At 45.0% G+C, this 51,674-nt stretch carries 47 protein-coding genes and 1 pseudogene; 36 read left to right on the top strand and 12 right to left on the bottom strand.

Annotated elements, in window-relative coordinates; genetic code table 11:
* The 4 genes and pseudogenes from R7E38_RS21290 to R7E38_RS21275 form a co-directional block, all read left to right on the top strand.
* Positions 1-71 (top strand): annotated as a pseudogene (locus R7E38_RS21290) (elongation factor Tu); the annotation flags it as partial.
* Between the two features lie 331 nt (positions 72-402).
* Positions 403-591, top strand: a complete 189-nt coding sequence (locus tag R7E38_RS21285) for a (2Fe-2S)-binding protein (protein ID WP_005381360.1) — start codon at positions 403-405, stop codon at positions 589-591.
* Positions 592-684: 93 nt separating this feature from the next.
* On the top strand, positions 685-1,161 hold the full coding sequence (gene bfr, locus R7E38_RS21280) for a bacterioferritin (protein ID WP_005381359.1): 477 nt from the start codon (positions 685-687) through the stop codon (positions 1,159-1,161).
* A 206-nt stretch (positions 1,162-1,367) separates the two neighbouring features.
* Entirely contained in the window at positions 1,368-2,645 is a 1,278-nt protein-coding gene (locus tag R7E38_RS21275; RefSeq protein ID WP_025768085.1) for a malic enzyme-like NAD(P)-binding protein, read from the top strand.
* 112 nt (positions 2,646-2,757) lie between these two features.
* Here the strand turns inward: R7E38_RS21275 and metJ are convergent, their stop codons facing one another.
* On the bottom strand, positions 2,758-3,078 hold the full coding sequence (gene metJ, locus R7E38_RS21270; protein ID WP_005381353.1) for a met regulon transcriptional regulator MetJ: 321 nt from the start codon (positions 3,076-3,078) through the stop codon (positions 2,758-2,760).
* A 225-nt stretch (positions 3,079-3,303) separates the two neighbouring features.
* Here metJ and R7E38_RS21265 point away from each other — a divergent pair, with 225 nt between their 5' ends.
* The 3 genes from R7E38_RS21265 (at position 3,304) to metF (ending at position 8,053) form a co-directional block, all read left to right on the top strand.
* On the top strand, positions 3,304-4,464 hold the full coding sequence (locus R7E38_RS21265; RefSeq protein ID WP_005381350.1) for an O-succinylhomoserine (thiol)-lyase: 1,161 nt from the start codon (positions 3,304-3,306) through the stop codon (positions 4,462-4,464).
* A 15-nt stretch (positions 4,465-4,479) separates the two neighbouring features.
* Positions 4,480-6,888, top strand: a complete 2,409-nt coding sequence (locus R7E38_RS21260) for a bifunctional aspartate kinase/homoserine dehydrogenase II (RefSeq protein WP_017633523.1) — start codon at positions 4,480-4,482, stop codon at positions 6,886-6,888.
* A 262-nt stretch (positions 6,889-7,150) separates the two neighbouring features.
* Complete coding sequence (gene metF / locus R7E38_RS21255) at positions 7,151-8,053, top strand: methylenetetrahydrofolate reductase (RefSeq protein ID WP_005381345.1); 903 nt, start codon at positions 7,151-7,153, stop codon at positions 8,051-8,053.
* 70 nt (positions 8,054-8,123) lie between these two features.
* Here metF and R7E38_RS21250 read toward each other — a convergent pair whose 3' ends face one another.
* The 3 genes from R7E38_RS21250 to argE form a co-directional block, all read right to left on the bottom strand.
* A complete protein-coding gene (locus R7E38_RS21250; protein ID WP_005382791.1) occupies positions 8,124-8,663 on the bottom strand; it encodes a PadR family transcriptional regulator in 540 nt (179 codons plus the stop codon).
* Between the two features lie 425 nt (positions 8,664-9,088).
* The gene (gene ppc, locus R7E38_RS21245) at positions 9,089-11,722 is read right to left on the bottom strand and encodes a phosphoenolpyruvate carboxylase (protein ID WP_005381336.1); all 2,634 of its coding nucleotides are present in this window, start codon (positions 11,720-11,722) and stop codon (positions 9,089-9,091) included.
* A 272-nt stretch (positions 11,723-11,994) separates the two neighbouring features.
* A complete protein-coding gene (gene argE, locus R7E38_RS21240; RefSeq protein WP_005381335.1) occupies positions 11,995-13,131 on the bottom strand; it encodes an acetylornithine deacetylase in 1,137 nt (378 codons plus the stop codon).
* A 144-nt stretch (positions 13,132-13,275) separates the two neighbouring features.
* Between argE and argC the strand changes: the two genes are divergently transcribed.
* From argC to argH, 4 genes are all read left to right on the top strand, one after another.
* Positions 13,276-14,280, top strand: a complete 1,005-nt coding sequence (gene argC / locus R7E38_RS21235) for an N-acetyl-gamma-glutamyl-phosphate reductase (RefSeq protein WP_017633525.1) — start codon at positions 13,276-13,278, stop codon at positions 14,278-14,280.
* Positions 14,281-14,301: 21 nt separating this feature from the next.
* Positions 14,302-15,093, top strand: coding sequence for an acetylglutamate kinase (argB, locus tag R7E38_RS21230; protein WP_137282407.1), 792 nt, complete (start codon positions 14,302-14,304; stop codon positions 15,091-15,093).
* Positions 15,094-15,177: 84 nt separating this feature from the next.
* The gene (locus tag R7E38_RS21225; RefSeq protein WP_005381332.1) at positions 15,178-16,392 is read left to right on the top strand and encodes an argininosuccinate synthase; all 1,215 of its coding nucleotides are present in this window, start codon (positions 15,178-15,180) and stop codon (positions 16,390-16,392) included.
* A 242-nt stretch (positions 16,393-16,634) separates the two neighbouring features.
* A complete protein-coding gene (gene argH / locus R7E38_RS21220) occupies positions 16,635-18,509 on the top strand; it encodes an argininosuccinate lyase (protein ID WP_005381331.1) in 1,875 nt (624 codons plus the stop codon).
* 194 nt (positions 18,510-18,703) lie between these two features.
* Here the strand turns inward: argH and R7E38_RS21215 are convergent, their stop codons facing one another.
* The 3 genes from R7E38_RS21215 to R7E38_RS21205 form a co-directional block, all read right to left on the bottom strand.
* Complete coding sequence (locus tag R7E38_RS21215; RefSeq protein WP_025768083.1) at positions 18,704-18,985, bottom strand: DUF3624 domain-containing protein; 282 nt, start codon at positions 18,983-18,985, stop codon at positions 18,704-18,706.
* A 372-nt stretch (positions 18,986-19,357) separates the two neighbouring features.
* A complete protein-coding gene (locus tag R7E38_RS21210; RefSeq protein ID WP_213971951.1) occupies positions 19,358-20,830 on the bottom strand; it encodes a dihydrolipoyl dehydrogenase in 1,473 nt (490 codons plus the stop codon).
* A 190-nt stretch (positions 20,831-21,020) separates the two neighbouring features.
* Entirely contained in the window at positions 21,021-21,749 is a 729-nt protein-coding gene (locus R7E38_RS21205; protein WP_053350732.1) for a redoxin family protein, read from the bottom strand.
* 169 nt (positions 21,750-21,918) lie between these two features.
* Between R7E38_RS21205 and oxyR the strand changes: the two genes are divergently transcribed.
* Positions 21,919-22,830 (top strand): DNA-binding transcriptional regulator OxyR, encoded by a 912-nt coding sequence (gene oxyR / locus R7E38_RS21200; protein WP_005381326.1) that lies wholly within the window; start codon positions 21,919-21,921, stop codon positions 22,828-22,830.
* A gap of 52 nt (positions 22,831-22,882) precedes the next feature.
* Here oxyR and R7E38_RS21195 read toward each other — a convergent pair whose 3' ends face one another.
* Entirely contained in the window at positions 22,883-25,444 is a 2,562-nt protein-coding gene (locus R7E38_RS21195) for a penicillin-binding protein 1A (RefSeq protein WP_025768081.1), read from the bottom strand.
* Positions 25,445-25,588: 144 nt separating this feature from the next.
* Here R7E38_RS21195 and pilM point away from each other — a divergent pair, with 144 nt between their 5' ends.
* The 14 genes from pilM (at position 25,589) to rplI (ending at position 36,777) form a co-directional block, all read left to right on the top strand.
* On the top strand, positions 25,589-26,605 hold the full coding sequence (gene pilM / locus R7E38_RS21190; RefSeq protein ID WP_005381324.1) for a type IV pilus biogenesis protein PilM: 1,017 nt from the start codon (positions 25,589-25,591) through the stop codon (positions 26,603-26,605).
* Positions 26,589-27,164, top strand: a complete 576-nt coding sequence (locus tag R7E38_RS21185) for a PilN domain-containing protein (RefSeq protein WP_005381323.1) — start codon at positions 26,589-26,591, stop codon at positions 27,162-27,164. Before pilM ends, R7E38_RS21185 begins: the two co-directional genes overlap by 17 nt.
* A complete protein-coding gene (locus R7E38_RS21180) occupies positions 27,157-27,750 on the top strand; it encodes a type 4a pilus biogenesis protein PilO (protein WP_158174192.1) in 594 nt (197 codons plus the stop codon). The genes R7E38_RS21185 and R7E38_RS21180 overlap by 8 nt, the downstream gene beginning before the upstream one ends.
* Positions 27,740-28,255, top strand: a complete 516-nt coding sequence (locus R7E38_RS21175; RefSeq protein ID WP_115386334.1) for a pilus assembly protein PilP — start codon at positions 27,740-27,742, stop codon at positions 28,253-28,255. The genes R7E38_RS21180 and R7E38_RS21175 overlap by 11 nt, the downstream gene beginning before the upstream one ends.
* Before the next feature lie 25 nt (positions 28,256-28,280).
* Complete coding sequence (locus R7E38_RS21170; RefSeq protein ID WP_033907306.1) at positions 28,281-30,026, top strand: type IV pilus secretin PilQ; 1,746 nt, start codon at positions 28,281-28,283, stop codon at positions 30,024-30,026.
* A gap of 187 nt (positions 30,027-30,213) precedes the next feature.
* Complete coding sequence (gene aroK, locus R7E38_RS21165; RefSeq protein WP_005381319.1) at positions 30,214-30,732, top strand: shikimate kinase AroK; 519 nt, start codon at positions 30,214-30,216, stop codon at positions 30,730-30,732.
* 32 nt (positions 30,733-30,764) lie between these two features.
* Positions 30,765-31,865: a 3-dehydroquinate synthase gene (gene aroB / locus R7E38_RS21160; protein WP_005381318.1), complete on the top strand. Its 1,101-nt coding sequence runs from the start codon at positions 30,765-30,767 to the stop codon at positions 31,863-31,865.
* A 52-nt stretch (positions 31,866-31,917) separates the two neighbouring features.
* Entirely contained in the window at positions 31,918-33,429 is a 1,512-nt protein-coding gene (locus R7E38_RS21155; RefSeq protein WP_033907307.1) for an SPOR domain-containing protein, read from the top strand.
* Between the two features lie 69 nt (positions 33,430-33,498).
* Positions 33,499-34,338 carry a Dam family site-specific DNA-(adenine-N6)-methyltransferase gene (locus tag R7E38_RS21150; protein ID WP_104979776.1) on the top strand — a complete coding sequence of 280 codons (840 nt, stop codon included), beginning with the start codon at positions 33,499-33,501 and terminating at the stop codon, positions 34,336-34,338.
* Positions 34,339-34,430: 92 nt separating this feature from the next.
* On the top strand, positions 34,431-35,102 hold the full coding sequence (gene rpe / locus R7E38_RS21145; RefSeq protein ID WP_005381300.1) for a ribulose-phosphate 3-epimerase: 672 nt from the start codon (positions 34,431-34,433) through the stop codon (positions 35,100-35,102).
* Positions 35,103-35,346: 244 nt separating this feature from the next.
* Positions 35,347-35,736 carry a 30S ribosomal protein S6 gene (rpsF, locus tag R7E38_RS21140; protein WP_005381299.1) on the top strand — a complete coding sequence of 130 codons (390 nt, stop codon included), beginning with the start codon at positions 35,347-35,349 and terminating at the stop codon, positions 35,734-35,736.
* A gap of 8 nt (positions 35,737-35,744) precedes the next feature.
* Positions 35,745-36,047 (top strand): primosomal replication protein N, encoded by a 303-nt coding sequence (gene priB, locus R7E38_RS21135; RefSeq protein WP_005381298.1) that lies wholly within the window; start codon positions 35,745-35,747, stop codon positions 36,045-36,047.
* A gap of 16 nt (positions 36,048-36,063) precedes the next feature.
* Positions 36,064-36,291: a 30S ribosomal protein S18 gene (gene rpsR / locus R7E38_RS21130; protein WP_000090472.1), complete on the top strand. Its 228-nt coding sequence runs from the start codon at positions 36,064-36,066 to the stop codon at positions 36,289-36,291.
* A gap of 33 nt (positions 36,292-36,324) precedes the next feature.
* A complete protein-coding gene (rplI, locus tag R7E38_RS21125) occupies positions 36,325-36,777 on the top strand; it encodes a 50S ribosomal protein L9 (RefSeq protein WP_005382760.1) in 453 nt (150 codons plus the stop codon).
* A gap of 77 nt (positions 36,778-36,854) precedes the next feature.
* Here rplI and R7E38_RS21120 read toward each other — a convergent pair whose 3' ends face one another.
* Positions 36,855-37,619 (bottom strand): DUF481 domain-containing protein, encoded by a 765-nt coding sequence (locus R7E38_RS21120; protein WP_005381276.1) that lies wholly within the window; start codon positions 37,617-37,619, stop codon positions 36,855-36,857.
* A 221-nt stretch (positions 37,620-37,840) separates the two neighbouring features.
* Here R7E38_RS21120 and R7E38_RS21115 point away from each other — a divergent pair, with 221 nt between their 5' ends.
* Together R7E38_RS21115 and alr are read left to right on the top strand one after the other, a co-directional pair.
* Positions 37,841-39,241, top strand: coding sequence for a replicative DNA helicase (locus tag R7E38_RS21115; RefSeq protein ID WP_005382759.1), 1,401 nt, complete (start codon positions 37,841-37,843; stop codon positions 39,239-39,241).
* A 13-nt stretch (positions 39,242-39,254) separates the two neighbouring features.
* Complete coding sequence (gene alr / locus R7E38_RS21110; protein WP_005381272.1) at positions 39,255-40,331, top strand: alanine racemase; 1,077 nt, start codon at positions 39,255-39,257, stop codon at positions 40,329-40,331.
* Between the two features lie 38 nt (positions 40,332-40,369).
* On the opposite strand, the gene R7E38_RS21105 is transcribed toward alr, so the two are convergent.
* Positions 40,370-40,789, bottom strand: a complete 420-nt coding sequence (locus R7E38_RS21105) for a secondary thiamine-phosphate synthase enzyme YjbQ (protein ID WP_005381271.1) — start codon at positions 40,787-40,789, stop codon at positions 40,370-40,372.
* A gap of 305 nt (positions 40,790-41,094) precedes the next feature.
* On the opposite strand from R7E38_RS21105, the gene pgi reads away from it, so the two are divergent.
* Positions 41,095-42,747 (top strand): glucose-6-phosphate isomerase, encoded by a 1,653-nt coding sequence (pgi, locus tag R7E38_RS21100; RefSeq protein WP_226084092.1) that lies wholly within the window; start codon positions 41,095-41,097, stop codon positions 42,745-42,747.
* 99 nt (positions 42,748-42,846) lie between these two features.
* Here the strand turns inward: pgi and R7E38_RS21095 are convergent, their stop codons facing one another.
* Together R7E38_RS21095 and zur are read right to left on the bottom strand one after the other, a co-directional pair.
* Positions 42,847-43,308: a chemotaxis protein CheX gene (locus R7E38_RS21095; RefSeq protein WP_005381269.1), complete on the bottom strand. Its 462-nt coding sequence runs from the start codon at positions 43,306-43,308 to the stop codon at positions 42,847-42,849.
* A gap of 9 nt (positions 43,309-43,317) precedes the next feature.
* Positions 43,318-43,782 (bottom strand): zinc uptake transcriptional repressor Zur, encoded by a 465-nt coding sequence (gene zur, locus R7E38_RS21090; protein WP_005381268.1) that lies wholly within the window; start codon positions 43,780-43,782, stop codon positions 43,318-43,320.
* Between the two features lie 321 nt (positions 43,783-44,103).
* Here zur and dusA point away from each other — a divergent pair, with 321 nt between their 5' ends.
* The 7 genes from dusA to R7E38_RS21055 all read left to right on the top strand — a co-directional run bounded on the left by dusA (position 44,104) and on the right by R7E38_RS21055 (position 51,107).
* Positions 44,104-45,084: a tRNA dihydrouridine(20/20a) synthase DusA gene (gene dusA / locus R7E38_RS21085; RefSeq protein WP_017821727.1), complete on the top strand. Its 981-nt coding sequence runs from the start codon at positions 44,104-44,106 to the stop codon at positions 45,082-45,084.
* Positions 45,085-45,248: 164 nt separating this feature from the next.
* On the top strand, positions 45,249-45,464 hold the full coding sequence (gene pspG / locus R7E38_RS21080; RefSeq protein ID WP_005381266.1) for an envelope stress response protein PspG: 216 nt from the start codon (positions 45,249-45,251) through the stop codon (positions 45,462-45,464).
* Between the two features lie 98 nt (positions 45,465-45,562).
* Complete coding sequence (locus R7E38_RS21075) at positions 45,563-46,222, top strand: TIGR04219 family outer membrane beta-barrel protein (RefSeq protein ID WP_005381265.1); 660 nt, start codon at positions 45,563-45,565, stop codon at positions 46,220-46,222.
* A gap of 157 nt (positions 46,223-46,379) precedes the next feature.
* Positions 46,380-46,610: a hypothetical protein gene (locus R7E38_RS21070; RefSeq protein ID WP_005381264.1), complete on the top strand. Its 231-nt coding sequence runs from the start codon at positions 46,380-46,382 to the stop codon at positions 46,608-46,610.
* 117 nt (positions 46,611-46,727) lie between these two features.
* Positions 46,728-48,599, top strand: coding sequence for an assimilatory sulfite reductase (NADPH) flavoprotein subunit (locus R7E38_RS21065; protein WP_017821725.1), 1,872 nt, complete (start codon positions 46,728-46,730; stop codon positions 48,597-48,599).
* Positions 48,599-50,335: an assimilatory sulfite reductase (NADPH) hemoprotein subunit gene (gene cysI / locus R7E38_RS21060; RefSeq protein WP_136976337.1), complete on the top strand. Its 1,737-nt coding sequence runs from the start codon at positions 48,599-48,601 to the stop codon at positions 50,333-50,335. Before R7E38_RS21065 ends, cysI begins: the two co-directional genes overlap by 1 nt.
* Entirely contained in the window at positions 50,328-51,107 is a 780-nt protein-coding gene (locus R7E38_RS21055) for a phosphoadenylyl-sulfate reductase (protein WP_005382748.1), read from the top strand. Before cysI ends, R7E38_RS21055 begins: the two co-directional genes overlap by 8 nt.
* Positions 51,108-51,674: the final 567 nt, after the last annotated feature.

Raw genomic sequence — 51,674 nt, 5'->3', positions numbered from 1 at the left:
GTCTACGTTTCGCGATCCGTGAAGGTGGCCGTACAGTAGGTGCTGGTGTTGTTGCTAAGATCTTCGACTAATTCATAACGAATTAAACGAAATCTTGCACTGTTCTTCTTTTTGAAGAAAGCGCATCGAAAAGGGAAGCTTAGGCTTCCCTTTTTCATTTCTAGATTACATTTAGTTATAAGTGTTGAAATAAAAGACGTCACTTTTTCGATTTAAAAACAGAGTTTTACCGACTTTATTTCTTAACGCTTTTACTCACCCCTCTTAACCCTTTGATCTTTTCCTGCAGCGGTAAAATCGTTATAACCAAATATTCTGAGCGGACACCATAATGCGACTGGTAACAAGAACTATTCTTGTTTATATTGTTTGTCACAGATTAGTTTTATAGGTTTTTTGAGTATGTACGTTTGTCTTTGCCATGGTGTCTCCGACAAAAAAATCAGGAAGTTGGCGATAGATGAAGGCGTAACAGATATTAAAGGAATCAAAAAGTGCACGGCATTGGGCAGCCAATGTGGTAAGTGCATCAGACAGGCCAAGGAAATTTTAGCGGAAACTAGTTACACGGAATTTAAACAAGCCAGCTAATTGCTGTAAGTATGCAGTAATTATTTGCCTTACATTTTGACACCTTCTCATTTGCTTCTACATTTAAATGAAGCCAAAGAGGAGGGTTTTGTCATGAAAGGCGATCCAATCATCATTCAACATCTCAATAAAGTGCTCGGTAACGAGCTCGTCGCTATTAATCAGTATTTTCTTCATGCCCGAATGTATAAAGACTGGGGCTTAAAGCACCTAGCAGACAAGGAATATCACGAATCTATCGATGAGATGAAACATGCCGATCATCTAATTGAGCGTATTTTGTTCCTTGAAGGCTTACCGAACCTACAAGATTTAGGTAAGTTGATGATTGGTGAAGATACCAAGGAAATGCTCGAGTGTGACTTAAAGCTTGAAATGGCGGCTATTCCAGATTTAAAAGATGCGATTGCTTACGCTGAAGACATTCGAGATTATGTGTCTCGAGATTTATTCCAAGACATTCTTGAAGATGAAGAAGAACATGTTGATTGGCTAGAGACGCAACTTGGCTTGATTGAAATGTCTGGTATTGAGAATTATCTCCAAGCGCAATACGTGGACGAAGAGTAACGATACTATCTAAGTTTGCATACTCCAATAATAGTAATAAGAAAGAGCACCTGACTCGAAAATCGGGTGCTTAACCCCGTTATCTGGTCTAATCTCTTTTATTATCGGCTTTTTAAGGATATTGCTCGCAATCTTGCCTATGAAGTTTGATTTCTATCCGATAGAATTTATGCCCCCTTACCTAAAAATAAAAAAGAGAAACGTCCATGTCTGAAGACAACCACCAAGCAGCCACTCCAGAAGAAGAACATCGCCAAAAAGCATTGGATTACCATGCTTATCCAACTCCAGGAAAGATTGCTGTCGAACTGACAAAGCCTGCGGAAACGGCGGGTGATCTTGCCCTTGCATACAGCCCAGGAGTTGCAGAGCCAGTGCGTGAAATCGCACAAAACCCGGATAACGTGTACAAGTACACTGCAAAAGGGAACATGGTTGCTGTTATTTCTAACGGTACCGCTATTCTAGGTCTAGGTAACCTAGGTCCACTTGCATCTAAGCCAGTGATGGAAGGTAAAGCGTTACTGTTTAAGCGTTTTGCAGGTCTTGACTCTATTGATATTGAAGTTAAGCACCGCACGATCGATGAATTTGTTGATACTGTTGCGAGCATTGCAGACACTTTTGGCGGTATTAACCTTGAAGATATTAAAGCACCAGACTGTTTTGAGATTGAAAAGCGTCTGATTGAACGTTGTGATGTACCAGTATTCCACGATGATCAACATGGTACTGCTATTGTAACGGCAGCGGGTATGCTGAATGCAATCGAACTTCAAGGTAAGAAACTTGAAGATTCAACAATTGTTTGTCTTGGCGCTGGCGCTGCCGCTGTAGCGTGTATGGAGCTTCTGATCAAATGCGGCGCAATGCGCGAAAAAATCTACATGCTAGATCGCAAAGGTGTGATTCACACTCGTCGTGATGATCTTAATGAATATAAGCAGCTATTTGCGAACAATACAGATAAGCGCACACTAGAAGACGTGATTGAAGGTGCAGATCTGTTCCTAGGTGTATCTGGTCCAAACCTATTGCCAGCGGAAGCGTTGAAGTTGATGGCAGATAAGCCAATCGTATTCGCATGTTCTAACCCGGATCCTGAAATCAAGCCGGAACTTGCTCACGCAGTTCGTGATGACTTGATCATGGGTACTGGCCGTAGTGATTATCCTAACCAAGTTAACAACGTATTGTGTTTCCCATTTATTTTCCGCGGTGCTCTTGATGTGCGTGCAAGTGAAATCAATGATGAAATGAAACTTGCAGCCGTTGAGGCGATTCGTGAGCTAGCAAAAGAGCCTGTACCTGAAGCCGTATTGAAGGCTGCAGGTGTTGATAAGCTAGAGTTTGGTGCGGACTATATTATTCCAAAACCAATGGATTCACGTTTGCTACCACGTGTTGCAAAAGCGGTTGCTCAGGCGGCGGTTAATTCAGGTGTAGCTCGTATCGAGATGCCTGCAAACTACATGGAAGAGTAATATATCTTTCTGATGTGATACATAAAAATGGGACGCTATTGCGTCCCATTTTTTATGTCATTCATTTGGCTCGAGGCAAGAGTTATTACCTGAAACATTTTATCAGGCTTTTTTATTCTTCGTCGAATGACTCAAATTCGATGCCCATTTCCGTCATCAGCGCTTTTACTTCTGTTGGAATATCATCAGGACGGTCTTTACGAAGGTCTTCATCTGTCGGAAGTGGCTGACCTGTGTACGCGTGCAAAAATGCCTCGCATAGCAATTCGCTATTGGTTGCATGGCGTAAGTTATTGATCTGACGGCGAGTACGCTCATCAGTTAGCACCTTTAAAACTTTTAGCGGGATAGAGACGGTAATTTTTTTTACTTGTTCGCTTTTTTTGCCGTGCTCTGCATATGGGCTAATGTATTCGCCATTCCAGTCAGCCATTGCACACCTTCATTTATGTAATCGGTTAAAAATAATTTAGGTGCTGATTTTAGCTGCATTTACCGCCATAAGCAAAGACATATAGACGTCTAGAAGTGTTGACGTCTCATTTTTTGACGAGTAAAGTGAACATAACAGCAAAGGAAGCGTGTTGATCACTTTATGTTACTCATTAGATATAGCGCATTCCTATTTAGAAGTCATTACCCGTGAAAGGATACACCCATGAGCACTCGCAAACCTGCGACCATTGCAGTACGCACTGGTATTGAATCAGACAGCCAATATCATGCTGTCGTTCCACCTATTTATCTTTCCACTAACTATGGTTTTCCTGCTTTTGGTGAAGTGCCCAAGTATGATTACACACGATCTGGTAATCCAAACCGCGGACTGTTGGAAAGTGCGCTATCTGAACTCGAGTCTGGAAAAGGAGCGGTTGTTACTAACTGCGGTACGTCGGCATTAAATTTATGGGTTTCCGCTTTTCTCGGCCCAGATGATCTCATCATTGCTCCTCACGATTGTTATGGTGGTACCTATCGTCTTTTTAATACCCGAGCTAATAAAGGCGATTTTAAGGTTCAGTTTGTCGATCAATCAGACGAACAGGCTTTAGATGCTGCATTGGCACAAAAACCAAAACTCATTTTGCTAGAAACTCCGTCAAACCCTCTGGTTCGCGTAGTGGATATTGCAGCTACTTGTGAAAAAGCGAAACAAGTCGGCGCGTTAGTTGCGGTGGACAATACCTTTTTGACACCCGTGTACCAAAAACCTTTAGAGCTAGGTGCGGATTTTGTTATCCACTCCACAACAAAGTACATCAACGGTCATTCGGACGTAATTGGTGGGGTAATCATCACCAACACAGAAGCGCATGCAGAAGAGCTTGCATGGTGGGGCAATTGTATTGGTGCAACGGGCACACCTTTCGATAGTTACATGACACTGCGAGGTATTCGTACGCTTGGTGCTCGTATGAAAGTACATGAAGAGAGCTCACAGCAGGTACTGGCTTACCTACAGAAACAAGCGTTAGTTAAAACTATCTATCATCCAAGCCTGCCGGAACATCCAGGTCACGACATTGCTAAAAAGCAGCAAACGGGCTTTGGCTCTATGTTGAGTTTTGAGTTTGCTGGTTCGTTTGAGCAGTTAAAGGTGTTTGTGAAAGAGCTCCAACTGTTTTCATTAGCTGAATCATTAGGTGGTGTAGAAAGTTTGATTTGCCACCCGGCATCCATGACTCACCGTGCAATGGGTGAGGAGGCACTGGCGGAGGCTGGGGTCTCTCATCAACTATTGCGTTTGTCTGTCGGTTTGGAAGATGCACAAGACCTCATCACAGATTTAGAACAAGCGTTCGCTAAAGCTACCCAGTAATAGGAGACGATAACAATGACTGTACAACGTCAGCTGCATAAGTTTGGTGGCAGTAGCTTAGCAAACCCAGAATGCTACTTACGCGTTGTGGGTATTCTCAAAGAGTATTCGACAGAAAATGATCTTGTGGTCGTCTCTGCTGCAGGAAAAACCACTAATCGCTTGATTGAGTTTTTGGAAGGGTTAAATAAAGATGGCCGAATTGCGCATGAAGCGCTTCAAAGCTTAAGACAGTTCCAAACTGAGCTAATAGAAAGCTTGTTGGAGAGTGAAGCAAAAGAAGAGCTGTTAGCTTTATTACATGATGAGTTCAGTACTCTCTCGGAGCTGACTGCACCACTCACTAATGCGCAAAAAGCTGCGGTACTGGGACACGGAGAAGTATGGTCTGCTCGCCTATTGGCCGCGTTATTATCTCAACGTTCTATCCCTGCGGTTGCACAAGATGCACGAGCGTTTTTACGTGCAGAAGCGGGAACTCAACCAGAGGTTGATCGCGCTCGTTCATACCCTTTAATTAAAGAGATCCTCGCGCAGCATAACCATAAACGTGTGGTAATTACTGGCTTTATGGCTCAGAACGAGGCAGGAGAAACCATTCTACTTGGTCGTAACGGCTCTGACTATTCTGCAACGGTCATAGGCGCGCTTGCTGAAGTCAGTACTGTCACGATTTGGAGTGATGTTGCTGGTGTTTATAGTGCCGATCCACGTTTGGTGTCTGACGCTTGTTTATTACCGTTACTTCGATTGGATGAAGCCAGTGAACTTGCTCGCTTAGCTGCCCCAGTGCTACACAGTCGTACGCTTCAGCCTGTGGCGCAAAGTACCATGGACCTTAATCTCAAGTGTAGCTATCTGCCAGAGTCGGGTTCTACTCGTATTGAGCGTGTATTGGCATCTGGTCGTGGCGCTAAAATTATTACTTCACTGGATGATGTTTTATTGGTGCAGTTGTCTTTCATGCATGGGCACGACTTCGAAAAAACACAGAGTGATGTATTACAAGCGTTGCAGCGCGCGCAATTAGAGCCACTGGCATTTGAAGCTCAATCCGATCAGCACACGCTACGCTTGGCTTACACCGCAGAAATCGCCGGTGGTGCATTGAAACACTTGCAAGAGCTTGCGGTAGAGGCTGAAATTAAGCTAAAAGAAGGTTACTCGCTCTTAGCTGCGGTAGGTGCAGGCGTTACGAAAAACGCCAATCATTGCTTTGGCTTTTATCAGAAGCTAAAGCACTCTCCGGTAGAATTTATCTCTGAAACAGACTCAGGGCTGAGCCTAGTCGCTGTTTTGCGCCGTACTGATACCGAGGCGTTGGTTCAAACGATTCATAGCCAGTTGTTCCAAGCGCAAAAACGCGTGGCAGTGGCTTTATGTGGCAAGGGTAATATTGGTTCTAGTTGGCTAAATTTATTTGCTACGCAAAAAAGTGAGCTCGAAAAACGTCATGGTATGAGCTTTGATCTTGTCGCGGTTGTGGATAGCCAAACCTATTGGTTCGATGAGCAAGGTATTGAGGCGGCGAGTGTTGCTGAACGATTTGATGATGAAAGCATAGCAAACAATGGGGATTGGCTGGCACGTTTGGGAGCACTTAAAAGCTATGATGAAGCCGTCGTGCTTGATGTTACCGCGAGTAAAGAGTTAGCTCAGCGCTACGTAGAAATCGCACAGCAAGGCATTCATTTGATTTCCGCTAACAAAGTGGCCGGTTCCGCAGATAGTCAGTACTACCATCAGGTTCAAGATGCATTCGCTAAAATTGGTCGTCATTGGCTATACAACGCAACGGTTGGTGCTGGGTTACCGATAAACCATACCGTGCGAGATCTTCGTGAAAGTGGGGATGAAATCGTCGCTCTATCGGGGATTTTCTCGGGGACGTTATCATGGCTGTTCCAACAGTTTGATGGTTCTGTACCATTTAATGATTTAGTCGATCTTGCTTGGCAGCAAGGGTTAACCGAACCTGACCCTCGTTCTGATTTAGATGGCTCCGATGTAATGCGTAAGTTAGTCATCTTGGCTCGAGAATCGGGCCTAGATATAGAACCAGACAGCGTTAAAGTTGAGTCTTTAGTGCCAGAAGAATTAAGAGAACTGAGCTTAGATGATTTCTTCGATAATGGAGCGTTGTTGAGTGAAATACTTCAAGAGCGTCTGACAAAAGCACAGAGAAACGATCAAGTGCTTCGCTATGTGGCGCGTTTAGAAAAAAATGGTAAAGCAACGGTGGGAGTCGAAGCGTTGTCTCGTGAGCACGCGCTCGCCAACTTATTGCCATGCGATAACATTTTTGCCATAGAGAGCAAGTGGTACAAAGATAACCCTCTGGTCATTCGAGGACCAGGCGCAGGCAGAGAAGTGACAGCCGGCGCTATTCAATCCGACCTCAACCGATTGGCTGGTTTATTTTAAAGTTGCGATTGACCTAAAAACCCTGGAATTAATCCAGGGTTTTTTATTCCCCTATCAGTGCCATACTGAAGTCATAACCCGTGCAAAATGGCGAGATGATGCTCAAGTAGAAACTTGAACTATCTTCATTATTAACTTGAGAAAAATTCATAATTACAAGGTTGACATTAAATCGTATTCAATACATTCTGTAGACATATAGACGTCTAAACGTCGATTTTAAGGATTTGTTTTCGTGGCGGAGTGCCGCAGGGAGAGTAAGATGGGATATACGCACGCAGGCCATATCGACGCCTTGAACCAGAATATTGCTGAGTTATCAGATAACATCAATGTATCGTTTGAGTTTTTTCCGCCAAGCAGCGCTAAGATGGAAGAAACACTTTGGAATTCAGTGCACCGTCTTAAAACGCTTCAACCTAAATTTGTTTCTGTGACTTACGGTGCGAACTCCGGCGAGCGTGACAGAACACACTCCATCATTAAAGAAATTAAAGCAACAACCGGATTGGTTGCCGCTCCCCATCTCACTTGTATTGATGCGACTCGTGAAGAGTTGATTAATATTGCCGATGATTATTGGAACAATGGTATTGAAAATATCGTCGCTCTGCGTGGTGATATTCCTCCAGGTGGCGGTGCGCCTGATATGTATGCCTCGGATTTGGTTGAGCTGCTGAAATCACGCCACGATTTCGATATCTCCGTTGCTGCATTCCCTGAGGTTCACCCTGAAGCTAAAAGCGCTCAGTCTGACTTATTGAACCTAAAACGTAAGGTAGATGCAGGTGCAAACCGTGCTATTACTCAGTTCTTTTTTGACGTTGAGTCTTACCTGCGATTCCGTGACCGTTGTGTCGCAGCAGGAATTGACGTAGAAATTGTGCCAGGAATTTTGCCTGTATCGAACTTTAAGCAAGCGTCTCGCTTTGCGGCACAGAACAATGTGAAAGTACCAGGATGGATGAGCAAACAATTCGATGGCTTGGATGATGATCCGGTGACTCGCCAGCTTGTAGGAGCTAGCCAAGCTATTGATATGGTGCGTGTACTGAGTCGTGAAGGGGTTAAGGACTTTCACTTCTACACACTAAACCGTGCAGAGATGACTTACGCGTTATGCCATACGTTGGGTGTTCGTCCTCGCGCAGTAGTCGGTGCGTAAATCTGGTTTCAAAAAGATAAAAGGCTTGCCAAGTGGCAAGCCTTTTTCGTTTTATCAAAGCAAAAGGAGTTTAACCAATCACTTCAAGTTCAGTTAGAACTTCTTCTGCCCAAGTGATCCAAGTTTCACGTAACAGAAGGTTACGGCGAAGCGTTAGACGTTCTAGGCGAGCTTGTTTATCTAAAGTTGACGGCGTTGCGTAGTAAGCCGCTTCAATTTCTTTGTAGTGAGAAACCAGTTTGCGAGACTCTTCAACTAGCTCGGCGAGTTGGTCACGGAATGGAGCCGCAGGTTGAACGGCACATGCCATCAATTTCGCTGAAAACTCATCACGAACTGTTGGGTGTGCAGTTGGTTGATCAAACCACTCTCCTAAAGCGCTGCGACCAGCGTCTGTAATGGAGTAAACCTTGCGGTCTGGTTTGCCTTCTTGGGGTTCTAATACGCAAGTAACCAGTTCTTTCTCAGCCATTTTGTTGAGTTCACGGTACACCTGTTGGTGGCTTGCTTTCCAGAAGTAACCGATGCTAGCAGAGAATTCTTTAGTGATATCGTAACCGGTTGCGTCGCGAGTGCTAAGAACAGTTAAGATTACGTGTGGTAATGACATGTCTTCAATCCAAATGGTCAATAAACTTGTAAACAAGCTACTTATACTTTCAGCTGCGCTCTTACTGGCACTTGAGTTTTTTAATGTATAAGTAGCACCAACAATGTTGGTCCTGTCACCTTAAAGCCGTTTATCACCTAGAGAGATGGGGAGTCCCATCAAGGCTGGAGCAGGTATGATTGGATTTATGAGCTCTCAGCAGGCAAGTAGTATATAAATAATAAGCATGAAGTGGAATAGTAGGACAAAATTACCCTAAAAAACTAACATAATAATCAATAGTGTTAACTTGTGGTTTTTTGTTCTTTTATTTTGGTATTTTTTGGGTCTATTATGGTTTATTTGACTGCTTTTGTTTTGGTGCGATTATCCTGTGATAAAAAAAAGCTGAGCATTTGCCCAGCTTTTTATTAAAAATGAAACGATTAGCCTGTGTTGCGCATACCAGCAGCAATACCAGCAATCGTCACCATCAACGCTTCTTCCAAGTTTGCAGAAGCTTCTTCGGTTTGACGCGTGCGGTATAGCAGCTCTGCTTGTAGCATATTCAATGGCTCAACGTAGATATTGCGTAAGCGAATAGACTCGAGTCCCCAAGGGTCATGCTGCATCAAGTTTTCATTGTTCTCTACATTCAGTACCGCTTTGATGTCTTCTTGAAGCTGAGCACGAAGCTTTTCACCGAGTGGACGGAGCGACTCATCCACCAATCGCTCATCGTAGTAGCGAGAGATATCAATATTACACTTCGAGTACACCATTTCCAGCATGCCGAGACGAGTTGAGAAAAATGGCCATTCGCGGCACATCTCTTCGAGCAATGCTTGGTGGCCTTTATCGATCGAGTATTGAATCGCTTCACCTGCGCCTAGCCATGCAGGAAGTACCAAACGGTTTTGACTCCATGAGAAGATCCACGGGATTGCACGTAAGCTTTCTACTCCGCCCTTAGGGTTGCGTTTTGCAGGACGAGAACCAAGTGGCAACTTGCCGAGTTCGAGTTCTGGTGTTGCTTGGCGGAAGTAAGGCACGAAATCTGGCTCGCCACGAACCACATTTCGGTAAGACTCACAGCTTACTTCTGATAGCACTTCCATCAAGTCGCGCCATTCTTGTTTTGGCTCCGGTGGCGGTAACAAGTTGGCTTCCAGAATCGCACTTGCATATAGGTTAAAGCTGTTTACTGCGACATCTGGGAGTCCCAGTTTAAAGCGGATCATTTCGCCTTGCTCTGTTACACGTAAACCGCCTTTCAAGCTTTTTGGTGGTTGCGACAAAAGCGCAGCATGCGCAGGTGCGCCACCGCGACCGACTGTGCCCCCACGACCATGGAATAGAGTTAGCTCAACGCCTTCTTCTTCAGCCACTTTAACTAACGATTCCATCGCATGATACTGAGCCCAACCAGCAGACATAACACCTGCATCTTTCGCTGAGTCAGAGTAACCAATCATGACCATCTGGTGGTTTTGGATAAAACCACGGTAAAGGTCAATCCCCATAAGCTGCTTGATGACCGATTCCGCGTTGTTCAAATCGTCTAGCGTTTCGAATAGAGGACACACATCCATGCGGTAAGGGCAACCAGCTTCTTGTAGCAGTAGATGAACGGCTAGTACGTCAGAGGCGGTACGTGCCATTGAAATAACGTAAGCGCCAAACGCTTCACGCGGTTGTGCTGCAACAATCTTGCAGGTATCCAAAACCTCTTTGACGGGTTCAGACGGTTCCCAATCACGAGGGAGAAGCGGACGTTTAGATGCAAGCTCGTTAGTTAGAAAAGCAATCTTATCTTGCTCACTCCATTGTTCGTAATCACCAATACCTAAGTAGCGAGTTAGTTCAGACAAGACGTCTGAGTGACGCGTGCTCTCTTGGCGGATATCAAGACGTACAAGATGGATACCAAATGCTTTTACGCGGCGTAGTGTATCCAGTAGTGAGCCGTTGGCTATTACACCCATGCCACATTCGTTTAGTGACTGGTAGCAGGCATACAGCGGTTCCCAAAGTTGCTCGACTTTTTGCAGTGGTGCTTTAACGGCCAGTTTTTGACCGTGGATCTTAGCATCGAGAATATCTTTGGTTTCATTGAGCAGAGTGCGTAATTGCTTCAGGATCGCACGGTATGGTTCGTGCTGATCTTCGCCAGCAAGTTCACGGACTTGATCGTTTGAAACTGTCATAGACAGCTCGCTGATCAACTCGTTAATGTCATTGAGATAAAGATCGGCGGCTTTCCAACGAGACAATAGTAAGACTTCACGCGTAACGTTGTGAGTAACAAACGGGTTACCGTCACGGTCACCGCCCATCCAAGAGGAGAAGTGCACTGGGCGAGCATCAATGGGTAAACCTTCTCCAAGGTAAGATTTTAGACGGTCATTCATCTCACGTAGGAAGTCCGGTACTGCTTCCCATAGCGAGTTTTCAACGACCGCAAAGCCCCATTTTGCTTCATCCAACGGAGTTGGGCGTTGTTGTCGAATCACGTCTGAATGCCAGCCTTGGGCAATCAGTTGCTCTAGGCGGCGTTCGGTTTTTCTGCGCTCTTTAGAAGAAAGATCGCTTAGCTCCAACTTTGATAAGCACTCGTTTATCTTGACCAGTTTGTTGATCATCGTACGGCGCGTAATTTCTGTTGGGTGAGCCGTCAATACCAATTCAATATTTAGATCACGAACCGCTTGGGCAGTGTCCAGTTTGCTCACATCGTTTTGTACCAGTTTAGAAAACAGCGAGTTAATCGCGTCTGGTTCACAAATGTGCTCTTCACAATGGCGTGAAATCGTGTGGTATTGCTCAGCGATATTGGTGAGGTTTAGAAATTGGTTAAACGCGCGAGTAACGGGCGTTAGCTGCTCATCAGGTAGATGTTTGATTTCTTCGATCAAGCTGTCCCTGTCTGCTTGATTCCCTGCTTGAGCTGATTTGGATAATTTACGAATGGTTTCCACTTTCTCGAAGATTTCTTCGCCATGGGCATCGCGAATGGTGTTACCCAATAAGTGGCCTAACATGCGCACATTACTTTTGAGTGCGGCGTATTTCTCGTTCATTGTCGTCCTGCCTCGTAAAAAAACTACATCCATTGTCCTTGTTAAGACTCCAATCTAGCGAAAAGCACCAGTTATAGTCAAATAAAGCAGACTAAGTTTGCAATTATTCCGCTGTCTCCTGATTTAGAGCAAATTTACGGCAGCCATAGAGTAAGAAGTGAAAATTAATTACAAAATAACAAGTTAAATAAGTGTTAAGACTAGCGCTAAATTGTGAAGATAAAAAGATGCAGCTCAATCGAGCTGCACAGACTTTTGAGCTTAAACGCGTATTAACAGCAGTACTTGACCATCGCCTTTGAAAGCACATCAATTGTGGGGTCGATAAAGTCGAAGGATAGAAACTCATCCGGTTGGTGGGCTTGGTCGATTGACCCAGGGCCGAGCACCAAGGTTGGACACAACTGCTGTAGAAATGGTGCTTCAGTACAGTAGTTCACGGTTTCTGAACTGGTTTGGCAGATCTCTTCAACACCACCAATAAATGGGTGGTCATGTTGGCATTCGTAACCTGGAATAGGCTCATGCAATGGAATAATCTCCAGTCTCCCTGGCCATTTCGCTTCGACTTCTTTTAATGCTCCGCGCAACATGTTCTCTAAACCATCAAGACTAATGCCGGGAAGAGGACGCACGTCGTAATGCAGCTCGCAGCAACCACAAATACGGTTAGCGCTGTCACCACCATGAATGTGTCCAAGATTTAGGGTTGGGCTTGGAATGGCAAAACCCGGATGGTGATATTCTTTAATCAATTTGTCACGCAGTTGCATCATGGCGAACATGACTTCATGCATGATCTCAATAGCGTTAACGCCAAGCGCTGGGTCCGATGAGTGACCGGACTTGCCTGTTACGCGAATGGCATTTGCCACATGCCCTTTATGACCTCGAATTGGTACAAGGCTGGTGGGTTCACCAATGATGCAGTAATCCGGCTTAAATGGGGCGTTTGCTGTGAAATGTCGCGCGCCCAACATGGTGGTCTCTTCGTCACAAGTGGCTAATACGTAAAGTGGTTTGCTCTGCTTGCTCCAATCGACTTTCTTCACTGCTTCATAAATAAAGGCGAAAAAGCCTTTCATGTCTGCTGTGCCTAAACCGTAGAAGCGGTTGTCTTTTTCCGTCAGTTTATGCGGATCAAAATTCCATCGCCCTTGATCGAATGGCACGGTATCACTATGGCCAGCAAGTAAAAGGCCACCTTCTCCCTCTCCCATACGTGCGATCATATTGTGCTTGCCTGGCTCGACTTCGATCACTTCAACGCTAAAACCCAGATCTTTAAACCAAGATGCGAGTTTTTCGATGACTTTTGCATTGCCCTGATCCCAGCTCGGATCCGTGGAGCTGATAGAAGAGGTGCTGATGAGTCCTTCATAGACCTCTAGAAAAGTTGGTAATTGCATGGATTCTTCAAATCTCCTGTTGACAGACAGACCACAAAAATGTAAAACACATATTAAATCATATTTAATGAATAAAAAATCAAAATAAAGCAAAAATTAAATATGAATAGTCATTTGAGCCTTTAAGTATATGGATGTCACACAATGCTAAAAACCACGATTATTGGAGCCAGCGGTTACACCGGCGCAGAGTTAGCGTTAATGGTTAATAAACACCCACAACTCACGCTATCAGGTTTATACGTTTCCGCCAACAGTGTTGATGCGGGAAAGAGCATCGCGCAGCTGCACGGTAAGCTAGCGGGCATCATTGATATGCCAGTTTTACCACTAACGGATCCACTGCAAATCGCTCAAGAATCGGACGTGGTGTTTTTGGCAACGGCTCACGAAGTCAGCCATGATTTAGCCCCAACTTTCTTGGAGGCAGGCTGTCAGGTATTCGATTTATCGGGTGCATTCCGTGTGAAAAGTGAAGGCTTTTACGACACTTTTTATGGCTTCGCACATCAACATAACAACTGGTTAGATAAAGCAGCATACGGCTTAGCTGAGTGGAACCAAGAATCAATAAAAACCACTCCTTTGATTGCAGTAGCAGGTTGCTACCCAACCGCTTCACAGCTTGCAATCAAACCTTTATTAGAACATGCGTTGCTCGATACCAACCAATGGCCAGTGATCAACGCAACCAGTGGTGTATCAGGTGCAGGGCGTAAAGCCTCCATGGTTAACAGCTTCTGTGAAGTGAGCTTGCAACCCTATGGTGTATTTAACCATCGTCACCAGCCAGAGATTGCTCAGCACTTGGGTTGCGATGTGATTTTTACTCCGCACCTCGGCAACTTTAAACGCGGCATTCTTGCCACTATCACCATGAAGCTTGCGCAAGGTGTGACAGAAGCACAAGTGGCACAGGCGTTTGAACAAGCTTATCAAGGCAAGCCTGCGGTGCGTCTTAAAGGCGACGGTATTCCACGTATTCAGGATGTCGAAAATACCCCTTTCTGTGATATCGGCTGGAAGGTACAAGGCGAACACATCATTGTGATTTCAGCTATCGACAACCTACTTAAAGGTGCATCGAGTCAAGCGATGCAATGTCTCAATATTCATTACGGTTACCCAGAACTGACAGCGTTGCTGTAGTCGTTGAAAGAGGGAAATGCGATGACGCAAACCAATCAAGCTCCTTTAGTCATTAAGCTAGGTGGTGCAGCTCTATCATGCACTCAAACCTTAAGCCAACTGTTTGGTGCCATTGCGGCTTACCAAAAATCGGCACAGCGACAAATCGCCATCGTTCATGGCGGTGGCTACCTAGTTGATGAGTTGATGGCAAAGCTTCAGCTTGAAACCGTAAAGAAAAACGGTTTACGCGTAACGCCATACGAGCAAATTCCTGTGATTGCAGGCGCGCTTGCGGGCACTGCGAATAAGCTACTTCAAGGTCAAGCGATTGCGGACGGTCTTAACGCTGTGGGCCTTAGCCTTGCGGATGGTGGTTTGTGTCTTGTTGAAGAACTTGACCCAGAACTCGGCGCGGTAGGCAAAGCATCACCGGGTGACTCAGCACTATTACAAGCGGTGCTAAACACAGGTGCACTGCCGATCATCAGTTCAATTGGTTTAACCAAAGATGGCCAGATGATGAATGTGAATGCTGATCAAGCAGCAGTCGCGGTTGCGGGCGCATTAGATGCGGAGTTAGTCCTGTTATCAGACGTGAGTGGTGTATTAGATGGAAAAGGCCATTTGATCAAAACCCTGTCAGAGCAGCAAGCTAACTCGTTGATCGATGGACATGTGATCACCGATGGCATGATCGTCAAAGTTAAAGCTGCTTTGGAGGCCGCCAATGATCTTGGCCGTCCAATTGAAGTCGCGACCTGGCGTTACCCAGAAAAATTAGCACAGTTATTCGCTGGTGAAAGTATTGGTACTCAATTCTTGCCTCAATAAGCATCAGCAAAAGAATTCAATATTAGGAAGTCGTAGTTGGCACTGACCGCCGAGCGCAGCGCCAGTTAAGTTTGGAGAAAAAACATGAGCAAAGTGAACGTAAATAAAGTGGTAGTCGCATACTCAGGCGGTCTAGATACTTCAGTAATTATCCCGTGGCTAAAAGAGAACTACGACTGTGAAGTAGTGGCTTTCGTTGCCGATGTTGGTCAAGGTGCCGAAGAGCTAGAAGGCATTGAAGCGAAAGCAAAAGCCTCTGGTGCTTCTGAGTGTTACATCGCGGACTTGAAAGAAGAAATGGTCGCAGACTACATTTACCCAACGCTAAAAACCGGCGCGTACTACGAAGGTAAGTACCTGCTAGGTACATCAATGGCGCGTCCAATCATTGCCAAAGCGCAGGTTGAAGTGGCACGTAAAGTGGGCGCGGACGCTCTGTGTCATGGCTGTACAGGTAAAGGTAACGACCAAGTACGTTTTGAAGGCGCATTCGCAGCACTAGCACCGGACTTACAAGTGATTGCACCTTGGCGTGAGTGGGACCTAGTGAGCCGTGAAGAGTGTTTGGATTACCTAGCTGAGCGTAATATTCCTTGCTCTGCGTCTCTTACTAAGATCTATTCACGTGATGCAAACGCATGGCACATTTCGACGGAAGGCGGCGTTTTAGAAGATACGTGGAACGCACCAAACGAAGACTGCTGGGTGTGGACTGTCGACCCAGAGCAAGCGCCAAATGAAGCGGAATACGTCACGCTGAAAGTAGAAAAAGGTGAAGTGGTCGAAGTTGATGGTGAAGTGATGACACCATATAACGCACTGGTTTACCTAAACGAGAAGGGCGCTAAGCACGGTGTTGGCCGTATCGATATCGTGGAAAACCGTCTTGTTGGGATGAAGTCTCGTGGTTGTTATGAAACACCGGGAGGCACCATCATGATGGAAGCGCTGCGTGCTGTAGAGCAGCTTGTGCTAGACAAATCATCATTCGAATTCCGTGAGGAGCTAGGTCTAAAAGCGTCTCACCTTGTATACGATGGCCGTTGGTTTACGCCACTATGTAAATCGATCCTTGCCGCTTCAGAAGAGCTAGCGCAAGACGTTAACGGTGAAGTGGTTGTTAAGCTCTACAAAGGTCAAGCGACAGTGACGCAAAAACGTTCTGACAACAGCTTGTATTCAGAAGAGTTCGCGACTTTTGGTGAAGATGAAGTTTACGACCAAAGCCATGCAGGTGGGTTCATCCGTCTTTACTCGCTATCAAGCCGTATTCGTGCATTGAACAGCCAGAAGAAATAATCCATTAACATCCATCTTGGATTGAATAAAGACCCGCCATTTATAGGCGGGTCTTTTGGTTTCTAAAAGCGAGTATCTAAAGTTTGTTTGAATATGTATGTAAAAATATTGAATTTATACTTTATTTTTTATCGAAATTGCCGTAACGTTGACCCATAAGAAAAAGTGAGCAAATGACCATCAAATTGGTTACTACTCATTCGAGAACGTTAGAGTAAGCAATAGTCATCAGGAGAGACGCAATGGCATTATGGGGCGGAAGATTTACCCAAGCGGCAGACACCAGATTTAAAGAGTTCAATGATTCGTTGCGTTTTGACTACCGATTGGCTGAGCAAGACATCGTAGGTTCAATCGCATGGTCTAAAGCTCTGCTTTCTGTTGATGTGCTATCGGCAGAAGAACAGCAAAAACTGGAACTTGCTTTAAATGAGCTGAAGTTAGAAGTGATGGAAGACCCTCACCAAATTCTTCGCTCTGATGCAGAAGATATCCACTCTTGGGTTGAACAGCAGCTAATCAGTAAAGTGGGAGATTTAGGTAAAAAACTCCACACTGGGCGTTCTCGGAATGACCAAGTCGCCACAGACTTGAAACTTTGGTGTCGTCAGCAAGGTCAGCAATTATTGATTGCTTTAGATCGCCTACAAGCACAAATGGTCCATGTTGCTAAACAGCACCAAGGCACCGTATTGCCAGGCTATACTCATCTTCAGCGTGCTCAACCTGTAACCTTTGCTCACTGGTGCTTGGCTTATGTTGAAATGTTCGAGCGTGACTACTCTCGTCTGAATGATGCCTTACAGCGTCTCGACACTTGTCCACTTGGCTCGGGTGCTTTAGCGGGAACGGCTTATCCGATTGATCGCGAACAATTAGCACATAATCTCGGTTTCCACCGTGCTACGCGTAATTCACTAGATTCGGTTTCAGATCGTGATCATGTGATGGAACTGATGTCGGTGGCGTCGATTTCTATGCTTCACCTTTCTCGTCTTGCAGAAGATATGATCTTCTACAATTCAGGCGAGTCAAACTTCATTGAGTTAGCGGATACGGTGACATCTGGTTCGTCATTAATGCCACAGAAGAAAAACCCAGATGCACTTGAGTTGATCCGTGGTAAGACAGGGCGTGTCTATGGCGCATTATCGAGCATGATGATGACAGTTAAAGCCTTGCCATTGGCGTACAACAAAGACATGCAGGAAGATAAAGAAGGGTTGTTTGACGCTTTAGATACATGGAACGACTGCATGGAAATGGCAGCTCTGTGTTTTGACGGTATTAAAGTGAATGGCGAGCGCACACTAGAAGCGGCGAAACAAGGTTACGCAAACTCGACAGAGTTAGCTGATTACCTAGTGGCGAAAGGCATCCCATTCCGTGAAGCTCACCACATCGTCGGTGTCGCGGTCGTTGGTGCTATTGCTAAAGGTTGTGCGCTAGAAGAGCTGTCTATCGAAGAGTTAAAAGCCTTCTCAGAGGTCATTGAAGCGGATGTGTATGACATTCTGACTATCGATTCGTGTTTGGAAAAGCGTTGTGCTTTGGGTGGTGTTTCGCCTCACCAGGTCGCTTACGCGGTAGAACAAGCGGATAAGCGCCTGAGCCAGCGTGACAGCTCGGCGGTGAAAGTGCGTCCTGCACGTTTGACGGACATTGAAACGTTGGAAGGTATGGTTGCTTACTGGGCGAACCTTGGTGAGAATCTTCCGCGCTCTCGTAATGAGCTCGTGAGAGATATTGGCTCTTTCGCGGTGGCTGAGCATCATGGTGAAGTGACGGGTTGCGCTTCTCTATATGTGTATGACTCAGGGTTGGCTGAAATACGCTCTCTTGGTATCGAAGCGGGCTGGCAAGGCCAAGGGCAGGGCAGTGCGATTGTGAACTATTTGGTTGAGAAAGCGCGCCAGATGGCGATCAAGAAAGTCTTTGTTCTAACGCGAACGCCTGAGTTCTTTATGAAGCAAAGCTTTTTACCGACATCGAAGTCATTACTGCCGGAGAAAGTTCTGAAAGATTGCGATCAGTGCCCACGTCAACATGCATGTGATGAGGTAGCGCTTGAGATCAATTTAATGGAGCAAGTGATCCAAAAAACGCATGTGGCATGAACTGAAGTTGTGGAGTGATTTTATTAGCATTCAATGACATAGTCATTTTCCTGTTTACTTACATCAGTATTCGCTAAAAAAATCGAAAAAATTTGGAACCTTTGAGAGGAAGCCCGGTCTATTAAAGTACCACTGCTTTTTCTTAGAAGAATCTAAGAGAGCCCCAGAACTGACATTGGTTTTGGGGCTTTTTTCTATCTGTCACTTTTCTCTTTTTTATTGGCCTTTTTTTGTCCCTTTCGACGTTGCCAAGGCAAGATGACAAAACGCATCCATAAGTGTAGAAACAACAAAACGTTGAAAGCGAAGCCGGCAAAGATCAAAGCGATCGACTCGATGCTTTGTGGATCATCTTTGAGCGTAAACCACCACACAATCCAACACAGTACAGAAAGTACCGTCAATTGATCCAAGCATCGTTGACAACGTCCAAGTTTTTTCCAAAACCAATGTTCCTCGCAGCGGCGACAAGTCATAGTGTTTTCCAAACCATTAGTGTTGCTTCAGATTATATATCTAACTAAATGGTGGAAAGCGTTTCTTACACGGGCTTAGAGCGCCATGACACAACCAAAAATGGAAAGTTAGCTTTGTAAAAGCTTTGTGGCACGTAATTGATGTATGGTGTGCTGTCAGTCTTTAACAGGAAATATAATGATGTCGACAGAGTTGAAACTTGCGCTGAGTATCGCTGGTGGGTTCTTTATGATCGGTGTTGTCGCGATTTATATGGTCAGCCGCTATGCAATGATGGCAGCGTAAGAGAGATTTTATTGCGCCGAAGTAGCAAAGCAAAGCCTCGTTGATGACGAGGCTTTGCTTTATATTTAGATAGAAGCCTGAAAGCGTTAGCAGCCAGGGCCGCAGTCAAGACAATGTTTCACCATTTCTGGCCCTAAGTGTAGTTTTGCATTCAAATCACGTAGAGCGGTGCGGACGCCTTCTTCAATCACTGGGTGATAGAAGGGCATATCTAACATCTCAGAAATCGTCATCCTATTTTGGTGCGCCCATGCTAAAAGGTGAGCAAGATGCTCTGCATTCGGGCCCATCATTTCTGCACCTAAAAAACGTCCAGTGCCTTGCTCTCCGTAGACATGCAGAATGCCTTTATTACGAAGCATGACGCGCGAACGTCCTTGATTTTCAAACGAGACTTCACCGGTTGCGAAACATCCACATGTGCCTAGACGTGTTTCTAGTTGTTTATATGTTTCTCCAACCATAGCAATTTGAGGGTCGGAGAACACGGCTGAAATTGGTGAGCGACGCAGACCCGCACGAATATCTGGGAAACGGCCTGCGTTGTCTCCAGCAATACGGCCTTGGTCAGCGGCTTCGTGCAGCAGTGGAATTTGGTTACTTGCATCACCTGCGATGAAGATGCTCTCTACCGAAGTTTGCAATGTGTAGTGATCCGCCGTTGGTACGCCACGTTCATCGAGAGCCACATTGGTGTTCTCGATCGCCAGCTTATCGACGTTTGGACGACGACCCGTTGCGGCCAATACGTAATCGACAACGAAAGTTTCTAATTCACCATCATGGTTGATGAATTGGATTTCGACCTTGTCTTCGCCGTCATTGTCTGACGAAGCAATGCGTTTCATACTTTCGACTTTTACATCTGCATCAAGGTAGAACTCTTCCTTAAAGGCTTTATCTGCATACGCCATCACCTCTGGGTCTGTCAGTGGGCCCACTTGTCCTCCAAGGCCAAAGAGCTTCACGTTTACTCCTAGGCGGTGTAAAGCCTGACCCAATTCAAGGCCGATGACTCCTGGGCCAAATACTGCCACTGACTCTGGTAAGTCATCCCAGTCAAATACATCATCGTTAATCACTAGGCGATCACCCAGTTCATTCCAAGCTGCCGGATATGCTGGACGAGATCCTGTCGCAATAACAATGCGCTGTGCGGTGACCTGAGTATGATCATCTATGATGAGAGTGTGGTCATCGGCAAACTTCGCGTAGCCCGATAGTTTGTTTTCAGCGGGAATATCATCGACACTTTCAAGCACAAAGCCAACAAAACGATCGCGTTCGCGCTTTACACGATCCATAACTTCTCGTCCGTTAATTCGTACTTCACCTTGCGGGTGTATCCCAAATCCAGGTGCTTTTTCGATTTGATGAACACTTTCTGCTGCCGCAATTAACAGCTTAGACGGCATGCATCCGACACGAGCACAGGTTGTTCCGTAGGGACCGCCCTCAATCATTACCACGCTGTTGGTATGAGCTTTTGCTGCTCGATAAGCACCAAGACCAGCCGTCCCGCCACCAATAATCGCTACGTCGACATTAACTTGTTTCATCGTGAACTCTCGCTTTTGTTCTAAGCCAAGCTAGCTACATTGAGCTTGGAGAGTGAATTGGATAGTTGAATCTGGATAAGTAGTCACCTTATTGGCAGATAACTACTTATCTAGACTAGTAGAAGAAGTGGTTTAGGGTTGGCCTCCGAGCCAAAGGCACCGGAGACCGAGGGTGTAGGCTATGGACAGCTTAGCCTAGATACGCTTCTAGCTCTTCGCTACCGCCGATGTGCTTGCCACCGATAAAGACTTGTGGAACAGTCGTGCGACCAGATATAGCTCGTAGACTAACTGTTGTTGCGTCTTTACCCAGAATCACTTCTTCATATTGAAGACCGTGGTCAATCAGATTTTGTTTCGCTTTCATACAGAAAGGGCAGCCTGGTTTAGTGAACACCGTGATGGATTCTTGCGTTTTGTAGTCAGGCGCTATGTAGTTCAGCATCGTATCTGCGTCTGACACCTTGAATGGGTCGCCTGGTTCGTTTGGCTCAATGAACATTTTTTCCACTACGCCATCTTTTACTAGCATGCTGTAACGCCATGAACGTTTGCCAAAGCCGATGTCGTTTTTATCCACTAACATACCCATGCCATCGGTGAATTCACCATTACCATCCGGGATGAAGGTAATGTTTTCTGCTTCTTGGTCTTGTTTCCATGCATTCATCACGAACGTATCATTGACCGAGACACAAATAATCTCATCAACTCCGTGCTCTTTAAATACAGGGAACAATTCGTTGTAACGAGGTAGATGGCTTGATGAACAGGTTGGAGTAAATGCACCCGGTAAGCTAAATACGATAACGGTCTTACCTTTAAATAGCTCATCGGTCGTTACATTCACCCAAGCGTCACCTTGACGAACTGGAAAAGTAACTTGAGGGACTTGTTGACCTTCTTTAGATACAAACATAATGATTTCCTTTAACTATTTTAAATTATGCGTATAGAGCTTAGCGTTTTTCGTCGCTCTGTTTCGTTTTGTTGAGCCCATTATTGTAAAAATCCTTTGATAGCTCTAATCGTTTGGTGTTATGGTTTTGATAGGTATTAGCTATTGTTAAAGAAGCGAAGCGTGAATTATGAATATTCGAGATTTTGAGTACTTAGTTGCACTTGCGGAACATAAGCACTTTCGCAAAGCGGCAGAGGCATGTTTTGTTAGCCAGCCAACATTGAGTGGGCAAATTCGTAAACTAGAGGATGAACTCGGGACCACGCTTTTAGAGCGAAGCAGCCGACGTGTTTTGTTTACCGATTCAGGGTTACAGCTGGTGGAGCAGGCTAAACGCATCTTAAGTGAAGTGAAAACCTTCAGAGATATGGCAAGCGGTCAAAGCGGAGCCATGACTGGACCGATGCATATTGGTTTCATCCCGACGGTTGGGCCTTATCTACTACCCAAAATTCTGCCGCAGATAAAAGAAGCATTTCCTGAGCTGGAGCTATTTCTGCACGAAGCTCAAACACATCAATTAGTGCGTCAATTGGAAGAAGGCAAACTAGATTGCTTAGTTTTAGCTTCGGTTGATGAAACTGCGCCATTTAAAGAGATCGAAGTGTATCAAGAGCCATTAAGTGTCGCAGTGCCATGTGACCATGAGTGGGCCTCTCTCGACCATGTTGATATGTTGGAGCTGAATGGTAAAACCGTTTTAGCGTTGGGAGACGGCCACTGTCTGCGAGATCAAGCGTTAGGTTTTTGTTTTGCCGCTGGAGCAAAAGACGATGAGCGTTTTAAAGCCACCAGCTTGGAGACGTTACGCAACATGGTTGCTGCCGGTGCGGGGATTACGTTATTGCCTCAGCTTTCTATCCCTAATGAGAAGCAAAAAGATGGCGTATGCTACGTACCAGCTGTTAACCCAACCCCCTCGCGTAATATCGTTCTCGTATACCGTCCGGGCTCACCACTACGAGCTAGGTTTGAAGCTTTGGCGGCGAAGATTAAAGAAGTATTGGCTTCTTATCCTTCATTGAACGCCGCGGCGTAAAAGCCGACATAAAAAAGGGAGAGCTTGATGCTCTCCCTTGTGCTTTTGTGATTTAGAACAGTTCTTCTGCGCCAGAGCCTGAAGAGTAAATACTATCTTCTAAACGGTCGCCAGCGTATTCGGTAGGCTCCGTGCCTTTTTCAAAGTATTCGAACATTGATGTGCTATCTACCTTGTGCGTTAGCATACCGCTGTTGCGATCAATACGAACTCGAATAATATCCTCTGGAATATTTTTACCTTGCTCCGGCGTCCCTTCTAGCGCAACACGCATGAAGTCAATCCAAGCAGGCTCTGCGGTTTTCGCACCCGACTCGGCACCAGAAATTTGGCCTTGCCCTAGGTTGCTGTTAACAGTGGTGCGGCCAAGTGCACGTGAGTGATCATCAAAGCCAACCCAAGCTATCGCAACGACACCAGGTCCATAGCCATTGTACCAAGCATCCTTGGAATCATTCGTTGTACCCGTTTTACCCCCGATATCGCGACGACCAAGTTTTTGCGCGCGCCAGCCTGTACCATTCCAACCTGTGCCTTCACGCCAGTTACCGCCACCCCAAATGTTGCTGTACATCATCTCACGCATTAAGAATGCATTCTGTTCGGAGATAACTTGCGGTGCATATTGAGGTTCATCATTTTCAAGGGCATTGTCTGTTGCTAGGCCATCAATCGCGACGTCTTGTTCGCCAAATTCATCAGCGTAGCGATTTTCTGGCTGCTCGCTCATTTGCGGACAATCCTTATGACAAACACTCTTTGGATTGGCTTTAAACAGTACTTCACCGAATGCATCTTCCACGCGTTCTACATAGAATGGTTCAACGTAATAACCACCGTTCGCAAACACAGAGTAACCTTGTGCCACTTTCATTGGTGTTAAGCTACCAGCTCCGAGTGCGATGGTCTCAGAGCGTGGTACTTGGTTAATATCAAAACCGAAACGAGTAAGGTACTGACGTGTCTCCTCGAGGCCAACTTCACGGAGTGTACGCACTGCCATGACGTTTTTTGATTGAGCTAAGCCGAGGCGAAGACGCGTTGGACCACCATAAGTTGGTGGTGAGTTTTTTGGTCGCCAAGCTGAACCAGAGCCTGCATCCCACTTGTTAATCGGCGCATCGTTAATCAAAGTGGCTAGAGTTAGTCCTTTGTCAATTGCTGCCGAGTAGATGAAAGGCTTGATACTTGAACCAACCTGACGCACTGACATGGTTGCACGGTTAAACTTGCTGTGCACAAAGTTGAAACCACCAACCAGCGACAATATCGCGCCATTTTCTGGGTTCATCGCAACAAACGCGGTGTTTGCTGTCGGCACTTGGCTCAGTTTCCAGCTCAGTGTTGTGTTGTCATCTTCATCGGTTTCACTTACTTCGCGAACCCAAACTTGTTGACCTGTCGCTAGCACATCATGCGCTGACTTTGGTGTTGAGCCTTGGCGGTTATCAGTAATGTACTTACGCGCCCAGTGCATTCCAGTCCAAGGGATGGTTTGCTCTTCATGGTTCTTAACCCATACTTGTGCCGTCTTATCATCGACTTTCGTCACAACCGCAGGGTAAAGGTCACCATAAGTTGGCTGTTTCTTCAGGTGCTTTTCTATTTGCTCATTGCCCCAGGCCGCTTCCCCTTCTTTCCAAAGCACACTTTCTGCACCACGGTAGCCATGACGTTCATCGTATGACAAGAGGTTATTTACCGCAGACGTATTTGCAGCATCTTGCAGTTTAGAATCCACAGTCATGTAGATATTCAAGCCAGAGGTGTAAGCTTCTTCTTCACCGTACTCTTTTACTGCCCATGCACGAGCCAACTCTGCTACGTAAGGTGCGGAAAGCTCAATCTCAGCGCTATGATAACGCGCCACGATAGGTTCATTGCGTGCTTCGTCATACTGCTCTTGTGTAATGTATTTCTCATCAAGCATTCGCATTAATACAACGTTACGGCGTTTTGTTGCGCGCTCAAGAGAGTAAATTGGGTTCATGGTTGATGGCGCTTTTGGCATACCAGCGAGTGTTGCAATCTCACTTAACGTCAATTCATCAAGGCTCTTACCAAAATACACTTGAGCGGCAGCACCAAAGCCATATGAGCGGTAACCAAGGAAGATTTTATTGACATAAAGCTCCATGATTTCTTGCTTACTTAAAAGCTGCTCAATATGGATAGCAATAAAAATCTCTTTAATCTTACGCATGATCTTCTTCTCATTAGATAAGAAGAAGTTACGAGCTAGCTGTTGCGTAATCGTACTTGCACCCTGTTTAGCCGAGCCTGAAACCGCAACAACAACCGCTGCACGAGTGATGCCGATAGGGTCGATACCAGGATGCTCGTAGAAACGGCTATCTTCGGTTGCGATGAGCGCGTGAATTAAGTCTTGAGGAATTTCGTCATAAGTAACAGGAATACGACGCTTTTCACCGAACTGTGCGATCAGCTTCCCGTCTTGACTAAACACCTTCATAGGTGTTTGTAATTCAACGTCTTTTAGAGTTGCAACATCTGGCAATTCAGGCTTCACATACTGATAGAAGCCAAATATTGTGGTGACTCCAAGAATTATGCAAATCAATGTTAAAAATAATAAACGCTTTATGAACTTCACCGGAGAATCCCTGATTGGTTGAGGCTGTGTAACGGCAAACCCTTGTACTCTTAGGTCAAAAATTTAGCACATAAGAGATATTAACTCTTATTTGGATGCTAATAACAACCTTTGCACGAAGAAATTTCGGAGCGAGAGTAAGAGATGGATAAGCTAATCGTTACCGGCATCGATATAGGCCATAACAGCCTCAAAGCCGTAGTACTTAAACCCACAGGCAACAATTACGCTCTGTTGGGTTACAAAGAAATATTACTAAAGGAAGGTATTGTCGCTGAAAATAACACCATAAATCATCAAGAAATTGTAAAGACCCTCAAGCAGATAAAAAAAGAACTGCCTTTTGGCGCTAAAAAAGTTGCGATTTCAGTTCCTGATAACTCGGTAATTAGCAAGAAACTGCAAATAGAACAAAATCTTGAAGAGAGTGAAGTTGAGTTTGCAGTGATACAAGCCTTTTCTCATCAATCGCCATTCCCTGTCGAAGAGCTGAGTTTAGACTTCGTTCGTCTTCGCGCTGAGGGCGGGCAGAGTGGCAGTGATAGCTATCAAGTGTTTGCGACAAGAAAAGATGTGGTAGAAGGCCGAGTCGATGCATTACAAAAGTCCGGACTAAAACCTGTTTTAGTGGACGTGCATTCGCAAAGCCTTGGTCATATCTGGAAGCTCACCGCCGATCGCTTTCCTGACAAAAACAAATACTGCTTACTCGATATTGGCACTTTATCGAGCTCCTTCACCATGTTTACCGAACAAGGTGAACTGTTTCACAAAGAGTTTGCTTACGGCACACGCGGAGCAAACAGCGCTTCTCCAGTCGATTTTCTGTCCGATGATGCTCAGGAGAAAACAGAGCTGTTTAACCGTCAAATCGTAGAGCGAGTAAAGCGCCAGATGCAGCTCTATACCTCAATCAATGGCTCACAAAACATCAAGGGTATCTGGTTATCAGGGGAAGGGGCCTCCACTCCCATGCTCGCAGAGGAGTTGTCTCAACAATTGTCGTTAGAGTGTGAATTGCTAAATCCGCTAGGGCTATTTGAGATGAAGGTGTCTAAGCGTAAGCGTCGTGCTGTGGATTGGCAGCATTTCTCAACAGCAGCCGGACTGGCCGTTCGTGGCATTCATTGGCTAGGAGGCGCCCGTGCTTTATCGCATTAATTTACTTCCTTGGCGAGAGAATCAAAGAGAAGAGCACCGACGTCGTTTCATCAGTTTGGTCGCATTAGGTATGTTGGTCGCTGTTGGCATCCAGTGGGGTATTGGAAAGTTTTTTGAGTACCAACAAGATCAACAACAGGAGCGGCTCGATTACCTCACTCACTACATTGCCGAACTCGACCAGCGTATTGAAGCAATGAAAATTGCAGAGCAAGAGCACAGCAAAATCCTCGAACGTCTAAAGGTCGTTGAAGGTTTACAAAACGGACGAAACAAAACGACCGAGTTCATGAACTTAATGCCTGCCGTTATCCCTGAAGGTGTATATGTCGACAAGATCAAAATGAATGATCTGGAAATTGAGATCTCTGGGATCTCAGATAGCACTCCAAAACTTGCCACGATGCTGGACAACATGGAGCGCTCGGCCAAGTTGAACGACGTAGAAATGCATTCCATCGTTCACGGCAAAGCCCGTTTTGGGAAAGAGTTTCAAACATTCAAAGTGTCTTTCATGTTCAAAGTAACGGAGAAGAAATTGGAGGCTCAACGTGGTTGATTGGCAGGATCTCGAAATAGATGAAATGGCCGAGTGGCCATTGTTGCCCCAGATTGTAGTAATCGCGCTTCTGATCATGGCGATTCAAGGCTTAGGTTATTGGTTTTACCTTAAACCGAAAGAAGAACAGTTGAATTACTTGATCCAGCAGGAGCAGACACTCAAGGTGGCATTGAAGATCAAAGCGAACAAAGTGGCAGCGTTGCCTCAGCTTCAATCTCAATTGGATGAACTTACCACTCGTTACGAGTTATTACTGCAACAACTGCCTGCGCAAAAAGAGCTGGCTACAATGCTCGCTTCAGTGAATGAGCTTGGCATCGACAATAAGCTGACTTTCACCCGAATCGACTGGGGCGAAAAACAATCAGAGCACTTCCTTTATCGTCTTCCTTTAAACATAGAGTTAACGGGCGACTTTCATGACATCGGCCATTTTTCTCAGGCAATAGCGACGCTACCTCGAATCATCACGTTTAAAGATGTGACTTGGCAACGTGTCAGCCAAGAGAGCGAAACCCTGCACTTTCGGGTGCGCGCTAACACCTATCAGTTTAAGCCGGAGGAGACGAAAAATGACAAGTAAGTCTTTGTTGTTGGTATTGATGGGTTCTCTATTGATGGGATGCCAGGCGAATGATGAATCATTGACGGATTTTATTCGAGGAGTGGAAACACAGGCGCGTCGAGAGGTCGAGAAGCTTAAGCCCGCAGACAAGTATGTTGCAGTCACGTACGCACCGGAAGTACAGCGTGCACCCTTTGAATTACCCAAAGAAGCCATCATCGCGACTCAGCCAGTTGCAAGAAAAGATTGTTGGCAACCGCCCTCAAGAAGGCGAACTGGAAAATTAGAAAAATTCCCATTAAGCCAATTACGTTTGAAAGGGGTCATGGGCATGGATAACACGGTTTCTGGCCTCGTTCAGGCTCCCAATGGCAATGTCTATAAAGTTAAGCCGGGTCAATACCTCGGACGCAATAATGGCAAAGTGACCCATGTCAGCCACTCCTACTTGTTGATTAATGAAACGTTGCCCGACGGCTTAGGATGTTGGCAAAAACGTAAAGTTAAGTTGGCTTTGAGATAGCCCCATTTATTTTTGATATTGAGTAATGAAAATGAGACAAGGATTAACACGTACACCAAGGATACTTACTGGGCTCTTCTCCTTATGGTTGTTTGTATTTTTAGCCCCTTTAGCGGCAGCTGAAGAAGTTTCGTCCAATGCCCTAAAAAGTATCGACTTTCGAACTAATAAAGATAAAGACGCCGTGATTGTCGTCGAATTGGCGTCACCGGCCGCGATTGTAGATATCAAGCGTGTACAGGAAGGGTTAAGTATCGATTTGCTTAACACTTCAGTAAAAGACGAGCAATTGTATCTCCTAGACGTGAAAGACTTTTCGACTGTGGTTGAGAGCGTAGAAGTGTTTCGCTATACCTCAACTACGCGCTTGGTTGCGCACATCAATGAAGAATACATGCATGATTACCGTTTAACGGGGCGTTTTTTGGAAATCAAAGTAGCGAAGATCAAACCCAATGAGAAAGCCCCAGATAAAAGCATTTTAGAAAGAGAAGGTAAGCTTATTTCGATTAACTTCCAAGATATTCCTGTGCGAAACGTCTTGCAGCTTATTGCTGATTACAACCAATTCAATTTGGTTGTCTCCGACTCTGTAGAAGGCAACCTCACGCTTCGTCTTGATGGTGTCCCTTGGCAGCAAGTGCTGGATATTATTTTGCAAGTTAAGGGGTTAGATAAGCGTGTTGATGGCAACGTGATTTTAGTTGCTCCGACTGATGAGTTGGACTTGCGTGAGAAGCAGCAGTTAGAAAAACAAAAATTGACGGAAGAAATGGGAGAGCTTTCATCTGAAATCATCAAAGTTAATTTTGCTAAAGCATCAGATATTGCGGAGATGATCAATGGAGAAGGAAATATCAGCATGCTGTCAGAGCGCGGCAGTATGACCATTGATGAGCGAACTAACTCGTTATTGATTAGAGAGTTACCTGAAAACATCGAGGTGATTCGAGAAATTATTGAGTCTTTGGATATTCCAGTTAAACAGGTTCAAATTGAGGCGCGTATTGTGACCATCAATGAAGGTAACATGGACGAGTTAGGGATTCGTTGGGGTTTTACATCTATTAATGGCAGTAATACAGTGGGCGGTTCTATTGAGAACAACCTCGCCACGATCGGTCTTTATAATGGAGAAGGGGGCGACGACGGTGGTGACGGTGATGGAGTGGGGATCGATGACTTCCTAAATGTAAACTTAGCTGCAACCAGCCCGAATGCGACCAGTCTTGCTTTCCAAGTTGCGAAGTTAGGATCAGACACACTACTTGATTTGGAACTTTCTGCGCTGCAACAAGAGTCTAAAGCTGAGATTATCTCGAGCCCACGTTTGATCACTACCAATAAGAAACCAGCCTATATCGAACAAGGTACAGAGATTCCTTACCTAGAGTCATCATCAAGTGGTGCAACGACGGTGACGTTCAAAAAGGCGGTATTAAGTTTGAAGGTGACCCCGCAAATCACACCGGATAACCGCTTAGTGTTGGATTTAAGTGTCACGCAAGATAGACCTGGACAAGTCGTGAAGACAGGCACTGGTGAAGCTGTTGCGATTGATACTCAACGTATCGGGACGCAAGTGTTAGTGAATAATGGTGAAACGGTCGTTCTTGGTGGTATTTTTCAGCACAGCATTACTAACTCGGTGGACAAAGTGCCTTTGTTGGGCGATCTGCCGCTATTAGGTGCGCTTTTTCGTCGAAGCTATGAAAATGTTGGCAAAAGTGAGCTGTTAATTTTCGTCACGCCTAAGGTGGTGATTCAGTAGTTCTGTCTCGGGAAAAACTGATTAAATCAAAAATAAAGTTGCAATAGTGGCACCATGCTTGGATAATTTCGGGTCTTATCACGAATTATCTGTGAGGAACTGGTGCCACAAGCCTTGTAGAACAGCAGTTTAGCTGTGTTTTCTTGTGGCGATCTTATTGAATCAATGTTGTAAATTACTGCTAAACATGGCTGAGAAACGTAATATTTTCCTTGTTGGCCCAATGGGCGCCGGCAAAAGTACAATTGGTAGACATCTAGCACAGCAACTGCATATGGAGTTTGTTGACTCCGATACAGTGATCGAAGAACGCACTGGTGCAGACATCTCTTGGGTTTTTGATGTAGAAGGTGAAGAAGGCTTCCGCAAGCGTGAAGAAGCGGTACTTGAAGACCTAACACAAGAGCAAGGCATCGTGCTTGCGACTGGCGGTGGCTCTGTTAAGAGCAAAGAAAACCGCAATCGTCTTTCGGCACGTGGTGTTGTTGTTTACTTAGAAACGACGATTGAAAAGCAACTTGCGCGTACAAACCGCGACAAGAAGCGTCCTTTACTTCAAACGGATAACCCTCGCGAAGTACTGGAGCAATTAGCTGAAGAACGTAATCCTTTATATGAAGAAGTAGCGGATTACACTGTTCGCACTGACGATCAAAGTGCAAAAGTGGTAGCCAACCAGATCGTAAAAATGCTAGAAGAGAGATAAGTCTTTATCTTTTTTTTAATTGGAGCAAACCGATGGAACGGATTACGGTCAACCTAGCTGAGCGTAGCTACCCAATCTCTATTGGCGCCGGGTTATTTGAGGACCCGGCGTACCTCTCTCAAGTTCTCTCAAACAAAAATGCAAAACAAAAAGTTGTTGTGATCAGTAATGTCACAGTGGCACCTTTGTATGCAGACAAAATTTTAAAGCAACTCGAGCAGCTCGGTTGTAGTGCATCCTTGTTAGAATTGCCTGACGGTGAACAGTACAAAAACTTGGATGTATTTAATCAAGTAATGAACTTCTTACTGGAAGGGAGTTATGCTCGTGATGTTGTGATCATCGCGTTAGGTGGTGGTGTTATTGGCGATCTTGTGGGTTTTGCGTCTGCCTGTTACCAGCGTGGGGTCGACTTTATTCAAATACCGACCACATTACTATCCCAAGTGGACTCTTCGGTTGGTGGAAAAACCGCGGTTAACCATCCGTTGGGTAAGAACATGATAGGCGCGTTTTACCAACCTAAAGCAGTGATCATTGATACCAACTGCCTGTCGACGTTGCCTGAACGTGAGTTCGCTGCGGGTATCGCCGAAGTCATTAAGTACGGCATTATTTACGATGCAGATTTTTTTGTATGGTTAGAAGACAATCTTGAGCGCTTGTATGCGTTGGATGAAGAAGCACTAACTTATGCGATCGCACGTTGCTGTGAAATAAAAGCGGAAGTGGTGGCTCAGGATGAGAAAGAGTCGGGCATCCGTGCTTTGCTTAACTTAGGTCACACCTTTGGTCATGCGATTGAAGCGGAACTTGGCTATGGCAATTGGCTGCATGGTGAAGCGGTATCTTCCGGCACTGTTATGGCGGCCAAAACGTCGCATCTACGCGGTCTGATCTCGGAAGAGCAATTTGAGCGTATTGTTGCGATTTTGCGTCGTGCAAAACTGCCTGTGCATACTCCAGACAGTATGAATTTCGATGACTTCATCAAGCACATGATGCGAGATAAGAAAGTCCTCTCTGGTCAATTACGATTGGTTTTGCCTACAGGCATTGGCACTGCCGAGGTAATTGCTGATACGACACAAGACGTACTCAAACAGGCAATAGACTTCGGTCGCGATATTTAACCTTGTAATGGCGCCTTTGGGCGTCATTCTTGTAGTGTATTAAGGTTATTAGATGAGTGTTGCTCACGTACTGGAATTAGATTCTCAAATCGAGTTGCTTGATAGATTAGGTCTACTGACTAACTTTGGTTCCAATCTAATTGCGATTAATGGTCATGATGGGTACGGGAAATCTTGGTTAGCGCAGCGATACCTTGAAGTGGGTGCCAGTAACAAGAATCAATGTTTGTTACTTTGTCATTCTAATCAAGACGATGTGCAGCATCGCGTCCTTATTTTGAGTCAACTGGTTTCAGACGCATTGTTTAATCAGCAAGAGCCTTTACTTGATAGCCTTGAAAGGCTTTTAGGTGATGAGGCGTGTGACATTGCAATTGTTGTAGATGATGCGCATTTATTGAGTGAGACACTTATCTCTGAGCTTTGGATGCTGGTCTTAGAGGCGCACCATAAGCCAAATTGGACCATCAATGTCTTACTGTTTACACAGTCTGGACGTTTAGACGGTTTGCTAGCACGTCTCAGTTATGGACAAGAGATAAAGCCTGTTGAGCTTGATATTGATATGTTGTCCGAAGTGGAAGCTCGTCGTTTCTTTGAGTCACTTGTTGCGCGCTACGTCGATGATGAGTCTGAGAAACGGGTTCGAGATGCATTTAAAAAAGTCGACCCAGTACCGGGTGACATCATGGCGTTAGGAGAGATGAAAGTGGAAAAAAGGATCATTATCCGCTCGATTGTCGGTTCACCCCTGAATATTGCGTTGGTGGTATTAGTCTTACTGTTGCTTGCTGCTGGTGGCTATTGGTGGATGCTTAGTCAACCAAGTCCTGATGATAAAGCGCAGCAAATTGCTGGCAGTTTAGAGCAAACGGCTATTCCAACTTTTGAAGAGTCAGGAGTCAGTGCAGCGCAGTCTTCACTGCAACCTGTAACCGATGGCTCTAGCAGTCTTGATAAGTCTGGTGCGGTTGATGATTCTGATTCATTACCGCCAGCAGTGACAGAAGAAGTAGCGAGCGTAGGCAGTGATGACAATCAACAAAGAGTGGTGATTGAGTCGAATGTGGTCGATGCATTGCTTGAAGGTAAAGCTGATTCAGCAGACACAAAAGCGATTGATGACGTCGTAGGTACTGAGAAGACAGAAACCGCCGATGAAACTAGTTCCCCTTTGATTAAAGTTGTAAAACCGAATCAAGATATGACGCAAGCACCTGCTCAGTCAGAAGAGGGTGAGGCAAACCAACCTGTTGTGAAATTTTCATTTGCTCGTGAAGAACTAAAAGCTCTATCGCCAAGAGCTTATACTTTACAACTCGCAGCTATGACCTCAATGGAAGATGTACAATCCTTTCTCAATGAGCATCAACTGAATAATCAAGTGCGAATTTATCCTACCGTTCGTAATGACACCGAGTGGTATATCATCACATATCAAGATTATCCGACAATTCAAATGGCTCGTGATGCCGTCGCAAGCTTGCCAGATTCGGTTAAGTCAGTGAGTCCTTGGGCAAAATCACTCCGTCAGGTTCACCGTGAAATTGAACGAGTGAAATAAACCTGAGCTTCCCTGAAAAATATGTTACATTCCGCAGCCTTAATTTTTGGTCGATAGATAGAGCAGTAGATGAAAAAGCAACGAGCCTTTCTTAAATGGGCAGGAGGAAAATACGGACTGGTTGAAGACATCCAACGTCATTTGCCGCCGGCTCGAAAGCTAGTTGAACCTTTTGTTGGTGCGGGCTCAGTGTTTCTGAATACCGATTATGACCATTATCTACTTGCAGATATCAATCCAGATTTGATCAATCTGTACAACCTGCTGAAAGAACGCCCTGAAGAGTATATCTCTGAAGCGAGGCGTTGGTTTGTCGCTGAGAACAACCGCAAAGAAGCCTACCTACACATTCGCGCTGAGTTTAATAAAACCGATGACGTGATGTACCGTTCTTTAGCATTTTTGTACATGAACCGCTTTGGTTTTAATGGCCTATGCCGTTACAACAAAAAAGGTGGCTTCAATGTACCCTTTGGCTCTTACAAAAAGCCGTATTTCCCTGAGGCGGAATTGGAGTTTTTTGCAGAAAAAGCCAAAAAAGCTACGTTCGTTTGTGAAGGTTATCCTGAAACATTTCGTCGTGCGCGCAAAGGGAGCGTCGTGTATTGCGATCCACCTTATGCGCCGCTTTCAAATACGGCAAATTTCACCTCATACGCAGGTAATGGTTTCACGTTGGACGACCAAGCTGCATTAGCCGACATTGCTGAAAGAACAGCGACTGAACGTGGCATTCCTGTGTTGATTTCTAACCACGACACTACCTTGACACGTCGGTTGTATCACGGTGCGGATCTTAATGTGGTAAAAGTAAAGCGTACCATTAGCCGTAATGGTAACGGTCGTAATAAAGTTGATGAGCTACTTGCGCTTTTTCATGCCCCAGACATGGATAAATCAAACTCTTAATTCTCACACTATTATATCTAAATAGTGGATCTCCCCACTGGCTTCGGTAGAATTGCGCGCAGATTGTTTGCTCATTACTACTGAGGTCAGGTATGAAAGATTTTCTTATTGCTCCATCCATTTTATCGGCAGATTTTGCTCGTCTCGGTGAAGATGTAGAAAAAGTACTCGCAGCGGGTGCGGATGTGGTGCATTTCGACGTTATGGATAACCACTATGTACCAAACCTGACTTTTGGTGCGCCTGTGTGTAAAGCACTACGCGATTATGGCATCACAGCGCCAATCGATGTTCACCTAATGGTGAAACCCGTTGACCGTATTATTCCTGATTTCGCAAAAGCGGGTGCGTCGATGATTACGTTCCATGTAGAAGCTTCTGATCATGTAGACCGTACACTGCAGTTAATTAAAGAGCACGGCTGTCAGGCTGGTGTGGTACTAAACCCAGCAACGCCACTTGCAAGTCTTGAATTTATTATGGATAAAGTCGACATGATTCTACTGATGTCGGTAAACCCTGGTTTTGGTGGCCAATCATTCATTCCTCATACACTAGATAAACTGCGTGCCGTTCGTAAGATGATTGACGAGTCTGGCCGTGATATCCGCTTAGAAATCGATGGCGGTGTGAAGGTTGACAACATTCGTGAAATTGCAGAAGCGGGCGCAGACATGTTTGTTGCAGGCTCGGCGATTTTCGGTGAGCCAGATTACAAACAAGTGATCGATCAAATGCGCGCTGAACTGGCTGAAGTTAAATAAGCACCGATAAGCCAGCGCAATAACACGCTGATTTTAAAGGCTGCCAGCTTGTTGGCAGCCTTTGTGTTTTCTAGTATTAGAAGAAATTAAATATCCACTGCGCTGAGCAAATAATCACTTGCCTATTTTACGCCCTTTCTGTACTATTCGTGCTCCTTAAACTCAGTCAATTATCTTTAGTTCCTTGCTTCCTCTGGACGACTGAGCCATTTGTGGAAGCTGAATAATCCGTAAGGAGCAACCAATGCGTCATTACGAAATCGTATTCATGGTGCACCCAGATCAAAGCGAGCAAGTTGCTGGCATGATCGAGCGTTACACTGGTTCAATCACTGAAGCTGGCGGTAAAATCCACCGTCTAGAAGACTGGGGCCGTCGTCAACTGGCTTACCCAATCAACAAGCTTCACAAAGCTCACTACGTTCTTATGAACGTTGAAGCTGACCAAGCTGTAATTGATGAGCTAGAAACTGCTTTCCGTTTCAACGATGCAGTTCTACGTAACATGATCATGCGTACTAAAGCAGCGATCACTGAGCAATCTATCATGCTTAAGCAAAAAGAAGAGCGTGCTCCACGTCGTGAAGAGCGTTCTGAAGCTAAGCCTGAAGCTAAGTCAGAAGCTGCTGAGTAAGTTTTCTTATGGCCAATCGAATGGAGCTGAGCGGCACCATTGCCAAACCGCCCATTCGTAGTAAAAGCCCTGGTGGCATTGAACACTGTCGGTTTTGGCTGGAGCATCGCTCTACTATTATCGAAGCTGACTTACCTCGACAAGTTTATTGTCGTATGCCGGTAGTCGTCAGCGGGCTTGGGTCACAAGCACTAACTCAGAATTTAGTTCAAGGCAGTAACATTAAGGTAAGTGGTTTTGTCACTTATCAAACCGGCCGAAATGGCGTGGGAAAATTAGTGTTACACGCCGACAACATTACTCAAATTTAAGATCAGGAGATAGCCCATGGCTCGTTTCTTCCGTCGTCGTAAATTCTGCCGTTTCACTGCAGAAGGCGTACAAGAGATTGATTACAAAGACGTAGCAACTCTTAAAAACTACATCACTGAAGCTGGTAAAATCGTACCTAGCCGTATCACTGGTACAAGCGCTAAGTACCAGCGTCAACTAGCACGTGCTATCAAGCGTTCACGCTACCTAGCTCTACTACCGTACACTGACAAGCATCAGTAATCGGTTCATTTTATTAAGAAAGAGGATTAAGCAATGCAAGTTATTCTACTTGATAAAATTGGTAACCTAGGTGGTCTTGGCGATACTGCAAACGTTAAATCTGGCTACGCTCGTAACTTCCTTATCCCACAAGGTAAAGCAGTTATGGCAACTAAAGCTAACGTTGAAATGTTTGAAGCTCGTCGTGCTGAACTAGAAGCTAAAGTTGCTGAGCAACTAGCTGCTGCAGAAGCTCGCGCAGAGAAAGTTAACGCTCTAGAAGCGGTAGTTATCGCTTCTAAAGCTGGTGACGAAGGCAAACTATTCGGTTCTATCGGTACTCGTGACATCGCTGACGCTATCACAGCTGCAGGCGTTGAAGTTGCTAAGAGCGAAGTTCGCCTTCCTGAAGGTGCTCTACGTAACACTGGTGAGTTCGAGATCAGCGTTCAACTTCACTCTGAAGTTTTCGCGACAGTTAACCTACAAGTTGTTGCTGCTGAGTAATTCAGTATCAAGACGAAATACTAAAAAGCACCTCATTGGAGGTGCTTTTTTTATTTCTAAAACTGAGAGAAAAAGGGTTAAAAAGCGAAAAGTAAATTAACGGAAAATACGCTGTCCGCTTTGCTTAAGCCTTCAGGCACTTTATCGTGATACTGACGAGAGTGCGCCAGTTTCAGTGCAATATCTTCAGTAATATCATTGGTTACACTGAGTTCACTATCAGTACGTGTGTTACTTCTACCTGTTACCAACGTAATATCAGCTGCGAAACTTAAATTATCCAACGCATGCCAAGTTGTGTTGATATTTCCTCGAAAAATGCCTTCTCTAACGATATCGGGAAAGACAATATCGTCATCATCTATTTCGTCTAAGTTTGGCTCTTGATAGCGAAAACCAGGGCCTACCTCTACCTCTAAAATGAAGTTCTCAGTGTAGGAGAACTGGTAACCCAAACCACCTGACAACGTATAGTCTTTAAAATAAGCACTGTAGCGAGAATCCACCCCTTTAAAGCTGCCATACAAATATGTCTTAGGGCCTAACTTGTAGTCACTCTGTAGGGAGTAGGTGGATGAGCGTTTGTCTTCTTCACCGTCTTTGTACAAGTTGTAGTACTTCCATTCACCATTAGAACGGTGTCGACCTGACGTATATTCAGCACTCAAACGAGCATTCAGGGAACGAGAGTCCGTGTTACCTGTGTGAGCTTGATAGCCGAACTCCACCTCGGTTTTTAGTGGGTCGGGTACATCAATATTTTGCTCTGGCTGTACTGATTCGTCAGCATACGATGCACTAGCGCACAGTAGGCTAAAGCTAAGTAACCAGTATCGGGACACATCAACCTCGAACGTAATCAAAAAGGAGGGGCATGATACTGATACAGATATTTGGTTGGGTCAATGGTAGGTTAATTTTTATTAGAGCTAGGCGGAAGAACCAGGCTATTACCCGGGTGGTTCACATGATGATTTCTTAACAAGTAATTGTCGCTTCGGGGAAGCATCTCAGCTAGGTTAAGGTTATAATCGTGGGTCAATAGTAGTTATCGAGCAAAGTCATGGCGGAAAACAGAAATCGCAAACCTTCAGACAGTCAGGTCGACGCAATCAAAGTGCCACCTCACTCACTAGAAGCCGAGCAATCAGTAATTGGTGGTCTTTTACTGGATAATGAACGTTGGGACACCGTTGCCGAACGTGTTGTGAGCAGTGATTTCTATAGTCGTCCACACCGCCTGATTTTTGAAGGTGTAAAAACCATTCTTGAAGCGGGTAAACCTCTCGATCTTATTACTTTATCGGAATATCTAGAGCGTCACGAGTTGTTAGAAGATGTAGGCGGTTTTGCTTACCTCGCTGACTTGGCGAAGAATACGCCAAGTGCAGCTAACATCAATGCGTATGCTGATATTGTCGCTGAGCGTGCGATTGTTCGTGGCCTTATTGGTGTCGCGAATGAAATTGCGGACGCGGGCTATGACCCTCAAGGTCGCAGTTCTGAAGATTTAATAGACATGGCGGAGAGTAAAGTTTTTGCTATCGCCGAGTCTCGAACTAGTGAAAACGAAGGACCACAAAACGTCGACAACATCCTCGAAAAGACGTTAGAACGTATCGAGTTGTTGTATAAAACGCCACAAGATGGTGTTACGGGGGTCGATACCGGTTTCACCGATCTCAATAAGAAAACCGCAGGTTTGCAAGGCTCTGATTTGGTGATTGTCGCAGCGCGTCCATCGATGGGTAAAACGACCTTTGCGATGAACTTGTGTGAAAATGCGGCCATGCAACAAGAAAAGCCCGTACTTATTTTCTCGTTAGAGATGCCAGCTGAACAGTTGATGATGCGTATGTTGGCCTCTTTGTCTCGTGTAGACCAAACCAAGATCCGTACGGGTCAGCTAGATGACGAAGATTGGGCGCGTATTTCTTCTACTATGGGTATCCTGATGCAGAAGAAGAATATGTACATTGATGATAGCTCTGGTCTAACTCCGACCGAAGTGCGTTCGCGCGCTCGCCGTATCGCTCGTGAACATGGCGGTCTATCTATGATCATGGTCGACTACCTTCAGTTGATGCGCGTGCCTTCGTTAACCGATAACCGTACTCTTGAGATTGCTGAGATCTCTCGCTCTCTTAAGGCGCTGGCAAAAGAGCTAAATGTGCCTGTTGTGGCACTGTCGCAGCTAAACCGTTCCCTAGAACAACGTGCGGATAAACGACCAGTAAACTCGGACTTGCGTGAATCCGGTTCCATCGAGCAGGATGCCGACTTGATCATGTTCATCTACCGTGATGAGGTTTATCACCCAGATAGTCCGTACAAAGGTACGGCCGAAATCATTATTGGTAAACAGCGTAATGGTCCTATCGGCTCTGTTCGCCTCACTTTCCAAGGTCAACATTCGCGTTTCGACAACTACGCGGGTCCTGCATTCGATATTGATGATGAGTAATTCCATGAGCTATATGAAAGCGGCCAAGGCGTGCATTGATTTGTCTGCGTTGCAGCACAACTTACAGCGCGTAAAAGCTCAAGCGCCACAAAGTAAAGTGATGGCTGTCGTCAAGGCCAATGGTTATGGTCACGGATTACGTCATGTCGCAAAACATGCTAACCATGCGGATGCGTTTGGCGTGGCTCGCATTGAAGAAGCATTGCAACTGCGCGCTTGTGGAGTAGTAAAGCCGATTCTATTGCTAGAAGGTTTTTACTCTCCTGGTGATTTACCTGTTCTTGTGACGAACAACATCCAAACCGTGGTGCACTGTGAAGAGCAGCTTATCGCCTTGGAGCAAGCAGACCTTGAAACTCCGGTTGTCGTGTGGCTGAAGATTGACAGTGGCATGCACCGCCTTGGGGTTCGTCCTGAACAATATGACGACTTTGTAACGCGGCTGAAGGAGTGTCCAAATGTAGCGAAACCGTTGCGTTACATGAGCCACTTTGGCTGTGCAGATGAGCTGGATAGCGATATTACCCCACAACAGATTGAGCTGTTTAAATCGTTGACTTCTGGTTGCCAAGGGGAACGTTCACTGGCGGCATCTGCGGGGTTATTGGCATGGCCTCAAAGCCATTTAGATTGGGTTCGTCCGGGTATTATCATGTATGGTGTGTCGCCATTCGATGACAAAACGGCGCAAGATCTTGGGTATCAGCCTGTCATGACACTTAAATCCCACCTTATTGCGGTACGTGAAGTGAAGAAGGGCGAAAGTGTTGGCTATGGTGGTATTTGGACCAGTGAGCGAGATACAAAAGTTGGGGTCATCGCTGTAGGGTATGGCGACGGTTACCCAAGAAGTGCTCCAAACGGTACGCCGGTGTGGGTTAATGGCCGTAAAGTACCTATTGCAGGTCGAGTTTCCATGGATATGCTGACGGTCGATTTGGGACCAGACGCAACGGATAAAGTCAGCGACGAAGCGATTCTTTGGGGGAAAGAGCTCCCAGTAGAAGAAGTGGCGGGTCACATTGGTACGATTGCGTATGAACTCGTGACTAAGCTAACGCCTCGCGTCGAGATGGAATACTCCAAATAAACAACGAAAGGCTAACCCAAGGTTAGCCTTTGTTTTATCTACTCACCGTTAATCGTAGCAATAACGCGGCGGCCGCCACCAAAGTCTCGATGCTCACCCAAGTAAATACCTTGCCATGTTCCTAAAGCTAATCGACCATTTTGGATTGGTACCGTCACACTACTGCCCAGCAGTGATGCTTTAATATGTGCCGGCATGTCGTCGTCACCTTCATAGGTGTGCTGATAATAAGGAGCACGCTCTGGCACAAACTTATTGAAGTGCGCTTCCATGTCCATACGCACGGTTGGATCAGCATTCTCATTTAAGGTCAAACTGGCGGAGGTGTGCTGAATAAATAAGTGTAATAAACCTACTGAAAGTTCGTTTATTTGTGGTAATTGTTGTTCAATTTCATCAGTTATCAGGTGAAAACCGCGGCTTCTCGCTTTTAATTGCAGTGTTTTTTGTGCCCACATACGTGTTCCTTTGGAAATTTATAAATTGGCGTCTATCCTATTCCAATTAGAGCCTGTCATTAGTAAATGATATGATTCTTGTCATCGTAAATGAATGTTCAATTTCAGGGCAGGGAACGTGACCTAACTCAATGTGAGTGTAAAAGCTCTCGGTCATAATTGGCGCCTGAAAAAAAATTACAAAGACTTGTTTTGTGGCAATTTGCCCAAACATCTAATTTATATTCTATTTGCTAAATCGGGGATTCCACAGTTTTCGCTAGACTGTAAGGAATGGAACCTACTGTAACATCGGGATAAAGACCATGTTGAAAAATATCAATCCAACGCAAACACAAGCTTGGAAAGCGCTAACGGCGCATTTCGAATCTGCACAAGATATGGATCTTAAAGAGCTGTTTGCTCAAGACGCAGCGCGTTTCGACAAATACTCTGCACGTTTCGGCTCAGACATCCTAGTCGATTACTCAAAGAACCTCATCAATGAGGAAACTCTGAAGCACCTGTTTGCTCTTGCGAAAGAGACCGAGCTGAAATCTGCAATTGAAGCGATGTTCAGTGGTGAAGCGATCAACCAAACAGAAGGTCGCGCTGTTCTTCACACTGCACTACGTAACCGCGCTAATACTCCAGTTATGGTAGACGGCGAAGACGTAATGCCAGCAGTGAACGCGGTTCTAGAAAAAATGAAATCATTCACTGAGCGCGTTATCGGTGGTGAATGGAAAGGTTACACAGGCAAAGCAATTACTGATATTGTGAACATCGGTATCGGCGGTTCTGACCTTGGCCCTTACATGGTGACGGAAGCTCTAGCGCCATACAAAAATCATCTAAACCTTCACTTCGTATCTAACGTTGATGGTACACACATCGTTGAAACGTTGAAGAAAGTTAACCCAGAAACGACGTTATTCTTGATCGCGTCTAAGACGTTTACAACGCAAGAAACCATGACTAACGCGCACACTGCTCGTGATTGGTTCCTAGAATCTGCGGGTGATCAGGCTCATGTGGCTAAACACTTTGCTGCGCTTTCAACAAACGCGACAGCCGTGTCTGAATTTGGTATCGATACAGCGAACATGTTTGAATTCTGGGACTGGGTTGGTGGCCGTTACTCACTATGGTCTGCGATCGGTCTATCAATTGCACTAGCAGTAGGTTTCGACAACTTTGTTGAGTTGCTTGATGGTGCTCACGAGATGGACAAGCACTTTGTATCAACAGATCTAGAAATCAATATTCCAGTGATTCTTGCTTTGATTGGTATTTGGTACAACAACTTCCACGGTGCGGAGTCAGAAGCTATCCTACCTTACGATCAATACATGCACCGTTTTGCAGCATATTTCCAGCAAGGCAACATGGAATCAAACGGTAAATACGTTGACCGTGACGGCAATGCTGTAACTTACCAAACTGGCCCAATCATTTGGGGTGAACCAGGTACCAACGGTCAGCACGCGTTCTACCAGCTAATTCACCAAGGTACTAAGCTTATCCCATGTGACTTCATTGCACCTGCAATTAGCCACAACCCAGCTAGCGATCATCACCAAAAACTGATGTCTAACTTCTTCGCGCAAACTGAAGCTCTAGCGTTTGGTAAAAATGAAGAAACCGTGAAAGAAGAGTTGGTGAAAGTAGGTAAGAATGCTGAAGAAGTGGCAGCGATTGCGCCATTCAAAGTGTTTGAAGGTAACCGTCCAACAAACTCTATTCTAGTGAAGCAAATCACGCCTCGTACGCTAGGTAACTTGATCGCAATGTACGAACACAAAATTTTCGTACAAGGTGTTATCTGGAATATCTTCAGCTTTGACCAGTGGGGCGTGGAGCTAGGTAAACAACTGGCTAACCAAATCCTACCTGAGCTTGCAGATGAGTCTCAAATCAGCTCGCATGACAGCTCAACAAACGGTCTAATCAACGCATTTAAAGCGTTCAAAGCTTAATGTTTGAATAGATAAAGAAAAGGTCAGCAAATGCTGACCTTTTTATTGCCTGAGGCAAAAACAAAATAGGTTGGCCAGTGCCAACCTATTTTTTCTCTTTTATTCGAAGCAAATTTCGATAAAGGCATTTCCCCATTGGGAAGAGAAAGGCATGATAATAATTGAGCCTTCACACTTGTGGCGAATCGTATGACCTCGGCCCGAAACCACAACCGGTGTTGCCATATCAAAGTCAAAACCACTTTCCGCCAGAATGCGTTTCGCACCACCAGTAACCATGTTGGTGATCTCACCCACCATATCGGTCACTTCTTCATTGAGCCCATTTGGACGTTCACCAAGCATGTTCTGCATGATTTCTAGGGCGAGTGCTTCATCAAAGGTGATCGACATTGAACCACGAGTTTGTGGGCCTACCATACCAATCAGACCAGAAACGTCACCTCGTGCGATCTCATCTTTTTTGATTCGCGGTTTTTGTGGCTTCAGCTCAAGAGAAGCCATAGTTTTTAGCACGTTCATTAAAGAAGCTAAAAACGGGTTTACAAATTCAGCGCGCATAACGTTCTTCTATACTTTTTCTTTCGTCTCGGAGGAACAGGCCTGGCATTCACCATGAGTTTCAATAACTTGGTTGGTCAGTTTGAATCCATGCTTCTCGGCATTTTCGGCTAACAAGGATATCAGCGTCTCATCTTCGAGTTCAACGACATCACCACATTTATCGCAAATTAGTAATTGGAAAAAGTGCTGCTGAGTATTGAAAGAACAACAAGTAATAAAGCTATTTGTCGATTCCACTCGGTGGATGAAGCCTTGTTCTAGGAGAAAATCTAATGCTCGATAAACAGTGGGCGGCTTAGCCTGAGGCTCACTCTCTTTTAGTTGCTCCAATAGCTCATACGCACTTGAGGCGCGGCGATTAGAACAAATGAGTTCAAATACGCGTCGGCGTTGCGGAGTCAGTCGTACTCCACGCTCTGCGCAGATACTTTCAATTTGTTCAATGATTGTTGGGTTCAAACCTTTCACCATAACTATCGGACGTGCTCTATGATAAATCATTTCTATACGAAGTTCGTTTAGAAATGCTTCATTTTACCCACTATCAGAACGAAAATCATGAATTAAAGCAAGTCGGTGGTGGTGTGAAGGCGGAATAATCATCACAGAATGAATCAACGAATGACAGATTCGTATTACTTCTGCGTATTCCTAAGCACTTGGCTAGTCAGCCAACCAAATCATTCTCGCTGAAACTAGCACCCAGAGGTGCTTGGGTATACAATACCCGACTTATTTTTTGAGCGTACTGCTGCGCTCGACCTTGGCAACATAAAAACGGGTGTTTATATCATGACTCATTCTTGCAGGCTCTCCGTAGCACCAATGTTAGATTGGACTGATCGTCATTGTCGCTACTTCCATCGCTTAATGACCAAAGAAACCCTGCTGTACACTGAAATGGTGACGACAGGTGCGATCATTCATGGAAAAGGAGATTTCCTGGCTTATAACGAAGAAGAGCATCCGTTAGCCCTTCAACTTGGTGGTTCAAACCCAGCAGATTTGGCTACGTGTGCCAAGCTAGCGCAAGAGCGTGGCTACGATGAGATTAACCTAAACGTGGGGTGTCCATCTGACCGCGTACAAAACGGTCGCTTCGGTGCTTGCCTAATGGCTGAACCGCAGTTAGTTGCGGATTGTGTCGCAGCAATGAAAGACGTGGTCGATATCCCTGTAACAGTCAAGACTCGCATTGGTATTGATGATCAAGACTCTTACGAGTTCCTAACGGATTTCGTTTCTATTGTTTCAGAAAAGGGTGGCTGTGAGCAGTTCACTATCCATGCTCGTAAAGCTTGGTTAAGTGGTTTAAGCCCAAAAGAAAACCGCGAGATCCCACCATTGGATTACCCACGCGCTTACCAATTGAAGCAAGACTTCTCACACCTAACGATTGCGATTAACGGTGGCGTGAAATCATTAGAAGAAGCAAAAGCACATCTTCAGCATCTTGACGGTGTGATGATTGGTCGTGAAGCATACCAAAGCCCATATCTACTGGCATCGGTAGACCAAGAGTTGTTTGGCTCTAATGCTCCAGTGAAGAAACGCAGCGAAATTGTTGAAGAGATGTACCCATACATTGAAGCGCAATTAGCGAAAGGTGCGTACCTTGGTCACATTACCCGTCACATGTTAGGTTTGTTCCAAAGCATGCCCGGTGCTCGTCAATGGCGTCGTCATATCAGTGAAAATGCGCACAAACCAGGTTCTGGTCTAGAAGTATTGCAAGACGCGCTAGCTAAGATTCCAAAAGAATTGAATGTGTAAAATTCGCCAGTGAATGGCTAAAATTACCAACTAAAGAATGATAAAGCCAGAGTGCAGAAATGCCTCTGGCTTTGTTTTTTTATTAAAAATCATAATCTTAACTTCGTTTCTGTAAGTTGGTATGGAAACTGCTCTGTTTATTGAAAACAAATGGAGAAGTGATTATGTTGGAGCTAATCTTTATTTTAGTCTTTGCGGCGACCTTGTTGGTTACGGGTATCACAATGATGACCGTATTCGCAGCAACTGGTATTGCGTTAGTTGTGATGTTTTTACTGGGAATGGTTGGAGCGGTACTCAAACTATTACCATGGTTAATCGTGATTGCATTGGGTATTTGGTTCTTCAAGAATTACGTTGCTCAGCCCCGCTATAAATAATGAGTAACATCATTTAGTTGATGGAGAGGCGTGAGAATATGGTATATTTCCTCTCACGTCCTCTACGTGAATATCAGCTATCTCGGAGTAAATACTACATGACAAATAAAGCGAACATCGCTTTAACGGCATTATCGTTGGCAGTATCTTTTCCTGTTTTTGCAGAGTACTCTGTATCGACAAAAGTCGGCGCAGAGGTATGGGCTGCCGACACTAAAGTTAATGAAGTGAGACGAGATAGCAGTACCGCAGGCACTTTTTACGCGGCGATTGAACATGATGTTAAATATGTCCCTAATGCGCGCCTTCGTTACTCAAGTGTTGATGCGGATTACATGGGGTTCGATAAGCTCGATTTAACCTTGTATTACCACGTTCTAGAGCATGATTTATTGCACTTTGATGCGGGTCTCACGTTCAGTAATTTAAGTGACACTAAATACATTGATGCTGGCTCAAGCAGGCGTGTAGAAGAATTTGATGAGCTGATTTGGGCTTGGTATGGTTACGCAGAAATTCAAGTTCCGGATACAAACTTTGATGTGATTGGTGAGATAAACTTTGGTGACAACAAAGGTATCAAAAGCACCGATTTCATGGCAGGTGTTCAATACAATGTACCGCTCGAAAAAGCTCGACTGGCTTTTCGTGGAGGTTACCGTGTGATTGATTTAGAGTCCGATAAATTCATGTCGGATCTAGGGAAAGAGTTTATTTTTGCTAACGGCTTCTTTGTGAGTGCGGAATACGCGTTCTAAATTCAGCCATGTTAGATATTCGATTTACTTAAAACGTCGCTTTATAAGCGGCGTTTTTTTATATCACTTCATTATATCTAATCGAAATTTCTCCCTATTTGGCTGACTTAGACCATGCTTACCTAGGAGCAATGTGAAAGTTAAAGCAGGGATAGCGATGACAATAAATGAACTAAGACATCTATTCCGTGAAAATCAGCTTATCGAAGCGATTATTGAGCCTGCAATCCAAGAGGGTGGTTGGGTTGTAGAGTTCAGACATGCGCGCGGTGGTTTTGTTTTTCTAACGGACAGTCACGGCGAAGAATGTCTTTATGAAGATTTGGATACTGCGTCAAAATCGGCAATGGCAGTAGGCTTTCAACAAGTCCGCATTGAAGATCGATGAGCAAAAAGTAAGCCGTTCTTACTTCCAAAAAGTTATAAAACATTCACTTCTATTCTTTCTTGTTATTAAGGAGAGTGGGTACTCTATCGTCACGCAATGAATAGGGATGTCGTGATAATGTCTTTTCAAAAGAATGAGTATTCTCACAAGAATGTGTCTGAAGATAATAATGGGCAAGGAGGAAATCCTCCAATCGCAAGCCCTCTGAATGACCAACAAATTAGCTCACTCCAACAAACTGTCTCTGAGTTGTCTTCACAGCAACTTGCTTGGGTCAGTGGGTATTTTTGGGGATTAGCTCAAAATCAACCAAACACAGCGGTAACGCCAATTGCACAAGCAACGGCAGCCGTATCAGCGAAGCCAGCAGGTAAGTTGAGTATTATTTTTGCTTCCCAAACGGGCAATGCTAAAGGTGTTGCTGAAGCTCTGGAACAGGAAGCAAAAGCAGAAGGAATTGCAGTCGAACTTTTTGATGCAAGCGATTACAAAGGTAAAAACTTAGCCAAAGAAACGCATGTCATTATTGTGGCATCGACTAACGGCGAAGGCGAAGCGCCAGACAATGCCATTGAGCTACATGAGTTTTTGCAATCGAAGAAGGCTCCTAAGCTGCCAAACCTGCAATATGGTGTTATTGCATTGGGAGATTCTAGCTACGAGTTCTTCTGTCAGACCGGTAAAGACTTCGACACTTACCTATCAAAGCTAGGCGCGACTCCATTTATCGAGCGTCTTGATTGCGATGTGGATTATGAAGCCCCTGCAACTGAATGGCGTAAGAATGCGTTAGACAAGGTAAAAGATACACTGTCTTCTGGCTCTGAAGCGGATGTGGTTCAACTTCCTGTGGGTCAAGCTGCGACTGCGCACTCTCCTTACAATAAACAAAATCCGTACACTGCGACGTTACTGACCAGTCAAAAAATCACGGGCCGTGACTCTGGAAAAGACGTTCGTCATATAGAAATCGACTTAGAAGGCTCGGGCTTAACGTATCAGCCAGGTGATGCACTAGGTGTGTGGTTTGAAAATAGCTCGGAACTTGCAAATGCCATTCTTGGTAAGGTCGGTTTGTCTGGGGTTGAGACTGTTGACGTTGATGGTGAAAGCTTGTCAATCCACAGTGCTCTCGTGAGTAAATATGAAATCACAACATCTAACCCGCAGCTCATCACAAAGTTTGCCGAGTTATCCGGTAGCAAGAAGCTACAAAAGTTAGTTGAAGATAAAGATAAGCTTCGCGAGTACTCTGCAAATACTCAAATCGTTGATGTACTGGCAGAAAAGAAAACCAAGTTAACCGCAGATGAATTGATTGGTTTGCTTCGTCGCCTTACTCCACGCCTTTACTCTATTGCATCAAGCCAAGAAGAGGTCGATGAAGAAGTACACCTAACGGTTGCTTTGGTTGAGTACGAACAAAACGACGAAAAACGATATGGTGGTGCGTCTAGTTTCTTAGCACAGCGTCTCGAAGAGGGGGGTGAAGTTAAAGTATTTGTTGAGCATAACAACAACTTCAAACTGCCGGAAGATGATAGCACTCCAATTATCATGGTTGGTCCTGGTACAGGGATCGCACCATTCCGTAGCTTTATTCAGGAGCGTGAAAACCGCGATGCTGAAGGCAAAAACTGGTTGTTCTTTGGTGATCGCACGTTCACTCAAGACTTCTTGTACCAAGTGGAATGGCAAAAGTATCTCAAGTCAGGAGTACTAAGCCGATTGGATGTTGCCTTTAGTCGTGACCAAGTAGAAAAGGTTTACGTACAACATCGCATCTTAGAAAACGCAGCTCAAGTGTGGCAGTGGATCCAAGAAGGCGCTTATATCTATGTCTGCGGTGATGCAACGCGTATGGCAAAAGATGTGCACGACGCATTGGTTATCGTTGCTGAACAAGAAGGCAAGATGCCGCGTGACGATGCAGAACAATTTATTAATGACCTACGTAAAGCGAAACGTTATCAGAGGGATGTGTACTAATGACTTTTTCTACGGACAATAATAAGCAGGTTGTATTAGGTGAAGAGTTAGGGCCGCTATCTGATAACGAGCGCCTGAAGCGAGAAAGCAACTTATTACGTGGCACCATTGAGCAAGATTTACAGGACCGTATTACTGGTGGCTTTACTGCCGACAACTTCCAGTTAATTCGTTTCCACGGTATGTATCAACAAGACGATCGTGATATCCGTAATGAACGCACAAAGCAAAAACTGGAACCATTACATAATGTGATGCTTCGTGCTCGTATGCCTGGAGGCATCATCACGCCAACGCAATGGTTAGCGATCGACAAGTTCGCAACGGAGCACTCTTTATATGGAAGTATTCGTCTGACGACTCGCCAAACGTTCCAGTTTCATGGGGTATTAAAACCGAATATTAAGTTGATGCATCAAACGCTCAACAGTATTGGCATTGATTCGATTGCAACCGCGGGTGATGTAAACCGTAACGTGTTGTGTACCACTAACCCAGTGGAGTCAGAGTTACACCAAGAAGCTTACGAATGGGCGAAGAAGATCAGTGAGCATCTATTACCAAAGACGCGCGCTTATGCAGAGATTTGGCTAGACGGTGAAAAAGTAGAAAGCACGGAAGAAGACGAACCGATTCTAGGCAAGAACTACTTACCACGTAAGTTTAAAACTACAGTGGTTATCCCACCGCAAAATGACGTAGATGTACACGCTAACGATCTCAACTTCGTAGCGATTGCAGATAACGGTAAGCTGGTAGGCTTTAACGTCCTGGTCGGCGGCGGCTTAGCGATGACGCATGGCGATACATCAACTTATCCGCGCCGCGCTGACGACTTTGGCTTTATTCCGCTGGACAAGACACTTGATGTTGCCGCAGCTGTAGTAACAACTCAGCGCGACTGGGGTAACCGTTCAAACCGTAAGAACGCAAAAACCAAATACACATTGGATCGTGTAGGTAGCGATGTCTTTAAAGCGGAAGTCGAGAAACGTGCTGGTGTTAAGTTTGAGCAAAGCCGTCCATATGAATTCACAGAACGTGGTGACCGTATTGGCTGGGTAGAAGGAATTGATGGTAAATATCATTTAGCGCTTTTCATCGAAAATGGTCGCTTATTAGACTTTCCAGGTAAACCACTTAAGACGGGTGTTGCTGAAATTGCCAAAATCCACAAAGGCGATTTCCGCATGACAGCAAACCAAAACCTAATTGTTGCGGGTGTACCTAAAAACGAAAAAGCGAAGATTGAAAAGATCGCTCGTGAACATGGCTTAATGGACGACGGCGTAAGTGAACAGCGTAAGAACTCAATGGCTTGTGTTGCTTTTCCAACTTGTCCGCTAGCGATGGCAGAAGCTGAACGTTTCCTTCCTCAGTTTGTTACTGATGTTGAGGGGATTCTGGATAAGCACAACCTACCAGAAAATGACAACATCATTTTGCGTGTAACTGGGTGTCCAAATGGTTGTGGTCGCGCAATGTTGGCTGAAATTGGTCTAGTTGGCAAAGCGCCGGGTCGTTACAACTTGCACCTAGGTGGTAACCGTGCCGGTACTCGAGTACCAAAAATGTATAAAGAGAACATCACGGATAAGCAAATCTTAGAAGAGATTGATCTGCTGGTGGCTCGATGGTCGAAAGAGCGTGAAGAAGGCGAAGCCTTTGGCGATTTCACTATTCGTGCTGGCATTATCCAAGAAGTGCTCGTATCAAAGAGGGACTTTCATGCTTGATTCTGTAGCATCCAAGCTGGAGCTCACAGAGTTACTGACATTAACAAAGACGGAGCAAATCCTCCGTCTTGCTCAAATTAATGTCGAGCTCGAAAAGCTTTCAGCACAAGAGAGAGTAGCGTGGGCTTTAGATAATCTAGAAGGCGAGTTCGCGGTTTCTTCTAGTTTTGGTATTCAAGCCGCGGTTATGCTTCATTTAGTTACTCGCGCCAAAGCGGACATCCCCGTCATTCTAACCGATACTGGTTACCTGTTTGCTGAGACGTACCGATTTATCGATGAGCTGACAGATGCTCTCAACCTAAATTTAAAAGTTTATCGAGCCAAGGAAAGTGCGAATTGGCAAGAAGCTCGATATGGAAAATTATGGGAGCAAGGCGTAGAGGGAATTGAAAAATACAACAAGCTCAATAAAGTTGAGCCGATGCGTCGAGCGTTAAAAGAGCTTAATGTTGGAACGTGGTTCTCTGGACTGCGTCGAGAGCAAAGTAAATCTCGTGCAGGTTTACCGATTCTATCAATTCAGAACGGTGTGTTTAAATTTCTACCAGTAATTGATTGGACTAATAAAGACGTTCATTACTACTTAGAACAACACGGCCTTAAATACCACCCATTGTGGGATGAAGGTTACCTTTCAGTTGGTGATACACATACTACTCGTAAATGGGAGCCGGGAATGTCAGAGGAAGAAACTCGATTCTTTGGCTTAAAGCGAGAATGTGGCCTACACGAAGATGATGGCTCTGAACAAGATGGGTCTGGCATATAGCCATAATGCTCTTTAAATAGAGTTTAGGTTAAGTTTAATAAAGATAGCTGCAATAAAGCAGCTTTCTTTATTTATGGTACTTGAAAAACACGTCTCAAAGAACAATTCTGTGGATAAGTTGTGTGAGAGTTTGGGGTAAAGTTGAATAAATAAAGGTTTGATCGAAAACTCATCGTTTAACCATTATTTTTGCAATTTTTGAAAAATAACACTTGCCAATGTGAGCGCGATCTCTATAATGCCTCCTCGTCGACAGGGCAAGGCCTCACAAGGGGTTAAGCGAAGTTGATAAGGCTGAAAAGAAAAACGAAATAATTTGAAGAAAGTGTTTGACACAATAAATTATCTCGCTAGAATGGCCGCCTCTTCCCAAGTGATGTCAATCACAAAGAAGAGTTGCTCTTTAACAATATAGACCTATCAATCTGTGTGGGCACTCGTTGATGATAATCCAATTCGATACTTCGGTATCAAATTAGGTTTCAATGAAACGAAGTGACCATTGAATCGAAAGATTCAGCACAGTCAATTCAAACATTACTTATGTAATGTTCAGTATTCATTGAG

The organism is Vibrio sp. Vb2131 (assembly GCF_033338535.1).
GTDB lineage: Bacteria > Pseudomonadota > Gammaproteobacteria > Enterobacterales > Vibrionaceae > Vibrio > Vibrio alginolyticus.
Note: the sequence above shows the minus strand (reverse complement) of the source record. Positions and strands in the feature narration are given on the sequence as shown.

What these genes read in the sequence shown, in the direction of transcription:
- R7E38_RS21070 (WP_005381264.1), top strand. Translation starts at nt 46,380, where the DNA reads ATGACAATAAATGAACTAAGACATCTATTCCGTGAAAATCAGCTTATC.
- R7E38_RS21215 (WP_025768083.1), bottom strand. Translation starts at nt 18,985, where the DNA reads ATGACTTGTCGCCGCTGCGAGGAACATTGGTTTTGGAAAAAACTTGGA.
- R7E38_RS21250 (WP_005382791.1), bottom strand. Translation starts at nt 8,663, where the DNA reads ATGTCATTACCACACGTAATCTTAACTGTTCTTAGCACTCGCGACGCA.
- R7E38_RS21175 (WP_115386334.1), top strand. Translation starts at nt 27,740, where the DNA reads ATGACAAGTAAGTCTTTGTTGTTGGTATTGATGGGTTCTCTATTGATG.
- bfr (WP_005381359.1), top strand. Translation starts at nt 685, where the DNA reads ATGAAAGGCGATCCAATCATCATTCAACATCTCAATAAAGTGCTCGGT.
- R7E38_RS21075 (WP_005381265.1), top strand. Translation starts at nt 45,563, where the DNA reads ATGACAAATAAAGCGAACATCGCTTTAACGGCATTATCGTTGGCAGTA.
- metJ (WP_005381353.1), bottom strand. Translation starts at nt 3,078, where the DNA reads ATGGCTGACTGGAATGGCGAATACATTAGCCCATATGCAGAGCACGGC.
- dusA (WP_017821727.1), top strand. Translation starts at nt 44,104, where the DNA reads ATGACTCATTCTTGCAGGCTCTCCGTAGCACCAATGTTAGATTGGACT.
- alr (WP_005381272.1), top strand. Translation starts at nt 39,255, where the DNA reads ATGAAAGCGGCCAAGGCGTGCATTGATTTGTCTGCGTTGCAGCACAAC.
- rpsF (WP_005381299.1), top strand. Translation starts at nt 35,347, where the DNA reads ATGCGTCATTACGAAATCGTATTCATGGTGCACCCAGATCAAAGCGAG.
- R7E38_RS21095 (WP_005381269.1), bottom strand. Translation starts at nt 43,308, where the DNA reads ATGCGCGCTGAATTTGTAAACCCGTTTTTAGCTTCTTTAATGAACGTG.
- rplI (WP_005382760.1), top strand. Translation starts at nt 36,325, where the DNA reads ATGCAAGTTATTCTACTTGATAAAATTGGTAACCTAGGTGGTCTTGGC.
- zur (WP_005381268.1), bottom strand. Translation starts at nt 43,782, where the DNA reads ATGGTGAAAGGTTTGAACCCAACAATCATTGAACAAATTGAAAGTATC.
- R7E38_RS21205 (WP_053350732.1), bottom strand. Translation starts at nt 21,749, where the DNA reads ATGTTTGTATCTAAAGAAGGTCAACAAGTCCCTCAAGTTACTTTTCCA.
- argB (WP_137282407.1), top strand. Translation starts at nt 14,302, where the DNA reads ATGACGCAAACCAATCAAGCTCCTTTAGTCATTAAGCTAGGTGGTGCA.
- R7E38_RS21115 (WP_005382759.1), top strand. Translation starts at nt 37,841, where the DNA reads ATGGCGGAAAACAGAAATCGCAAACCTTCAGACAGTCAGGTCGACGCA.
- R7E38_RS21210 (WP_213971951.1), bottom strand. Translation starts at nt 20,830, where the DNA reads ATGAAACAAGTTAATGTCGACGTAGCGATTATTGGTGGCGGGACGGCT.
- oxyR (WP_005381326.1), top strand. Translation starts at nt 21,919, where the DNA reads ATGAATATTCGAGATTTTGAGTACTTAGTTGCACTTGCGGAACATAAG.
- R7E38_RS21225 (WP_005381332.1), top strand. Translation starts at nt 15,178, where the DNA reads ATGAGCAAAGTGAACGTAAATAAAGTGGTAGTCGCATACTCAGGCGGT.
- argC (WP_017633525.1), top strand. Translation starts at nt 13,276, where the DNA reads ATGCTAAAAACCACGATTATTGGAGCCAGCGGTTACACCGGCGCAGAG.
- R7E38_RS21105 (WP_005381271.1), bottom strand. Translation starts at nt 40,789, where the DNA reads ATGTGGGCACAAAAAACACTGCAATTAAAAGCGAGAAGCCGCGGTTTT.
- ppc (WP_005381336.1), bottom strand. Translation starts at nt 11,722, where the DNA reads ATGAACGAGAAATACGCCGCACTCAAAAGTAATGTGCGCATGTTAGGC.
- pgi (WP_226084092.1), top strand. Translation starts at nt 41,095, where the DNA reads ATGTTGAAAAATATCAATCCAACGCAAACACAAGCTTGGAAAGCGCTA.
- rpsR (WP_000090472.1), top strand. Translation starts at nt 36,064, where the DNA reads ATGGCTCGTTTCTTCCGTCGTCGTAAATTCTGCCGTTTCACTGCAGAA.
- R7E38_RS21265 (WP_005381350.1), top strand. Translation starts at nt 3,304, where the DNA reads ATGAGCACTCGCAAACCTGCGACCATTGCAGTACGCACTGGTATTGAA.
- cysI (WP_136976337.1), top strand. Translation starts at nt 48,599, where the DNA reads ATGACTTTTTCTACGGACAATAATAAGCAGGTTGTATTAGGTGAAGAG.
- argE (WP_005381335.1), bottom strand. Translation starts at nt 13,131, where the DNA reads ATGCAATTACCAACTTTTCTAGAGGTCTATGAAGGACTCATCAGCACC.
- pspG (WP_005381266.1), top strand. Translation starts at nt 45,249, where the DNA reads ATGTTGGAGCTAATCTTTATTTTAGTCTTTGCGGCGACCTTGTTGGTT.
- R7E38_RS21065 (WP_017821725.1), top strand. Translation starts at nt 46,728, where the DNA reads ATGTCTTTTCAAAAGAATGAGTATTCTCACAAGAATGTGTCTGAAGAT.
- aroB (WP_005381318.1), top strand. Translation starts at nt 30,765, where the DNA reads ATGGAACGGATTACGGTCAACCTAGCTGAGCGTAGCTACCCAATCTCT.
- rpe (WP_005381300.1), top strand. Translation starts at nt 34,431, where the DNA reads ATGAAAGATTTTCTTATTGCTCCATCCATTTTATCGGCAGATTTTGCT.
- R7E38_RS21275 (WP_025768085.1), top strand. Translation starts at nt 1,368, where the DNA reads ATGTCTGAAGACAACCACCAAGCAGCCACTCCAGAAGAAGAACATCGC.
- priB (WP_005381298.1), top strand. Translation starts at nt 35,745, where the DNA reads ATGGCCAATCGAATGGAGCTGAGCGGCACCATTGCCAAACCGCCCATT.
- R7E38_RS21285 (WP_005381360.1), top strand. Translation starts at nt 403, where the DNA reads ATGTACGTTTGTCTTTGCCATGGTGTCTCCGACAAAAAAATCAGGAAG.
- pilM (WP_005381324.1), top strand. Translation starts at nt 25,589, where the DNA reads ATGGATAAGCTAATCGTTACCGGCATCGATATAGGCCATAACAGCCTC.
- R7E38_RS21260 (WP_017633523.1), top strand. Translation starts at nt 4,480, where the DNA reads ATGACTGTACAACGTCAGCTGCATAAGTTTGGTGGCAGTAGCTTAGCA.
- aroK (WP_005381319.1), top strand. Translation starts at nt 30,214, where the DNA reads ATGGCTGAGAAACGTAATATTTTCCTTGTTGGCCCAATGGGCGCCGGC.
- R7E38_RS21155 (WP_033907307.1), top strand. Translation starts at nt 31,918, where the DNA reads ATGAGTGTTGCTCACGTACTGGAATTAGATTCTCAAATCGAGTTGCTT.
- R7E38_RS21055 (WP_005382748.1), top strand. Translation starts at nt 50,328, where the DNA reads ATGCTTGATTCTGTAGCATCCAAGCTGGAGCTCACAGAGTTACTGACA.
- R7E38_RS21150 (WP_104979776.1), top strand. Translation starts at nt 33,499, where the DNA reads ATGAAAAAGCAACGAGCCTTTCTTAAATGGGCAGGAGGAAAATACGGA.
- R7E38_RS21170 (WP_033907306.1), top strand. Translation starts at nt 28,281, where the DNA reads ATGAAAATGAGACAAGGATTAACACGTACACCAAGGATACTTACTGGG.
- argH (WP_005381331.1), top strand. Translation starts at nt 16,635, where the DNA reads ATGGCATTATGGGGCGGAAGATTTACCCAAGCGGCAGACACCAGATTT.
- metF (WP_005381345.1), top strand. Translation starts at nt 7,151, where the DNA reads ATGGGATATACGCACGCAGGCCATATCGACGCCTTGAACCAGAATATT.